This window comes from Solirubrobacter phytolaccae, assembly GCF_027587195.1.
Taxonomy (GTDB): domain Bacteria; phylum Actinomycetota; class Thermoleophilia; order Solirubrobacterales; family Solirubrobacteraceae; genus Solirubrobacter; species Solirubrobacter phytolaccae.
Genome location: NZ_JAPDDP010000006.1, coordinates 57,672 through 114,210 on the forward strand (window position 1 = coordinate 57,672; position 56,539 = coordinate 114,210).

The 56,539-nt window shown below is 71.1% G+C and carries 52 protein-coding genes, 1 tRNA gene and 1 pseudogene (2 of these 54 only partly in view); 29 read left to right on the forward strand and 25 right to left on the reverse strand.

The window, feature by feature from the left end:
• The 4 genes in view from OJ997_RS04900 to OJ997_RS04915 are tightly spaced (at most 52 nt apart) and all read left to right on the forward strand, a layout consistent with a single transcriptional unit that may run on beyond the window.
• On the forward strand, positions 1–426 hold the 3' portion of the coding sequence (locus OJ997_RS04900) for a hypothetical protein (RefSeq protein ID WP_270023924.1). Its footprint begins 60 nt before the window's first position; 426 of the gene's 486 nt are visible here — the last part of the coding sequence; its start codon lies beyond the left edge, outside the window; it ends in the stop codon at positions 424–426.
• Between the two features lie 52 nt (positions 427–478).
• Complete coding sequence (locus OJ997_RS04905; RefSeq protein ID WP_270023925.1) at positions 479–1,234, forward strand: SDR family oxidoreductase; 756 nt, start codon at positions 479–481, stop codon at positions 1,232–1,234.
• A gap of 14 nt (positions 1,235–1,248) precedes the next feature.
• Entirely contained in the window at positions 1,249–1,551 is a 303-nt protein-coding gene (locus OJ997_RS04910; RefSeq protein WP_270023926.1) for a muconolactone Delta-isomerase, read from the forward strand.
• A gap of 4 nt (positions 1,552–1,555) precedes the next feature.
• A complete protein-coding gene (locus tag OJ997_RS04915) occupies positions 1,556–2,281 on the forward strand; it encodes an enoyl-CoA hydratase/isomerase family protein (RefSeq protein WP_270023927.1) in 726 nt (241 codons plus the stop codon).
• 6 nt (positions 2,282–2,287) lie between these two features.
• On the opposite strand, the gene OJ997_RS04920 is transcribed toward OJ997_RS04915, so the two are convergent.
• Positions 2,288–2,626, reverse strand: a complete 339-nt coding sequence (locus OJ997_RS04920) for a nuclear transport factor 2 family protein (protein ID WP_270023928.1) — start codon at positions 2,624–2,626, stop codon at positions 2,288–2,290.
• 52 nt (positions 2,627–2,678) lie between these two features.
• Between OJ997_RS04920 and OJ997_RS04925 the strand changes: the two genes are divergently transcribed.
• Positions 2,679–2,990 carry a hypothetical protein gene (locus OJ997_RS04925; RefSeq protein WP_270023929.1) on the forward strand — a complete coding sequence of 104 codons (312 nt, stop codon included), beginning with the start codon at positions 2,679–2,681 and terminating at the stop codon, positions 2,988–2,990.
• On the opposite strand, the gene OJ997_RS04930 is transcribed toward OJ997_RS04925, so the two are convergent.
• Positions 2,987–3,154 (reverse strand): hypothetical protein, encoded by a 168-nt coding sequence (locus OJ997_RS04930; RefSeq protein ID WP_270023930.1) that lies wholly within the window; start codon positions 3,152–3,154, stop codon positions 2,987–2,989. The two genes, OJ997_RS04925 and OJ997_RS04930, sit on opposite strands and share 4 nt — an antisense overlap.
• Positions 3,155–3,440: 286 nt before the next feature.
• Positions 3,441–3,514: transfer RNA gene (locus tag OJ997_RS04935), tRNA-Asp, on the reverse strand.
• Positions 3,515–3,652: 138 nt separating this feature from the next.
• Here OJ997_RS04935 and OJ997_RS04940 point away from each other — a divergent pair.
• From OJ997_RS04940 to OJ997_RS04955, 4 genes are all read left to right on the forward strand, one after another.
• Complete coding sequence (locus OJ997_RS04940) at positions 3,653–4,240, forward strand: calcium-binding protein (protein WP_270023931.1); 588 nt, start codon at positions 3,653–3,655, stop codon at positions 4,238–4,240.
• 202 nt (positions 4,241–4,442) lie between these two features.
• The gene (locus OJ997_RS04945; protein WP_270023932.1) at positions 4,443–6,626 is read left to right on the forward strand and encodes an MMPL family transporter; all 2,184 of its coding nucleotides are present in this window, start codon (positions 4,443–4,445) and stop codon (positions 6,624–6,626) included.
• Positions 6,627–6,636: 10 nt separating this feature from the next.
• Positions 6,637–7,665, forward strand: coding sequence for a 6-phosphofructokinase (locus tag OJ997_RS04950; RefSeq protein ID WP_270023933.1), 1,029 nt, complete (start codon positions 6,637–6,639; stop codon positions 7,663–7,665).
• Positions 7,666–7,687: 22 nt separating this feature from the next.
• The gene (locus tag OJ997_RS04955; protein WP_270023934.1) at positions 7,688–8,797 is read left to right on the forward strand and encodes a CynX/NimT family MFS transporter; all 1,110 of its coding nucleotides are present in this window, start codon (positions 7,688–7,690) and stop codon (positions 8,795–8,797) included.
• On the opposite strand, the gene OJ997_RS04960 is transcribed toward OJ997_RS04955, so the two are convergent.
• Positions 8,767–9,897, reverse strand: a complete 1,131-nt coding sequence (locus OJ997_RS04960; protein WP_270023935.1) for a 4-hydroxybenzoate 3-monooxygenase — start codon at positions 9,895–9,897, stop codon at positions 8,767–8,769. The two genes, OJ997_RS04955 and OJ997_RS04960, sit on opposite strands and share 31 nt — an antisense overlap.
• Positions 9,898–10,042: 145 nt before the next feature.
• Here OJ997_RS04960 and OJ997_RS04965 point away from each other — a divergent pair, with 145 nt between their 5' ends.
• The 3 genes from OJ997_RS04965 (at position 10,043) to OJ997_RS04975 (ending at position 14,560) form a co-directional block, all read left to right on the forward strand.
• On the forward strand, positions 10,043–11,926 hold the full coding sequence (locus OJ997_RS04965; RefSeq protein ID WP_270023936.1) for a hypothetical protein: 1,884 nt from the start codon (positions 10,043–10,045) through the stop codon (positions 11,924–11,926).
• A gap of 133 nt (positions 11,927–12,059) precedes the next feature.
• Positions 12,060–13,067, forward strand: a complete 1,008-nt coding sequence (locus tag OJ997_RS04970; RefSeq protein ID WP_270023937.1) for a S8 family peptidase — start codon at positions 12,060–12,062, stop codon at positions 13,065–13,067.
• On the forward strand, positions 13,064–14,560 hold the full coding sequence (locus OJ997_RS04975) for a hypothetical protein (RefSeq protein ID WP_270023938.1): 1,497 nt from the start codon (positions 13,064–13,066) through the stop codon (positions 14,558–14,560). The genes OJ997_RS04970 and OJ997_RS04975 overlap by 4 nt, the downstream gene beginning before the upstream one ends.
• On the opposite strand, the gene OJ997_RS04980 is transcribed toward OJ997_RS04975, so the two are convergent.
• A complete protein-coding gene (locus OJ997_RS04980; RefSeq protein ID WP_270023939.1) occupies positions 14,544–15,062 on the reverse strand; it encodes a hypothetical protein in 519 nt (172 codons plus the stop codon). The two genes, OJ997_RS04975 and OJ997_RS04980, sit on opposite strands and share 17 nt — an antisense overlap.
• 70 nt (positions 15,063–15,132) lie before the next feature.
• On the opposite strand from OJ997_RS04980, the gene OJ997_RS04985 reads away from it, so the two are divergent.
• A complete protein-coding gene (locus tag OJ997_RS04985; protein ID WP_270023940.1) occupies positions 15,133–15,648 on the forward strand; it encodes a TetR/AcrR family transcriptional regulator in 516 nt (171 codons plus the stop codon).
• On the opposite strand, the gene OJ997_RS04990 is transcribed toward OJ997_RS04985, so the two are convergent.
• From OJ997_RS04990 to OJ997_RS05030, 10 genes and pseudogenes are all read right to left on the reverse strand, one after another.
• Complete coding sequence (locus OJ997_RS04990) at positions 15,645–17,072, reverse strand: class I adenylate-forming enzyme family protein (RefSeq protein WP_270023941.1); 1,428 nt, start codon at positions 17,070–17,072, stop codon at positions 15,645–15,647. The genes OJ997_RS04985 and OJ997_RS04990 overlap by 4 nt on opposite strands.
• Positions 17,069–17,929 carry an amidohydrolase family protein gene (locus tag OJ997_RS04995; RefSeq protein ID WP_270023942.1) on the reverse strand — a complete coding sequence of 287 codons (861 nt, stop codon included), beginning with the start codon at positions 17,927–17,929 and terminating at the stop codon, positions 17,069–17,071. Before OJ997_RS04995 ends, OJ997_RS04990 begins: the two co-directional genes overlap by 4 nt.
• Complete coding sequence (locus tag OJ997_RS05000) at positions 17,926–18,792, reverse strand: SDR family oxidoreductase (protein ID WP_270023943.1); 867 nt, start codon at positions 18,790–18,792, stop codon at positions 17,926–17,928. The genes OJ997_RS04995 and OJ997_RS05000 overlap by 4 nt, the downstream gene beginning before the upstream one ends.
• Positions 18,789–19,229, reverse strand: coding sequence for a MaoC family dehydratase (locus OJ997_RS05005; protein ID WP_270023944.1), 441 nt, complete (start codon positions 19,227–19,229; stop codon positions 18,789–18,791). The genes OJ997_RS05000 and OJ997_RS05005 overlap by 4 nt, the downstream gene beginning before the upstream one ends.
• A complete protein-coding gene (locus OJ997_RS05010; protein WP_270023945.1) occupies positions 19,229–20,485 on the reverse strand; it encodes an ABC transporter substrate-binding protein in 1,257 nt (418 codons plus the stop codon). Before OJ997_RS05010 ends, OJ997_RS05005 begins: the two co-directional genes overlap by 1 nt.
• Positions 20,482–21,489, reverse strand: a complete 1,008-nt coding sequence (locus tag OJ997_RS05015) for a branched-chain amino acid ABC transporter permease (RefSeq protein ID WP_270023946.1) — start codon at positions 21,487–21,489, stop codon at positions 20,482–20,484. The genes OJ997_RS05010 and OJ997_RS05015 overlap by 4 nt, the downstream gene beginning before the upstream one ends.
• Complete coding sequence (locus OJ997_RS05020; protein ID WP_270023947.1) at positions 21,482–22,372, reverse strand: branched-chain amino acid ABC transporter permease; 891 nt, start codon at positions 22,370–22,372, stop codon at positions 21,482–21,484. Before OJ997_RS05020 ends, OJ997_RS05015 begins: the two co-directional genes overlap by 8 nt.
• Complete coding sequence (locus OJ997_RS38050; RefSeq protein WP_372517866.1) at positions 22,369–23,142, reverse strand: ABC transporter ATP-binding protein; 774 nt, start codon at positions 23,140–23,142, stop codon at positions 22,369–22,371. Before OJ997_RS38050 ends, OJ997_RS05020 begins: the two co-directional genes overlap by 4 nt.
• A 255-nt stretch (positions 23,143–23,397) precedes the next feature.
• A pseudogene (locus OJ997_RS38055) lies at positions 23,398–23,916 on the reverse strand (ABC transporter ATP-binding protein); the annotation flags it as partial.
• A gap of 55 nt (positions 23,917–23,971) precedes the next feature.
• Positions 23,972–24,424 carry a MarR family winged helix-turn-helix transcriptional regulator gene (locus OJ997_RS05030; protein WP_270023949.1) on the reverse strand — a complete coding sequence of 151 codons (453 nt, stop codon included), beginning with the start codon at positions 24,422–24,424 and terminating at the stop codon, positions 23,972–23,974.
• A gap of 79 nt (positions 24,425–24,503) precedes the next feature.
• On the opposite strand from OJ997_RS05030, the gene OJ997_RS05035 reads away from it, so the two are divergent.
• Positions 24,504–26,954 carry a DUF6351 family protein gene (locus tag OJ997_RS05035; RefSeq protein WP_270023950.1) on the forward strand — a complete coding sequence of 817 codons (2,451 nt, stop codon included), beginning with the start codon at positions 24,504–24,506 and terminating at the stop codon, positions 26,952–26,954.
• A 132-nt stretch (positions 26,955–27,086) separates the two neighbouring features.
• A complete protein-coding gene (locus tag OJ997_RS05040) occupies positions 27,087–30,569 on the forward strand; it encodes an OmpA family protein (protein WP_270023951.1) in 3,483 nt (1,160 codons plus the stop codon).
• Positions 30,570–30,628: 59 nt separating this feature from the next.
• On the opposite strand, the gene OJ997_RS05045 is transcribed toward OJ997_RS05040, so the two are convergent.
• From OJ997_RS05045 to OJ997_RS05055, 3 genes are read right to left on the reverse strand one after another with little or no spacing between them, the layout of a single operon-like run.
• Positions 30,629–31,906 carry a sugar ABC transporter permease gene (locus OJ997_RS05045; RefSeq protein WP_270023952.1) on the reverse strand — a complete coding sequence of 426 codons (1,278 nt, stop codon included), beginning with the start codon at positions 31,904–31,906 and terminating at the stop codon, positions 30,629–30,631.
• Positions 31,903–32,658, reverse strand: coding sequence for an ATP-binding cassette domain-containing protein (locus OJ997_RS05050; RefSeq protein WP_270023953.1), 756 nt, complete (start codon positions 32,656–32,658; stop codon positions 31,903–31,905). Before OJ997_RS05050 ends, OJ997_RS05045 begins: the two co-directional genes overlap by 4 nt.
• On the reverse strand, positions 32,655–33,773 hold the full coding sequence (locus tag OJ997_RS05055) for a sugar ABC transporter substrate-binding protein (RefSeq protein ID WP_270023954.1): 1,119 nt from the start codon (positions 33,771–33,773) through the stop codon (positions 32,655–32,657). The genes OJ997_RS05050 and OJ997_RS05055 overlap by 4 nt, the downstream gene beginning before the upstream one ends.
• A gap of 166 nt (positions 33,774–33,939) precedes the next feature.
• Between OJ997_RS05055 and OJ997_RS05060 the strand changes: the two genes are divergently transcribed.
• Together OJ997_RS05060 and OJ997_RS05065 are read left to right on the forward strand one after the other, a co-directional pair.
• On the forward strand, positions 33,940–35,136 hold the full coding sequence (locus OJ997_RS05060) for an ROK family transcriptional regulator (protein ID WP_270023955.1): 1,197 nt from the start codon (positions 33,940–33,942) through the stop codon (positions 35,134–35,136).
• Between the two features lie 119 nt (positions 35,137–35,255).
• A complete protein-coding gene (locus tag OJ997_RS05065; RefSeq protein WP_270023956.1) occupies positions 35,256–37,319 on the forward strand; it encodes an endo-1,4-beta-xylanase in 2,064 nt (687 codons plus the stop codon).
• Positions 37,320–37,391: 72 nt separating this feature from the next.
• Here the strand turns inward: OJ997_RS05065 and OJ997_RS05070 are convergent, their stop codons facing one another.
• From OJ997_RS05070 to OJ997_RS05085, 4 genes are all read right to left on the reverse strand, one after another.
• Positions 37,392–38,411, reverse strand: a complete 1,020-nt coding sequence (locus OJ997_RS05070) for a hypothetical protein (protein WP_270023957.1) — start codon at positions 38,409–38,411, stop codon at positions 37,392–37,394.
• Between the two features lie 31 nt (positions 38,412–38,442).
• Complete coding sequence (locus OJ997_RS05075; RefSeq protein WP_270023958.1) at positions 38,443–39,033, reverse strand: WxL domain-containing protein; 591 nt, start codon at positions 39,031–39,033, stop codon at positions 38,443–38,445.
• A gap of 273 nt (positions 39,034–39,306) precedes the next feature.
• Positions 39,307–40,374, reverse strand: a complete 1,068-nt coding sequence (locus tag OJ997_RS05080) for a hypothetical protein (protein WP_270023959.1) — start codon at positions 40,372–40,374, stop codon at positions 39,307–39,309.
• Positions 40,375–40,377: 3 nt separating this feature from the next.
• Positions 40,378–40,926, reverse strand: coding sequence for an RNA polymerase sigma factor (locus tag OJ997_RS05085; protein ID WP_270023960.1), 549 nt, complete (start codon positions 40,924–40,926; stop codon positions 40,378–40,380).
• 74 nt (positions 40,927–41,000) lie between these two features.
• On the opposite strand from OJ997_RS05085, the gene OJ997_RS05090 reads away from it, so the two are divergent.
• The 11 genes from OJ997_RS05090 to OJ997_RS05140 all read left to right on the forward strand — a co-directional run bounded on the left by OJ997_RS05090 (position 41,001) and on the right by OJ997_RS05140 (position 52,441).
• Positions 41,001–41,795, forward strand: coding sequence for a CoA transferase subunit A (locus OJ997_RS05090; protein WP_270023961.1), 795 nt, complete (start codon positions 41,001–41,003; stop codon positions 41,793–41,795).
• A gap of 20 nt (positions 41,796–41,815) precedes the next feature.
• Positions 41,816–42,538, forward strand: coding sequence for a CoA-transferase subunit beta (locus tag OJ997_RS05095; RefSeq protein ID WP_372517867.1), 723 nt, complete (start codon positions 41,816–41,818; stop codon positions 42,536–42,538).
• Complete coding sequence (locus OJ997_RS05100) at positions 42,535–43,695, forward strand: thiolase family protein (RefSeq protein WP_270023963.1); 1,161 nt, start codon at positions 42,535–42,537, stop codon at positions 43,693–43,695. The genes OJ997_RS05095 and OJ997_RS05100 overlap by 4 nt, the downstream gene beginning before the upstream one ends.
• Before the next feature lie 76 nt (positions 43,696–43,771).
• Positions 43,772–44,473 carry a protocatechuate 3,4-dioxygenase subunit beta gene (gene pcaH, locus OJ997_RS05105; protein WP_270023964.1) on the forward strand — a complete coding sequence of 234 codons (702 nt, stop codon included), beginning with the start codon at positions 43,772–43,774 and terminating at the stop codon, positions 44,471–44,473.
• Positions 44,470–44,979: a protocatechuate 3,4-dioxygenase subunit alpha gene (pcaG, locus tag OJ997_RS05110; protein ID WP_270023965.1), complete on the forward strand. Its 510-nt coding sequence runs from the start codon at positions 44,470–44,472 to the stop codon at positions 44,977–44,979. The genes pcaH and pcaG overlap by 4 nt, the downstream gene beginning before the upstream one ends.
• Positions 44,954–46,135 (forward strand): lyase family protein, encoded by a 1,182-nt coding sequence (locus OJ997_RS05115; protein WP_270023966.1) that lies wholly within the window; start codon positions 44,954–44,956, stop codon positions 46,133–46,135. The genes pcaG and OJ997_RS05115 overlap by 26 nt, the downstream gene beginning before the upstream one ends.
• Positions 46,132–46,884 (forward strand): 3-oxoadipate enol-lactonase, encoded by a 753-nt coding sequence (pcaD, locus tag OJ997_RS05120; RefSeq protein ID WP_270023967.1) that lies wholly within the window; start codon positions 46,132–46,134, stop codon positions 46,882–46,884. Before OJ997_RS05115 ends, pcaD begins: the two co-directional genes overlap by 4 nt.
• Positions 46,881–47,258 (forward strand): 4-carboxymuconolactone decarboxylase, encoded by a 378-nt coding sequence (gene pcaC / locus OJ997_RS05125; protein ID WP_270023968.1) that lies wholly within the window; start codon positions 46,881–46,883, stop codon positions 47,256–47,258. The genes pcaD and pcaC overlap by 4 nt, the downstream gene beginning before the upstream one ends.
• Positions 47,245–48,045 carry an IclR family transcriptional regulator gene (locus tag OJ997_RS05130; RefSeq protein ID WP_272599390.1) on the forward strand — a complete coding sequence of 267 codons (801 nt, stop codon included), beginning with the start codon at positions 47,245–47,247 and terminating at the stop codon, positions 48,043–48,045. The genes pcaC and OJ997_RS05130 overlap by 14 nt, the downstream gene beginning before the upstream one ends.
• Before the next feature lie 6 nt (positions 48,046–48,051).
• Positions 48,052–48,495, forward strand: coding sequence for a Fur family transcriptional regulator (locus OJ997_RS05135; RefSeq protein ID WP_270023970.1), 444 nt, complete (start codon positions 48,052–48,054; stop codon positions 48,493–48,495).
• A 151-nt stretch (positions 48,496–48,646) separates the two neighbouring features.
• On the forward strand, positions 48,647–52,441 hold the full coding sequence (locus OJ997_RS05140) for a M14 family zinc carboxypeptidase (protein ID WP_270023971.1): 3,795 nt from the start codon (positions 48,647–48,649) through the stop codon (positions 52,439–52,441).
• 69 nt (positions 52,442–52,510) lie between these two features.
• On the opposite strand, the gene OJ997_RS05145 is transcribed toward OJ997_RS05140, so the two are convergent.
• Together OJ997_RS05145 and OJ997_RS05150 are read right to left on the reverse strand one after the other, a co-directional pair.
• Complete coding sequence (locus OJ997_RS05145) at positions 52,511–53,122, reverse strand: ArsR/SmtB family transcription factor (RefSeq protein WP_270024026.1); 612 nt, start codon at positions 53,120–53,122, stop codon at positions 52,511–52,513.
• A 327-nt stretch (positions 53,123–53,449) separates the two neighbouring features.
• The gene (locus OJ997_RS05150) at positions 53,450–54,799 is read right to left on the reverse strand and encodes a pyridoxal phosphate-dependent decarboxylase family protein (RefSeq protein WP_270023972.1); all 1,350 of its coding nucleotides are present in this window, start codon (positions 54,797–54,799) and stop codon (positions 53,450–53,452) included.
• 40 nt (positions 54,800–54,839) lie between these two features.
• Here OJ997_RS05150 and OJ997_RS05155 point away from each other — a divergent pair, with 40 nt between their 5' ends.
• A complete protein-coding gene (locus OJ997_RS05155; protein ID WP_270023973.1) occupies positions 54,840–55,865 on the forward strand; it encodes an alcohol dehydrogenase catalytic domain-containing protein in 1,026 nt (341 codons plus the stop codon).
• Between the two features lie 251 nt (positions 55,866–56,116).
• On the opposite strand, the gene OJ997_RS05160 is transcribed toward OJ997_RS05155, so the two are convergent.
• Positions 56,117–56,539, reverse strand: partial view of an ArgE/DapE family deacylase gene (locus tag OJ997_RS05160; protein ID WP_270023975.1) — the end only. The gene runs 762 nt beyond the window's last position; the window shows 423 of its 1,185 coding nt (coding positions 763–1,185); the start codon falls outside the window, past its right edge; it ends in the stop codon at positions 56,117–56,119.

Below are 56,539 nucleotides of genomic sequence, written 5' to 3' on the forward strand. Positions count from 1 at the left end.
CTGCCGCCCGGGGCGGGCGCGGCGTTCGGGCTCGCGCACGGGGTCGTCGGGATCGGCGACGCGCTGGCCGCGGTGCCGGCGTCGCTCGACGAGGCCGTCGCTCAGCAGGGCGGGAAGGCCGGGCGGATGCTCGAGCGGTTCGCGTCACTGGACGACGGCGTGTTCGTGTGGACGCGCGACGCGGACGGCTGGTTCCACCTCGGGCGGGTGTGCGGACCGTGGCGCTACGACGACGGGGCCGCCGCGCGGGCGGTGGGCATCCACCACGTGCGACCGGCTGAGTGGTTGGACGAACCGGTCGCGCCCGACGCCGTGCCGGCCGCCGTCGCCGACACGTTCGCGCGCGGTGGGCGGAACCTGCAGCGCATCCGGGGGGTCGAGGAACGCACACTCGAGCTCTGGGACGCCGCCGCCCGGGACGCGTAGACCAGGGAGTTCCCCGGGCGCGACGGGGCGCCCGCCGCGGGACAGTGAGGGCATGACCTCGACCGCTTCTCTCCCCACCGTCTCGCCCGCGCCCACCCTGGCCGGCCAGACCGTGCTCGTCATCGGCGGCAGCGCCGGGATCGGGTACTCCACCGCCCAGGCCGCTCGTTCGGCGGGCGCTGACGCGATCATCACCGCCCGGAACGCCGAGCGCCTTTCGCATGCGGCCTCGGAGCTCGGCGCCGTGCGCTCCGCGGCGTTCGACGCGACCGATCCGGCCGCGCTGGAGGCGTTCTTCACCTCCTTGACCGCGCCGGTCGATCACGTGCTGGTGAGCGCGGGCCGGCCCTACTACGCGCCCTTGGCGGAGATGGACCTCGAGCAGGCCGCACGGTCCTTCGACGACCACGTCTGGCTGGCGTTCCGCGTCGCGCAGCTCGCCCGGGCGGCGGTCCGGCCCGGCGGCTCGCTGACCTTCATCGGCGGCACCGGCGGCCGCCGCACCGGCATCGGCCTCGGCGCGATCTCGGTCGGGACGGTCGGCATGCCCGCCGCCGTCCGCAACCTCGCGCTGGAGCTCGCGCCGACGCGCGTGAACCTGATCGCGCCGGGGTTCGTCGACACCGGCCTCTCCGCCGAGCTGCTCGGCGACGGCCTGGACGCGCGCCGCCAGCAACTGCGCGACTCGCTGCCGATCGGCCGCGTGGTCGGCCCGGACGACATCGCCGCGCTCGCCGTGCACCTCATGACCAACACCGCGCTGACCGGCGCCACGTTCGACATCGGCGGCGGCCAGCAGCTCCTCTGAAAGGAACCTTCGTCATGGAATACCTCGTCGACTTCGAAGTCACCGTCCCGGCCGGGACGCCCGCCGCTGAGACCGAGGAGCGTTTCGCGGGCGAGTCGGTCGCCGCCGCGTCGTTGGCGGACGCCGGCCATCTCCTCCGCGTCTGGAAGCGGCCCGACGACGGCGCGATCGTCGGGCTGTACCGCGCCAACGACAGCCGGCACCTCGACGCGTTGCTGAAGACGCTGCCGCTCTACCCGTGGATGCGGATCGACGTCACGCCGCTCGAAGCCCACCCCAACGATCCCGCGCGCGTCGCGGCGAAGATCGGAAGCTGACGACATGCCCACGCTCACCGTCACCCGCTCTCAGACCCGGTGGGACGTGACGTTCACGAACCCGCCGGTCAACCTGGCCGACCCGGAGATGATCCTCGAGCTGCAGTCCCTGGTGGACGAGCTCGAGCGCGACCCCGACGTCACCGTCGTGGTCTTCGCCTCCGACGACGAGGAGCACTACCTCGGCCCGTACGACCTGAGCCGCGCCGCCGACACGCCCAGCACACCCGGGCCGACCGGCCTGGTGCCGTGGCTCGACCTCACGGTCCGGCTCAGCCGGCTGCCGGTCGTGTCGATCGCGCGCATCCGTGGCGCGGTGCGCGGTGTCGGGGCGGAGTTCGCGTACGCCACCGACCTGCGGTTCGCCAGCCTCGAGCGCACCGCGATCGATCAGCCCGAGGTCAGCAAGGGCCTGGTGCCCGGCGGCGGCGCCATCGGGCGACTGCCGGCGCTGGCCGGACGGGCCCGCGCGCTCGAGGTGATCCTCGGCTCCGGCGTGCTCGACGGTGCGACCGCGGAACGCTACGGCGTCGTCAATCGCGCGCTGCCCGACGCCGAGCTGGACGCGTTCGTGGACGACCTCGCGGACCGCCTCGCGCGCATCGACAGGACCGTGCTCGCCACCACGAAGGCGCTCGTGGACCACACGACGCTCCCGGACAACGACGAGCTCGCCGCGGCCTACAAGGCGTTCTTCTCCTCGGCGGCCCGCCGGTTGGCGGCGGCGTAGCGTGGCTCAGCCTGAGATGTCCCAGCGCGTGATGTGCTCCCCGTCCGTGGCGATCTTGAACGCGCCGCCGCCGTTGTAGCCGTTGCCGCTGACCTGGATCTGCACGGTCGTCGTGTCGCCCTCCTTCGCTGCCGAGAGCGCCTCGAACCGGCTCTGCACGCCGATGTTCTCGTTCTCGTCCCAGCGCGCGATCTCGGCATGACCGGTGAACGTCCGTCCCCAGTCGTTCAGCACGGCGTCGGGCGCGAACGCGGCCACGAACGCCGCGCTGTCGCCACGGTTGGTCGCCTCGAACGCCGCCCGGATCGGCGCGTCCACCGTGCCCAGCACATCCTCATGGCTCATCCGCACATGGTGCCCATGTCCACGATTGCGCTGGTTGGGTAGACGAAGGACAATGGATCGTGTCTCTCCGACACGCCTCGCGTCGTACTTCGGCCTCGTCTCCACCGACACCTCGTCCGACCCGCGCAGGCAACCCGCCAAGGCCTCCACGCCGCTGCGCGTGTCGGCCGGCCTCGTCGCCGCGCTGGTCCTCGCCGTCCTACTCGACCTGGCGGACCTCTTCGGCGACACCCTGTCCGGCTGGCTCCTGCGCCTCGCGTCGGTCTGGGCCCTCGTCGCCGCGTTCTCGCTCGTGGCCGACCACATCGCGGCCCGCGCAGTCCGCGAACGTCGCCGCTGGCGAGACCCGCCGAGCTCGCTCTAGGCGAACGGATCGTCAAGCGCGGCGGGGAACTCCTCGAGGTCTGCGGCAAGCGCCTCCGGAGCGGGCGTGTCCCAGACCTTGTCGAGGTCCGAACCGTTTACCCACGGCCGTAGCGGTCGCTCGTGAAATGTTGGCTCGTCATCGCCGACCGCACGCTGCTGCATGTGCCTCAAGGTACCCAAACCGCGACCGCCGCGCCGGGTCTCGGCATATCTGACGAAGGTGTCACATGACAGTGTTGTCACCTATCGTGGCCACGCAGAGCGTTGCGCTTCGAATGCTGGGCGCGCTCGCTGACTCCTGCGACAAGGCGTCGACGGAGGAAGTTGCTGGCGCTCGGGCAGGGCACTCGGGGCACAGGCCCTGACCACCGCCGAAGCCCACGCCCCGCGACGGCTCAACGCCTTAACGACGAAAGCCTCGCATCGGCGAGGCTTTCAGTACGTCCTACGGGAGCGACGGGACTCGAACCCGCGACCTCCGGCGTGACAGGCCGGCGCTCTAACCAACTGAGCTACGCCCCCGGGCGCGGAGGAGATAGTAGCGCCCCACCGCCGAGCTCGGGCCGCGGAGTTCCGCCCGGGCGCAACTTGACGGACCGGACGGGTTTCCACGAGGTGTCAACCGATGCGAGCCCGGAGGTAGGGCTGATGTTCAGGGTAATGGCGGGAGGCGCCGTTTCGGCGGTGCTGGCGACGCTTGCCGTCGGCGGGACGGCGATGGCCGCGCAGATCGGCGGGACGGCCGGAAACGACCAGATCCGCGGGACGGTGAAAGCCGACGTGATCGACGGCGCGGCCGGCGACGATCAGATCAACGCGCGGCGTGGTGCGGACACGGTCACCGGCGGTGAGGGCAACGACCTGCTGCGTGGCGGGTGGGGTGCGGACCGGCAGTTCGGTGGCGCCGGCAACGACACGATCTACGCCGGCGTCGGACGGGACGAGACGTGGGGCGAGGACGGCGACGACACGCTGTGGGCACTCGCGCGCGCGGACGTGCACGGGAAGAACGACACCGCCGGCGACGTCCTGCACGGTGGGAACGGCAACGACACGTTCCGCACGCGCGATGGCGAGGCGGACACGATCGACTGCGGACCGGGCGTGGACACCGTGTACGCGGACTTCAAGGACGTGCTCGCCAACCCGGCCGAGTGCGAGGTCGTCAACCGTGCGCGACGCCTCAAAAAGGGCGACGATCAACGGGAGAACGCGGATCCCGCGCAAGCCTCGACCGCCCGCGACTAACGCGGTCAAGCGAGGGGTAGGGCTCCAGCCATGTACATCGGCATTGGCACCCTCCTCGTAATCATCATCATCCTGCTGCTCATCTTCCTTCTCTGAGCAGGGGATTTATGGCCTTCCCCACCCCTTAGACGGTGGGGTGCTGTAGGCCCAGAGGCCGGTATGCGCGAGTGAAGTCCGGCCCCATCCACGGGACGCTCCGCGCATGCCTAAGAGGAACCTCGCCGCGCGCGCCGGACACTGGAGCGCGCGGCACCGGAAGACCGCCATCTTCGGATGGCTCGCGTTCGTCGTCATCGCCTTCGTGCTCGGCGGCGCCATCGGCACCAACTCGCTCAAGGACGAGGACTCCGGCAACGGGAGCTCGCAGGTCGCCGACAAGGCGATCGCCAAGGCCGACTTCCCCGACAAGGCCGACGAGCAGGTCCTGATCACCGCGCGCGATGGAGCGCTGAAGGCCACCGACCCCGAGTTCAGAGCGGGCGTCGAGGACGTCGTCACCCGCATCGAGCAGACCCCGCACACCGACGAGGTCCTGTCCCCGTACGCGGACGGCAACCAGGGCCAGATCTCCAAGGACGAGAAGTCCGCCCTGGTCACGTTCTCGATCCAGGGCGACAGCGACGCGACCAGCACGCGCGTCGACACCACGCTCGCGGCGACGAAGGCCGCGCAGCAGGCGCACCCTGACCTGCGCATCGAGCAGTTCGGCGACGCGTCCGCCGACAAGGCGCTCTCCGCCTCCCTCGACGACGACTTCAAGCGTGCCGAATTCCTGAGCCTCCCGATCACACTGCTGATCCTGATCGTCGCGTTCGGCGCGCTCGTCGCCGCGGGCGTGCCGCTGCTGCTCGGCGTCACGGCCGTGATCGGCACGCTCGGCCTCGTCGGGCCGATCAGCCAGATCGTGCCGATGGAGGACTCCGCGGCGTCCGTGATCCTGCTCATCGGCCTCGCGGTCGGCGTCGACTACTCGATGTTCTACCTCCGGCGCAAGATGGAGGAGCGGGACGCGGGGCGGTCCTCCGAGGACGCGCTCGAGTTCGCCGCCGCCACGTCCGGCAAGGCCGTGCTGATCTCCGGCCTGACCGTCCTCATCGCCATGGCGGGCATGTTCATCGCCGGCAACGCCGTCTTCACGAGCTTCGCCATCGGCACGATGCTCGTCGTCGGCGTCGCGATGCTCGGCAGCGTCACCGTCCTCCCGGCCGTGATCTCGAAGCTGGGCGACAAAGTCGAACGCGGTCGTGTCCCGTTCATCAGCCGCCTGCGCCACCGCAACCACGGGGAGTCGCGCGTCTGGGGCTACGTGATCGACAAGTCGCTCAAGCGCCCGGTCATCTCGGTCGTCGGCGCCACCGCGATCCTGCTCGTGCTCGCCGCCCCCGCGCTGAACATGCGCCTGATCAACCCGGGCATCGCGGGCCTCCCGCACGACCTGCCGATCATGCAGACCTACGACCGCATCCAGTCCGCGTTCCCGGGCGGCCCGCTCCCGGCCGTCGTCGTGGTCCAGGCGGACGACGTCACGGCCGCGCCGGTCCAGGACGGCATCAAGGCGCTCGTCGCCAACGCGTCCGGGCCGACCAACACGATCGTCTCCCCGAGCAAGGAAGTCGCGATCGTCTCGATCCCGCTCCCGGGCAACGGCACCGACGACGCGTCCGAGGCCGCGCTGAAGACCTTGCGGGACACGACGATCCCGCAGACGATCGGCGCGGTCGCCGGCACCGACGTCAACGTGACCGGCCTCACCGCCGGCTCGAAGGACTTCAACGACCGCATGAGCTCGCGCCTGCCGTTCGTGTTCGCGTTCGTCCTCGGCCTGGCGTTCCTGCTGCTGCTCGTGACGTTCCGCAGCGTGATCATCCCGCTCAAGGCGATCGTGCTGAACCTGCTGTCGGTGGGCGCCGCCTACGGCGTGATCACGTTCATCTTCCAGGACGGCCACTTCGAGTCGCTGCTGAACTTCGAGTCCACGGGCGGGATCACGTCCTGGCTGCCGCTGTTCCTGTTCGTGATCCTGTTCGGGCTCTCGATGGACTACCACGTGTTCATCCTCAGCCGCATCCGTGAGGCGTTCGACCGCGGCGAGTCGACCGACGACGCCGTCGCGCACGGCATCAAGGCCACGGCCGGGGTCGTGACGAGCGCCGCGATGGTGATGGTCGCGGTGTTCGCGATCTTCGCCACGCTCTCCATGATCGAGTTCAAGCAGATGGGCGTCGGCCTCGCCGTGGCCATCCTGCTCGACGCAACCCTGGTGCGCGCGGTGCTGCTCCCGGCCGCCATGAAGCTGCTCGGGGATCGCAACTGGTACCTCCCGCACGGGCTGCGCTGGTTGCCCAAGTGGGAACACGAATCCGCACCCGAGCCGGTTCACGCATAACCTGGGGGGCATGAGAATTGGAGTGCTCACCGGGGGCGGCGACTGCCCCGGACTGAATGCGGTCATCCGGGCCATCGTCCGTAAGGGCATCAACACCCACGGGCACGAGTTCTTCGGCTTCCGTCACGGGTGGGCCGGCGTCATCAACAACGAAGGCGTCGACCTCACCCTCGACAGCACGCGCGGCATCCTGCACCGCGGCGGGACGATCCTCGGGTCGTCCCGCACCAACGTGTACAAGGTCGAGGACGGCCTGAACAAGGTCAAGGCGTCGATGAAGGCCCAGGGCCTGGACGCGCTGATCCCGATCGGCGGCGAGGACACCCTCGGCGTCGCGGGCAAGCTGCACGAGGACGGCATCCCGGTCGTCGGCGTGCCGAAGACGATCGACAACGACCTGGCGGCCACCGACTTCACGTTCGGCTTCCAGACCGCCGTGCAGATCGCCACGGACGCGATCGACCGCCTGCACACGACCGCCGAGTCGCACAACCGCGTCCTGGTGTGCGAGGTCATGGGCCGCCACGCCGGCTGGCTCGCCGTCTACTCCGGCATGGCCGGCGGCGCGGACGTCATCCTCATCCCGGAGCGCCCGTTCGACATCGACGAGGTCGTCGACCACCTCAAGCGCCGTCACGAGCGCGGCGCGACGTTCTCGATCGTCGTCGTCGCCGAGGGCGCCACGCCCAAGGACGGCGGCCTCCTCACGGCCTACGAGACCAAGGACGCGTTCGGCCACGTGCGCCTCGGCGGCATCGGCATGATGCTCGAGCGCCAGATCGAGGAGAAGACGGGCTTCGAGTCCCGCACGACGATCCTCGGCCACATCCAGCGCGGCGGCACCCCGCTCGCGTTCGACCGCGTGCTCGGCTCCCGCTTCGGCGTGGCCGCCGTCGACGCGATCACCGAGGGCAACTACGGCAAGATGACCGCGCTGCGCGGGACCGGCATCGAGCTCGTGCCGCTCGCCGAGGCGCTCGCCGAGCCCAAGCTCGTCGACTCGGAGCTCTACGAGACCGCTGAAGTCTTCTTCGGTTAGACCGTACGTTCTCCCGGTCCTCTTGACCGGGCTGAATCTGCGGCCGCTCTTCGGGAGCTTGCCGCCGCTGCTGGCCGACGTCCGGGACGATCTCGGGCTGTCGGCCGCGGCGGCGGGGCTGCTGACGACGGGGCCGCTGCTGTGCCTGGGCATCCTCGCCCCGCTCGGCCCGCGGATCGCGCGACGCTTCCCGGTCGAGCGGATCATCGCCCTGGCGCTGCTATGCACGGCGATCGGCACCGCGTTGCGCGGGCTCGGCGGGGTCGCCCCGCTGTACCTCGGCACGCTGCTCGCGGGAGCGGCGATCGCGCTGACGCAGGTCGTGACGCCCGCGTGGGTGCGCGCGAAGACCTCGCACGGCACGGGGCTGCTCACCGGCCTGTTCAGCACCGCGTTGGTGGCGGGAGCGACGATCGCCACGTTCACCGCGATCCCGCTCGAGGACGCGTTCGGCGGGTGGGAACCGTCCTTGGCGATCTGGGCCTTGCCGGCGCTGATCGGCTTCGCCGTGTGGGTCCCGTACGCGCTGCGGGCGAAGGAGCCCGTGGCCGCGACCGTCGGCCATCCGCTGTGGCGCAACCGCGTCGCCTGGTCGATCGCGCTGCTGATGGGCCTGCAGTCGATGGCGTTCTTCTCGACCATCTCGTGGCTGCCGGAGATCCTCGTCGACGACGGGATGAGCGAGGGCTACGCCGGCTTCCTGTCCGGCGTGACGCAGCTCGTGCAGATGGTCCCCGCGTTCGCGATGCCGGTGCTCGCAGCGCGCCGCAACACCCAGCTCGATCTGCTGCTGGTCATCGTGGGCACGGCGCTGGTCGGCCTGCTCGGCGTGCTGCTCCTGCCCGACCTGTCGCTGCTGTGGATGGTGCCGCTGGGGATCGGCCAGGGCGGAGCGCTGGGGCTGGCGTTGATGCTGCCCGTGCTGCGCGGCCACGACCCCGGCCAGGTGGCCGGCATGACCGCGATGGCGATGGGCGTCGGCTACCTGATCGCCGCCGGCGGACCGGCGCTGGTCGGCGCCGTGCACGACGTCTCAGGCGAGTGGAACTGGCCGCTGGCCGTGCTGCTGGTCATGACGGTCGTGCAGTTCCCCGCCGCGCTTCACGCGGTGATGAAGGGCAAGCCGACGTAGTTCTCGGCCAGCGCGGTCGCCTGGGCCTGCGAGCTGACCGTGTAGCGGAGCTGCGAGCGCTGGATCTGCGTCTCGAACGGGTCGTCGCTCATGCGGTGGAGCATCGAGGTCATCCAGTAGGAGAAGTGCTGCACGCGCCAGACGCGTTCGAGCGCGCGCTGCGTGTAGGCCTGCAATGCGGCCTCGTTCCCGAACGAGGACGCGAGCAGCGCCACGTCCGCCATCGCCGTGTTCAGGCCCTTCGCGCCCGTGGGCGGGACGATGTGCGCCGCGTCGCCCGCCAGGTAGAGCTTGCCGTGCTGCATCGGCTCGACCACGAACGAGCGCATCGGCGTGACGCCCTTCTCGAAGATCGGGCCACGGTTGACCTCCATGCCGAACCGGAGGTCCAGCTCGTCCCAGATCTCCTCGTCGGGCAGCGGCTCCGCGTCCGGCGCGCACTGCAGGTACATGCGCGTGATCGCGTGCGAGCGCATCGAGGCGAGCGCGAAGCCGCGCTCATGGTGCGCGTAGATGAGCTCGTGGGAGCTCGGCGCGCACTCGGCCAGGATCCCCATCCAGCCGAACGGGTACTCGCGCTCGTACACGGTCAGCACGTCCTGGATCGTCGGCCGGCAGACGCCGTGGAAGCCGTCGCAGCCGGCGATCAGGTCCGCTTCGAGGCGGTGCTGGTCGCCTTGGTGCGTGTACGTGACGGTGCCCTGCTCGGGGTCGACCTTGACGTCGGAGACCTCGAAGTGCAGCGGCAGCTTGGAACCGATCCGCGCCTCGATCAGGTCCTTGACGACCTCCTGCTGGCCGTAGATCGTGATCGCGCGACCGCCGGTGAGGTCGCTGAGCGCGATCCGGTGCCCCTCGCCGTCGAACCGCAGCTCGACGCCCTCGTGCACGAGCCCTTCCGCGTGCATCCGCTCGCCGAGGCCGACCTCGTCCATCAGGTCCATCGTCGCCTGCTCGAGCACCCCCGCCCGCACCCGCTGCTGCACGTACTCGCGGTCGCGCGCCTCGAGGATCACGGACTCGATCCCGCGCAGGTCCAGCAGCCGCCCGAGCATCAGCCCGGCCGGCCCGCCGCCGACGATCGCCACCTGTGTGCGCATCCCCCAACGATACGTCCGCGCAGAACCTGACCATTCGGCGGGGTTCATCGCTGAGCAGTGAGCATACGTTGATGGAGTCACGGTAGATGACGCAGGAAGGAGGGTTCTCGTGTCTCGCTCGTTCGGCCGCAAGGATGTGGCTCGATTGGCCTGTATCGCCCTGGTCGGCGCGCTCGGAGGCGCTTCGTCCGCCCACGCGGGCACCTACACGGTGCGCGCCGTCTCCCCCGGCGTTCCGACGTCGCACGGCTGGATCGGTGACGTGCAGTCGCTCGGGTCGAACTTCGTCTCGGCGTGGAGCACCGGCGGGCTCGTCGGACAGTTCTCGCTCCCACGGACGAACTTCGCGCCCGGCGAGCAGATGGTCTGGGGATTCCAGAGCGACCGCGACAACATCGTCGGCTGGTCGTTCACCGAGACCGTCAGCGGGATCGCCGGCGGGGACTGGAACACGCTGGCCTCGTCCGGCCACGGTCCGTGGCTGGTCGCCGACGTGCCGAGCTTCAACCACGGCGCGCACAACTACGGCTTCAATCTCCCCGGCGCCCGGATGGTGACCATGGCCCTGATGTGCGGCGGGCCGCGCTCCTGCCTGGGGAGCAACGCCGAGATCCGGCTCGCCAACGTCGACGTCGCGCTCAGCGACCCCGAGAGCCCTAAGGCAAGCGCCGTCGGCCCGCTCGTCAACGGCATCGCTCCGCTCAAGGGCACGACCGACCTGACGGTCAACGCCACCGACGAGAACGCCGGCGTCTACCGCGCACAGGTCTGGGTGGACAACGTCGCCCGGTCCAGCACGATCCTGGATGCCAACGGCGGCTACTGCTCACCCGTGTCCGGCACGACGCACGTGTTCATCGTGCAGCGTCCGTGCAAGGTCGCTGCCGGCGGTTCGGTCACGCTCGACACGACCAAGCTCAGCGACGGCGAGCACCAGATCTCCGTGGTCGTCGAGGATGCCGCCGGCAACGCCAGCACCGTGTTCGGGCCGGCGCCGCGGGTGATCGACAACGTCCCGCCGCCGGTCAACACGGAGCGCCCGTCGATCATTGGCACGCGCTCCGTCGGCGGCTCGCTGAGCGCGACCAGCGGCGTGTGGACGGGCTCCGGGCTCAAGTTCGAGTACCAGTGGCAGCGCTTCGAGGCGAACACCTGGCGCAGCATCGCCGGCGCCGTGCGCCCGGACTACACCGTCACGGCCGAGGACGGCGGCAAGTCCCTCCGCGTGCTCGTGCGCGCGAGCAACGGCGACGGAACGACCGAGGCCGAGGCGCCGTCGGTGGCGATCCCGGAGCCCAAGGGCACGGTGCTCCCCGAGGGCACCGGGACCGGCGTGCCCGTCCAGGAGCCCGCCGAGACACCGGTCACGCGGACCCAGAACGGCGCCGGCCCGGTGGCCACCGCGACGCTCGACGCGAAGTTCACGGACACCCGCCGACCGACGACGACCATGGGCTGGGGCGCCAAGCGCCGCGTCATCGGCACGCTGCTCGGCCGTGACGGCGCGCCGATCGTCGGCGCCAAGGTCGACGTCGCGGTCACGTCGCAGCTGATGGACGCGACGGCGGCCGCTCTCGGCGAGGTCGTCACCGACGTCCACGGCCGTTTCGCCTACGAGCTCGTCGGCGGGATCTCGCGCACGGTCCGCTTCGCCTACCGGCCGATCCTCGAAGAGCGCACGCACACCCAGCGCACCGAGGTGACCGCGCGCGTGATCCCGAAGGTGACCCTCACGGCCGACCGGCGCAAGCTGCGCAACCGCCAGGCCGTCACGCTGCGCGGCCGCGTCGAAGGCGCCCCCGCGGGTTCCGGCAAGGTCGTCGAGCTCCGCGCCTACGACGGAGGCCGCTGGCGCACCTTCGCCACCACCCGCCTCCGCGGCGAGCGTGGCACGTTCTTCTACCGCTACCGGTTCACCCGCACCACCTGGCCGACGAACTACCGCTTCCGCGCCGTCGTCCGCGCCGAAGCCGGCTGGCCGTTCGTCACGGGACAGACCAACGCCGTCAAGGTGCATGTCCGCCCGTAGCGCCCTGATCCTCGCGGCGCTCGCCGCTTGCGTCCTCGCGGGCCCGGCGTCGGCGAGCCCACAGGCCAAGCTCGCCAACGCGGAGTTCCTGGCCCAGCTGCCCGCGCCCCCCTCGGGCGCGGGCACGGTGTGCGTGATCGACACCGGCGTCACGCCGATGCCGGGCCTCGACACCCAACTCGTCGAGCGGATCAGCGTGGTCGGCGACGACGTCGACGACGTCATGCACACCCCGGCCAACCCGTTCTCGGGCCACGGCACCTTCGTGGCGAAGATGATCACCGAGCTCTGGCCGGCCGCAAAGATCATCAGCGTCCGCGCGTTCAAGACGGCGACCAACGGCGCCTTGGCGGCGGACTACCAGTCCGCCGTCTCCGAATGCATCCAGCCGCCTCGTCGAACGAACGTGATCACGCTGGCGCTCGGCACGTCGCAGGGAGACCTGGCACGTCTCGAGAACAAGATCGTCAACGCCCACGAGTACTTCGGGGTCAACGTCATCGCGGCAGCCGGCAACGACGGCAACGCGAACTCGGTCGACTATCCGGCGCGCTTCAGCGCTTCACTCGCGGTCGGTGCGACCGAGGCATCTGGCTCGTTCTGCGCGTTCTCGAATCGCGGCGAGGGCCTTGACCTCGGCGCGCCAGGCTGTCCAGCACACGTCACCGCGTTCGACGGCCGACTTGGTGCCTTCCGCGGCACATCATTCGCGGTCCCGAGCGTCGCCGCGGTGCTCGTTGCACTCCGCTCGTACAGGCCAGAGCTGACCTCGGATCAGGCCGAGCGGCTGCTGTTGTCGCCGGGCCGTGTCCTCGACGCTGCGGCGGTGTTCAAGGCTGCGGGTCTCAAAGTGCCCAGCCCGCCGGGGGCAGCTGCACCGGACGCGACTCCCAGCCCGATGGTCGTCGATCGCCGCCCGGACAGGCCCCAGGTACGCAGACTGACGCTCAGGCGCGGCACGCTGCGGATCGAAGTGGGTCGACCGCCGCACGGTGGGCGGACGGTATTCCGCGTTGGAACGCGCTCGTACCCGCGTCGGAACGGCAAGCTGCGGCTCAAGGTCCGCTCCTGGAGACCCGTGACCGTGTTCACTGAAGACGAGTGGGGTGTTCGATCTCCCGCACTCAGGATTCGACGATGAAGCGGCTCGCCATCACAGCACTGACGCTCTTGCTCGCGCCCGCAGCGGCGCAGGCGGGCACCTACGACGTCGTTGCCTGCAATGCGGCGGCTGGAGGAACGAACAACGCGTGGGCGCTCGAGACGAATGACGCATCGCACATCGAGGGCTTCGCCCTATGTCCATCGGCGGGGACGCGCTCAGGCCTTTTAGTCACCGACCGGCTGACCACGGCCGGCGCCGGCGGCGGCAGCTATGGCCAGTGGGTGATCCACTCCCCTGCTGGCACGACGATCACGCGGATTCGCCTTGATCGGTACTTGAACATGGATGGCGGTACCGGTTGGCGACTGTACGGGCGCCAGGCGGACGGGACGACACTCGCCGGCGAGACCTGCACCGTGCAGCCGGGATTCGACGACTGCACAGTCTCCGGGGCGATCGATCGAGCGGTGAACACGAGCTCGATCGCCTACGGCTTCGACTGCCCTACAGGGTGCATCACCGGGGCGACCATCCACTCGGCCAGCGCCGCGATCTACTCGGCCACGGTCACGATCAGTGATCCCACGGCGCCGACGGTCGGGGCGCCGAGCGGGGCGCTGGTCGGGGGTGGGTTCCACAAAGGGACGGAGTCGGTCACGTTCAACGGGGTGGACGCGCTCGGGTTGAAGGCTCGGCGGCTCGTGATCGACGAGCAGACCGTCGCGGAGGAGGCGCTGGCGTGCGACTACACGCGGATGGTGCCGTGCGCGAATCCTGGGGCCGCGGTGACGCTCGGGGTTGATCTGAACGCGCTCGCGGACGGGACGCACGCGGTGCAGGTCGCCGTGGTTGACGCGGCAGGGAACGAGACGCGGTCGAATCCGGCGACGATCGTCGTCGATCACACCGGGCCGGGGGCGCCTGCGTTGACAGTCAGCGCGCGACCGGCCGACGATCCTCGGTTCACGGTGTCGTGGTCCTCGCCCGGCGGGCAGGTCGCGCCGATCGCCATGGCGCACTGGCGGTTGTGCTCGCCGAGCGGGTGCACGGGTGGGACGACCAGCGGCACTTCGGTCAGCGGGACCCTGGCGGGCTACGGGACGCACACGTTGCACGTGGCGCTCGAGGACGCCGCCGGGAACCGCGGGGAGGAGGCGGTGGTGGCGCTTCCGCATCTCGCTCCGGCGCCGCCCAGCCCCACGCCGACCGCCACGCCGACGCCCACCCCGGTCGACCCGCGGCTGCGCGTGACCACGGCGACGCTCGACCGCTCGGCGCGCACGCTCACGACGAGCGGGACGGCGGCCGGCAGCGGCACGGTCACCGTCCGCGTGCGGTACCGGGTCAACGACCGGCAGCGCTCACGCACCGTCAAGGCCACGCTCCGCGGTGGGCGGTTCAGCGCGCGGGTGCGGTTGTCGCGGACCGATGCGCGGCGGGCCCGGAGCGCTCGCGTGAGCGTGAGCTACGGCGGCGACGCGGGTCACCGCGCCGCCAGCGTGCAGCGGACCGTCAAGCTCCGGCGCTGACCGGCGCGGCCCGCCACGTGCGGGCGGTCCAGATCAGGTAGAGCACGGCGCCGACCGCCATGTAGCCGGCCAGCTGCGCGAGGTTCGCCTCGTCCTGGCCCGACGCGGCGACGAAGCTCAGGCCGGCGAGCGTGGAGACTCCGCCGCTGATGATCATCGGCCACTGGCGCGGAGAGAGTGCGCCGGCGAGCTGGATCGCACCCGACACGAAGGCCCAGGCGCCGAAGACGATGAGCGCCGCGCCGGCGTCACCCGCGAAGGTCGCGACCGCGAGGGCGACCGCCGCGGTCGTGCTGATCGCGCCGTTGACCCAACGGGCCTGGAAGAAGGACGCGACGGCGTCGATGAGCGGATAGGTGCTGAGCACCAGCGCCGCTGCGACCGTCACGTCGGAAGCGGTCGTCGGGATGCGATCGCCGACGGCGATCACCAGAGCGGCCGCCCAGAGCAGCGCGGCTGCGGCTCGGATGGCCGTGAGAAGAGAGAACGTTCGTTCTTGCATGTTCGTCAGTGAAGCACGCCGAGCCGCCAACGTCAAGAACGATCGTTCTTTCTTGAGCTAGAGTTGAGGCATGCGGATCGCGACGCTGCCGAAGGCGAAGGACTCAGAAGCCCGCGACCGGCTGCTCAGGACCGCCTCGATGATCTTCTACTCCGAGGGCATCAACAGCGTCGGCGTCGACCACATCGTGTCCGCCGCCAAGGTGACGCGAGCGACGTTCTACCGCCACTTCCCGAGCAAGACCGACCTCGTCCTCGCCTATCTGCAGGCGGCCCACGACGCGATCGAGGCCCATCGGCCCGAGCCCACGCTGGAGGCCCTGACCGCCGACGTCTGCGGGCAGATCGGGCGGCCCGAGTTCCGCGGCTGCGCGTTCATCTGCGCCGCCGCGGAGTTCGAGGACCCGGAGCACCCCGTCCGCCGGGCCGTCGCGGCGCACCGCGAGTGGTACCTCGGCGTCGTCCGTGACGCGCTCGGCTCCGACGAGGCGGCACGGCGCTTCGTGATGCTGCGTGACGGCGCGTTCGTCGCCGGCCACCTCGGCGACGCGGAGCTGGCCATCGAGACGTTCCGCCAGAGCGTCTAGCCGACCCGGCGCTCGCGGCCCTCCCAGAACGGCTCGCGCAGCCGCGCCTTCAGCAGCTTCCCCGCCCCGGACTTGGGCAAGGGCTCGTCCGAGAACGTGATCGAGCGCGGGACCTTGAAGCCACCCAGCGACTCGCGGCACCAGGCAATCAGCTCCTCCTCCGACACCCCGGCGCGCGCCACGACGACCGCGTGGACGGCCTCACCCCAGCGCTCCGACGGGACGCCGAAGACCGCGACCTCGTCAACACGAGGATGCTGGGAGAGCACCGCCTCGACCTCCACCGAGTACACGTTCTCGCCGCCCGTGATGATCATGTCCTTGGCGCGGTCGACCATGAAGAAGTAGCCCTCCTCGTCTTCACGGGCGAGGTCGCCGGTGCGGTACCAGCCGTCGACCAGAGCCGCCTCCGTCGCCTCGGGCCGGTTCCAGTAGCCGAGCATCACGTTCGGACCGCGCACCCATAGCTCGCCGACTTCGCCGCGCGCCGCCCGGACCTCGGCCTGGACACCCGGGACGACCCGGCCCATCGAGGACGGCCGCGAGGTGTGGTCCGCGTGCGAGAGCCGCGTCACGGTCGGCGCCGCCTCGGTCATGCCGTAGAACTGGACGACGTCGCAGTCCGGCAGCCACTCGAGCACGCGGCGCTGCAGCTCCGGCGAGATCGGCGACGCGGCGTACTGGAGGTGCCGCAGCGACGACACGTCGAAGCCCGAAGCCTCCTCGAGCAGCATCGCGAGCATCGTGGGGACGAAGACGCTGTGCGTGATCCCGCGCGAAGCGATCGTCTCCAGCACCGAAACCGGCTCGAAGCGCGGCAGGATCACGGACGTCGCGCCGACCCACACGCACGCGAAGACGTTGGACGTGCCCGCCACATGGAACATCGGGCACACGTGGAGCCACCGATCCTCGCGCGCATGACCCGTCACCGCCAGGTTGTGCAGCGCGTTCGAGAGCAGGTTCCGATGCGAGAGCATCACGCCCTTGGGCGTCCCGGTCGTCCCGCCGGTGTAGGAGATCGCCGCGAGCGAATCCTCCGCCACGCCCGGGAACGCGCACTCCGGGCCTGTGACGAGCGCCTCGTAGTCGACGAGCGGCACGCCGAGCTCCGCCGCCCGCGGATCGTCGCTGATCAGCGCCTCGAGCCCCGCGTCCCGAACCATGAACGCGAGCTCGTCCAGCGAGAGCCGGTAGTTGAGGTCGACCAGGACCTTGCCGAAGGCCGGCAGCCCGAGCCAGCACTCCAGGTGCGCACGTGAGTTCGGGCCGAGGTAGCCGACGCGCGCGGCGTCGAGCCCGCCCAACGCGCGCACGCGACGCTCCAGCTCGCCATAGGTGACGGACCGATCGCCGTCGACCACGGCCACCTCGCCCGCGAACAACCGCGCCGCCCTCGCCAACGGCCAGGACAGATCGCTCATAGCCCCAGGAGCCGTGCCGCGTTCTCCTTCAGCACCAGCGGGCGCACCTCCTCGCGGATGTCCAGCTTCTCGAAGTCCGAGAGCCAGCGGTCAGGCGTGATCAGCGGGAAGTCGGAGCCGAACAGCATCTTGTGCCGCAGCTGCGTATTCGTGTACCGCACCAGGTTCTCCGGGAAGTACTTCGGCGACCAGCCCGAGAGGTCGATATAGACGTTCGGCTTGTGCACGGCGATCGCGAGCGCCTCGTCCTGCCACGGGAACGACGGGTGGGCGAGGATGATGTTCAGGCCCGGGAAGTCGGCCGCGACGTCGTCGACCGCCATCGGGTTGGAGTACTTCAGGCGCACGCCCCCGCCGCCCGGCATCCCCGCCCCGATCCCGGTCGTGCCGGAGTGGAACAGCGCGATCAGCCCTGCCTCCTCGATCACCGCGTAGAGCGCGTAGAACTCGCGATCGTTGGGCCAGAACGCCTGCGTGTTCGGGTGGAACTTGAACCCGCGCGCGCCGCGCTCGATCCACTCGCGCGCCTCCCGCACCCCGAGCTTCCCCTTGCGCGGGTCGACCGACGCGAACGGGATCAGCACGTCGGGATTGCGCGAGGCCGCCTCCAGCACCTCCGCGTTGCCGAGCCGCCGCCGCCCCATCCCCGCCTCGTCGTCGACGGTGAAGATCACCGCCGCCATGCGCCGCTCGCGGTAGTAGTCGGCCACCTCCTGCGCCGTCGGCTGCGGCGGCGAGCCCCCGAAGTACTTGCCCGCCGCCTCCAGCACTTCCGCGGTCACCGGGTCCTGCGGCTCGCCGTCGTTGCGCTCCGCGTGGGTGTGCACATCGATCGCGACCAGCTCGTCGACGTTCACGACAGATCCAGCTCCGGCAGGCGCACCCCGAACGGCTGCGGCTCGAACGACCGCACCGCATCGGCGATCGCGTCCGCGGTCCACCCGCCTTCGCGCAGCGAGAACGCCACCTCGGCGGGGTGCGAGTACAAAGAGAGCCGGTCGCCGCCGATCCCGAGCGCCTGCCCGGTCACCCCCGAGGAAGCCTCCGAAGCCAGGTAGACGACCAGCGGCGCGCAGTCCGACGCCGGCCCCAGCGCATGCTCCTGCCGCACCTCGCGCGGGAACTCGTCCCGCCCGACCAGCGGCGCGTACAGCGGGATCGTCTCGGTCATCGCCGTCCACGCCGTCGGCACCACCGCGTTGACCGTCACGCCCGCACGACCCAGCTCCATCGCCCACGTCCGCGCGAACGCGACGACCCCCGCCTTGGCCGCCGCGTAGTTCGTCTGCCCGAAGTTGCCGTACTGCCCGGCGGGCGACCCCACCACGATGATCCGCCCACCCGAGCCCTGCTCGCGCAGCCGCACCGCCGCCGCCCGCGCGCACGTGAAGGTCCCGCGCAGGTGCGTCTCCACGACGAGGTCGAAGTCCTCGTCGGTCATCTTCCACAGCACCTTGTCGCGCAGCACGCCGGCGTTGGTGACCATCACGTCGAGCCGGCCGAACGCCGACACCGCCGTCTCGACGAGCGACTCCGCGGTCTCCGCCGACCCGACCGCGCCCGAATGCGCCACGCCCCCTACGGCCGCGGCCACCTCCTCGGCGCCGGCCACGTCGTTGACCACGACCGAAGCCCCCGCCGCCGCCAGCGCCTCCGCGTACGCGCGCCCCAGCCCGCGCCCCGCGCCGGTGACGACCGCAACCTTCCCGTCCAGCCTCATGCGTAGTACCGGAACAGGCAGTCGGCGACGAGCGCCGGGCGCTCCTGGTCGCGGACCTCCAGCGTGAGCGTCACCTTCACCTGCATGCCTCCCCGCACCTCCTCCACCTCGGTCACCTCACCGACGCCGCGAAACGCGGCGCCCACGGGCAGCGGCGCCGGGAACCGCAGGCGGTCCATCCCGTAGTTCACGCCCGTCGCCCCCGAGACGTCAAGCAGCTCCTGCGAGATCGGCGCGAGCAGTGCGACGCTCAGGTAGCCGTGCGCGATCGTCCCGCCGAACGGGGACGCCGCGGCCCGCTCGGGATCGACGTGGATGTAGTTGTGGTCCTCGGTGACGTCGGCGAACTCGTTGACGCGCTCCTGCGTCATCGGCTGCCAGTCCGTCGGCCCGAGGCGCTGCCCGGCCAGGCCGGGCAGCTCTTCCAACGTCGGCATCAGAACGAGTAGCCCTCGGCGTCGGCGGCCTGCGACGGCTCGCCCAGCGCCTCCAGCCCGCCCGGCGCTTCCTTGCTCACCTTCGCGATGTACACGAGGTTGCCGGGAGGCGAGGCCGGGTCGCTGAAGTCCAGCGTTCCCGCGACCACGCCGCCGGTGTCCAGCGCCGTGAGCGAGTGCAGCGCGTCCAGCACGCCCTTGCGCGTGAGGTCCTTGTTCTCGCACGCCTTGGTCAGCGCGGCGTCCGCGATCTGCGCCCCCGCGTACGCGTACAGCGAGCCGTTCGAGGACGGTGTGCCCTCGGGGAACTTGGCCTCGTACTCGCTCAGGAACTTCGTGACGCCCTCGCTCTGCACCGACAGCGGCGCCATCGAGGAGACCACGTGGTAGTTCGCGGCCAGCGCGTCGGCGGCCGGTGTGGTGAGCAGCTGCGGCGTCCAGCCCGGGCCGTTGGCGACGATCGGCACGTCCAGCTTCTGCGACGCGGCCAGGCCGGCCAGCGAAGCGGCCTGCGGCGGCGCGGCGCTGAACAGGATCGCCTTCACGCCCGCCTTCTTGAACGCCGAGACCTGGCCCGTCATGTCCTGGTCGGCCGGCGTGATCTTCTGCTCGACGAGCTTGAGCCCGTGCTTGTCCGCGGCGAACTTGGAGCCCTTGAGCGCGTTCTCCCCGTAGTCGCCCTCGAAGTACAGGTGGCCGACGGTGTCGCCCTCCTTCAGGCCCTTCTGGGTGAGGAGGAAGTCGACGGCGTTGATGGCCTCGATGTCGTAGGTCGTGCCCGCGATCGCGACGTTCTCGTTCGGGAGGATGTCCGACGTCCAGCCGGCGAAGTTCAGGAACATGCCCTCCTGCTGGACGTTGGGCAGCAGTGCGCTGACGATCGAGGAGCCGAGCACCAGGCCGAGCCCGACCACGTCGCCGCTCAGCTGCTGATAGGCGGCGACGGCCTTCTGCGGGTCGTAGCCCGTGTCCTGGACGGAGACCTTGATCTGGCGCCCGCAGATCCCGCCCGCCTCGTTCTTGGCGTCCCAATAGAGGTTCGCGCCCTCCATCATCGCCTTCCCGTTGGGCGCGAACACGCCGCTGAGGTCGGGGAGATAGCCGAGCGTGATCGTGTCCGCCGTCGTCCCCGGACCCGTCTTGACTGCAGCCTCCCCACCGGCCGCCTCGCCGCCCGCACTCTCGTCCGCCCCGCCCTTGCCGCACGCCGCCACCGCGAACGCGAGCACCACCGCGACCAGTCCGAGACGCCTCATACAACCCTCTCCTTTCGGTGGACGAGCCCGGCGAGCCCGTCACGGGCGAACAGCAGGACGGCGACGATCGCCGCGCCGTACAGCAACCGGCTGAGCTCGGCGGCGCCCACGCCGCCCGAGCCGGGTTCAGCGAGCAGCGGCAGCGAGCCGCTGTAGTGATTGAGGATCAACGGGAGCGCGGTGACGAACACCGCGCCCGCCGCGGCGCCGCCGACCGAGCCCGCGCCGCCGATCACGACCATCACGAGGAAGTCGACGGACAGCAGGAAGCCGAACGACTCCGGCACGATGCGCCCGAACGCGAGCGCCATCAGCACGCCGCCGAGCCCGGCGTACATCGAGGACACCGTGAACGCCGCCGCCTTGTAGCGGACGACGTCGATGCCGTTGGTGGCGGCCGCGACCTCGCTGTCGCGGACCGTGGCGAGCGCCCGTCCCGGACGCGAGCGCACGAGGTTGCGTCCGTACCAGAGCGACACGGCCACCAGCACGAGCCCGAGGTACCAGAGCTTCTCGAGCGGCCCGTACGGCACGCCGAGCACGACCATCCCGTCCGCGCCCGTGAACTCGAAGCCGAGGACGGAGAACGGCGGCACGGCGATCCCGCGGTAGCCGCCGGTGATGCCGGTCGCGTTCTGGAGGATGTGCTGGCCGAGGAACACGAGCCCGAGCGAGGCCAGCCCGAGGTAGATCCCGCGCACGCGGCCGGCGATCGGTGAGAACAGCGCGCCCGCCAGGCCCGCGAGCAGCACCGCCGCGACGACCGCGAGCAGCGGCGGGATCTTGTCCGCCAGGTACGCGTAGCCGTAAGCGCCGACCGCGACGAAGAACGCGTGCGCGAGCGACAGCTGGCCCGCGATGCCGACCAGGATCGTCAGCCCGATCGCGGCGATGATCGCCGCCATCGCGAAGAGGCCCGTCTGCAGCCAGAAGCTCTCGAACCAGATCGGCACCGCCGCCAGCGCGACGATGACGACGGCGTAGATCGCCAGGCGCCTAGACACGGGTCAGCTCCCGCGTCCCGAACAACCCGGACGGGCGGATCAGCAGCACGAGCAGCATCACCGCGAACGGCGCCACGCCGCCGAGCCCACGGCCGAGGAACGACAGCTCCTCCTGGTAGCCCGCGGTGAGCACGGAGACGACGCCGATGATCAGCCCGCCGATCACCGCGCCGCCCGGCGAGTCGAATCCGCCGAGCACGACCGCCGGGATGCACGCCAGCGCGAGCACGCCGACGCCGCCGGTCACGCCCGCGGCGGGGAAGCTCGTCAGGAACAGTCCGCCGACCGCCGCCAGCGCGCCCGCCAGCGCCCACGCCGCGGCGGCCACGCGGTTCAGCCTGATGCCCATCAGCGACGCCGTCTCGCCGTCCTCGGCCGCGGAGCGCATGGCGATCCCCCAGTCCGTGAACTTGAACGCCGCCCAGAACCCGGCGACGAGCACCGCCGCCACGCATCCTGCGACCACGCGCGAGGTGGCCACGCGGATGCCGAAGAGCTCGGTCACGTGGTTGCCCCACGGCGCGCCGATGTTCAGCACGTCGGTCCCGATCCGGCGCGAGAGCTCGGTCGCGAGCAGGATGTCCACGCCGAGCGTGAGGATCGCCAGCGTGCCGAGGTCGGCGCGGCGGATGCGGCGGATCAGGACGACGTCGATGAGCACCGAGCACGCCGCGGCGGCCAGCAGCCCGACCGCCACCGCCGGCCAGAACCCGAGCGACTCGTGCAGCCGGGCGATCACGTACGCGCCCAGCAGCAGCACGGACCCCTGCGCGAAGTTGATCACGTGCGTGGCCTTGAAGACGGTCACGAAGCCGAGCGCCACGAGCGAGTAGATCGCGCCGAGGAACAGCCCGCCGACCAGCAGCGTCACGAACTGGTTCACGCCGCGCCTCCCAGGTACGCGCGCAGCACCTCCGCGTCGCGCTGGACCTCCGCGGGCGTGCCGTCGGCGATCCGCTTGCCGAAGTCCAGCACCGTGACCCGGTCGGCCATCCCCATCACGAACGTCATGTCGTGCTCGACGAGCAGGACGGAGATGCCGAGCTCCGCGCGCGAGCGGGTGATTGCTTCGGCCATCGCCGCCGACTCGTCGCGGACCATCCCGGCGACGGGCTCGTCGAGCAGCAGCAGCTCCGGCTCGGCGCACAGCGCGCGGGCGAGCTCGACCCGCTTGCGCGTGCCGTAGGAGAGCGTCCCGACCGGCCGCTCCAGCTCGGTGAGGCCGAGCAGCTCCGCGATCTCCCGCACGCGCGCCTCGTGCTCAGCCCGCTCGCGCCGCGCGGCCGGCAGCCGCAGCCCGTCGGCCAGAAAGCCGCTGCGCATCAACCGGTGACGCGCGACCAGCAGGTTGTCCAGCACGGACACGCGCGGCGAGAGCGCGATGTTCTGGAACGTACGCGCGACGCCCAGCGCGGCGATCCGGTGCGGGCGGAGCTTGGTCAGCTCACGCCCGCCGTACCGGACGGACCCCGCCGTGGCCTCGTAGACGCCGGAGAGCACGTTCAGGCAGGTCGACTTGCCCGCGCCGTTGGGCCCGATCAGCGCGTGCAGGGAGCCGGGCTCGACGGTGAAGGAGACGTCGCTCAGCGCGGCGAGCCCGCCGAAGCGCACCGACAGCGCCTCGACCTCCAGCGGCTGCGCGTGGCTCTCCACCCGTTCCGCCGTGCTCGTCGCCCTCGGCACGCCGAGGTAGCGCTCCTTGACCGCCTCGCTCTCGGCCAGCTCGTCCGCCGTGCCCTGCAGCGCGACCTCGCCGACCTCGAGCACGACCGCGTGGTCGGCGACGGACAGCGCCATCGCCGCGTTCTGCTCGACCAGCACGACCGTCACGCCGCGGTCGTTGATCTCGCGGATGACCTCGCCGACGCGCTCGACGATCTTCGGCGCCAGCCCGAGCGACGGCTCGTCCAGCAGCAGCACCTTGGGCGAGGCCATCAGCGCGCGGCCGATCGCGAGCATCTGCTGCTCGCCGCCGCTCAGGAGACCGGCGCGCTGCGTCGCCCGCTCGCGCAGGATCGGGAACAGCTCGTCCACCCACGCGCGCGCCTCCGCCCGCGCCGCCTTGTCGGGCGCGGCCAGCCCGCCGGCGCGCAGGTTCTCCTCGACCGTGAGGTTGGAGAACACGCGCCGTCCCTCGGGCACCTGGACGAGCCCGCCGCGCGCGATCGCCGCGGCGTCGCGTGGCTGCTCACGGCCGGCGAAGGCGATCGTGCCGCCGGTGACCGCGCCGTTCTGCGCGGGCAGCGTCCCGGAGAGCGCGCGCAGCAGCGTGGACTTGCCGGCGCCGTTGTTGCCGAGCACGGCGACCACCGAGCCCTCGGGCACGGACAGCGAGACGCCTCGCAGCGCCTGCACCGCGCCCGCGTAGCTCACGCGCAGGTCGTGCACGTCCAGGACGGCCGGGGCCGTCACGGCCACTTCCACCACATCTCTCTCCTCGCCGGTGGACCTGCGAGGAGAGTATTCGGCTACCTGATGACTGTCAACGCGGACCGAACCCGGCGCCGAGCCGGTAGACCGCGTTCACGAGCGCTTCCAGGAGCTGCTCGCGGCCGGCCTCGTCGAGGTCGGCGAGCATCGCGTTCTCCATGTGGTTGACGGCCCGGTCGCAGGCCGCCAGCACCTCGCTCCCGCGCGCCGACAGCGACACCTCGAGCACCCGCCCGTGGTTCGCGGCGGGGGAGCGGACGATGTAGCCGTCGGCCTCCAGGGCGTTAAGCACTTCGGCCATGGACTGCGGTGTGACGTACACGCGGCGGGCGAGCTGGGCGTTCGAGAGCCCGGGCCGGTCGCGCAGGATCGAGAGCGCCGTGTACTTGGGCACGGTCAGCCCGAACGGCGCGACAAGCGCGCCGATCTCACGCCGGATCGCCCGGTCCAGACGACCGATGACGTACCCCACGTGGGGGCTGACGACGCGCGGTTCCGAAGCCACGCGGCGACAGTACTGGACACGAGGAGTATTGTCGAAACCGAGTCTCAGGCCACCTGTCATCTGGGGAGAGGAGAGGGCCATGGTCGTCCGTGTGTCCGCGGTCGCCGTGATGCTGGTTCTGGGCGGCGCGAGCGCCGCGCACGCGAGCGGGGTCCATTCGCTCGAAGTGCTGTCCAACCGGGCGGATCTCATCTCGGGCGGTGATGCGCTCGTCGCGGCGAGCGTCACCGGCCCGGTGACCGCCGACCTCGACGGCGCCGACGTGACGAGCGCGTTCGCGGTCCGGCCGAGCGGGCGGCTCGAAGGCCTCGTCACCGGGCTGAAGGTGGGCGAGAACGTGCTGACCGTGCGCGACGCCTCTGGCGCGGGCAAGCGGATCACGATCACCAACCACCCGATCGGCGGCCCGATCTTCGCCGGCCCGCAGGTCACGCCCTACGCCTGCAACCCGAACGCGTCCACGCCCCCGCTCGGCGCGGCGACCGACGCGCAGTGCAACGCGCCCACGCGGGTCGAGCTGCTGTACCGCAACGCGGCCAACCAGTTCGTCGCCTACGACCCGGCCGACCCGCCGGCCGACGTGCAGCCGACGACCACCGACCGCGGCCGGACCGTGCCGTTCGTCGTCCAGCGCGTGACCGGCACCGTGGACCGCGGGATCTTCCAGCTGGCCGTGCTCGTGGACCCGGCCAAGCCGATCTCCCCGTGGTCGGCCGACCAGCCCTGGAGCCGCAAGCTCCTCTACACGTTCGGCGGCGCGTGCGGCACCGAGCACCGCCAGCTCGCGCCCGCGGGCGTGCTCGGCCAGGTCCAGGCGCTGGGCACCGGCTTCGCGGTCGCGACCTCGAGCCTGAACATCTACGCCAACAACTGCAACGACGTGGTCAGCGCCGAGGCGGCGATGATGACCAAGGAGCTCGTGGTCGAGCGCTACGGCCCGCTGCGATACACGATCGGCACCGGCGGCTCGGCGGCGACGATGCAGCAGCACCTGCTCGCCGAGAACTACCCGGGCCTGCTCGACGGGCTCATGACGAGCCAGGCGTTCGAGGACCACTTCACGCAGGTGCAGGGCTCGCTCGACTGCCGCGTGCTGATGCACTACTTCTGGCCGACGAGCCCGCTCTCGAACCCCGGCCACGCCGCCGCGCCGCCGAACGCGCTGTTCCCGACCGCCGCGTCCAGGCAGCCCGTGTGGGGCTCGAACCCGACCAACCCCGACAACCTGTGCGGCCAGAAGGTGCTGGCCTTCGGCGCCGACCGCACGGAGCTCGTCCCGACCGGCAACGTCGCCTGCGGCCTGCAGCCCGCGCAGGTCTGGCACCCGGTGAGCAACCCGACCGGCGAGCGCTGCGGCATCGCCGACTTCATGCGCGCGATCTTCGGCGTCACCGTCACGCCGGACGCGCCCAACGGCAAGGGCAAGCTCGCGGTCGACAACGTCGGCGTCCAGTACGGCCTGGTCGCGCTGCAACGCGGGCAGATCACGCCCGCGCAGTTCGTCGACCTCAACGCGAAGGTCGGCGGCATGGACATCGACGGGAACTTCATCGCGCAGCGCACCGTGGCCGACCCCGACGCCGTCCGGATCGCCTACGAGACCGGCCGCATCAACAGCGCGACCGGCGCGGCGCGCCTCCCCGAGATCGACAACCGCACCGGCGCGCAGATGGACGACACGGGCTTCCACCCAGCGTTCCACTCGTTCACGTACCGCGCCCGGCTGGACCGCTCCAACGGCGACCACGCCAACCAGGTCATCTGGCTCTCGCGCACGGGCGGGACCGTGCCCAACCAGTTCGACGCGATGCGCCAGTGGCTGGACACCGGCGTCAAGCCCACGCGCGACGCCTGCTTCATGGCCGGCGGCGTCCAGGGCGACCTGAGCTGCAACGGCACGTGGACCGCCTACGGCAACCCGCGGCTCGCGGCCGGCGTCCCGTACACGCTCGACATCGTCAAGTGCCGGCTCAAGCCGCTCGCGCGCGCCGACTACGGCGTGAGCTTCACGGACGAGCAGTGGGCGGCGCTGCAGGCCGCGTTCCCGGATGGCGTGTGCGACCACGCGAAGCCGGGCGTGTCGCAGCAGCCGCCGAAGGCGCGCTGGCTCACCTTCGAGGACGGACCGGGCGGCCGCGCGCTCGGCGCTGCGCCGAGCGCGTCGGAGTTCGTTTCCGGGACGGTCGGCGGCACCGTGCCCGCCACGCTCGCGCTGAGCCTCGCCCCGGCGAGCTTCGGCACCTTCGTCCCCGGCGTCGAGCGCGACTACACGGCGACCACGAAGGCGACCGTCACGAGCACGGCCGGTGACGCTGCGCTCTCCGTCTCCGATCCCGGCTACCTGACCAACGGCGCGTTCACGTTGCCGGAGCCGCTGCGCGTGGAGCTCGCGAAGACGACGTGGACCGCGCCGACCGCCAACGAGGACGTCGCGGTGACGTTCAGGCAGCGGATCAAGCCCACCGACCCGCTCCGCACGGGTTCCTACTCGAGGACGGTCACCGTCACCCTGACGACAGTGACGCCGTAGTTCGGCCCGCGGTGCCGATCACCGGGGAACATGTCGTACCCGAAGACGCGCCGCGCAGCGCGTATCACCGCGGCTGCGATCGGTGGCGTCCTCACCGCAGCCCTTGCCGTTCCCAGCGGCGCCTCTGCGCAGATGTACAAGCAGTCGGACAACGGCGTCCTGGCGTACTCCACCCAGGACGGCGTCGTCCACACGATCTTCCAGAACGGGACGAACGACGCGATCGTCAGCACGGCGCTGCAGGCGCCGCTCGGCGTCCGGGGCACCGTCGGCGAGTGGAGCGCGGACGGCACCCGCCTCCTGCTGTCGGACTCGAGCCAGGACCTGCTCGACGTCAACCCGTGGACACGGACCCAGATCGCCAAGGTCGACGAGCCGTTCGCGATCGTCGGGCCGTCGATGTCCCCGGACGGGACCGCCTACGCGTTCGGCAGCACGGCGAACGGCGCGAACATCTACACCACCGCCGACGGGACCACCACGCAGGTCTTCCCCGGCGCGTCCGACGGCACGGCCTGGTCCAACGACGACCAGCTCCTGATCACGAAGGACGGCGAGGGCGCCCTGCGCTTCCCGGACCCGGTGGCCACGAACCACGCCACCGCGAACTGGTCCGTCATCTTCGACGGGGTCTATCCCCTGCACTCCACGATCTCGCGTGACGGCACGAAGGTCGCCTACACGGGCTTCGGCCTCGAGGAGTCGGGTCCCAGCTACGACGCGGTCCTCGTCCGCGCGGACGGCCAGGACAGCCCGGGGACCAAGGTCGAGGGCAACACGAACAGCTCCCACGAGAACCTCACGACGATCTCGCCCGACGGCAAGAAGGTCGCGTTCGCCTCCAACCGCGCCGGCGACGGCACCTGGTCGATCTACATCCGCGACCTGATCGCCAACACGACGACCGTCGTGCCGAACACCAAGCTCGCGTCCGGCATGAACTTCAAGGGCCTGTCGTGGCAGCCGGCGATGATCCCGAACCTCGCGCAGGGCGACATCAGCAGCGCGACCGAGGTCGGGAGCACGCTCTACCTGAACGAGATGTACGACACGCCGACCGCGCCCGTCATCACGACGTGGCAGTGGCAGACGTGCGTCGACGTCGACCAGTGGGACCTCAACGGCACCTGCACGAACGTGAGCGGGCAGACCAGCGCCGGCTACGCCGTGACCGCGGGCGACGTCGGCAAGCGCTTCCGCGTCATCCGCACCGTGACCAACGGCGCGGGCACCGACACCGACGCCTCGCTCATCACGGAGGCGATCGTCGCGCCCGACACCACCGCGCCGGGCGTGCCCACGATCGGGACCAAGCCGAGCAGCCGCTCCAACGTCGCCTCCCCCACGTTCACGTGGACCGGCGCCGAGGCCGGCGGCACGTACCGGTGCTCGCTCGACAACGCCGCGTTCGCCCTCTGCACCTCGGGCTCGACCTTCGCGGTGACGGGCGACGGCTCGCACTCCTTCCGCGTCCGCCAGATCGACGCGTCCAGCAACGCCGGCGATCCCGCCGAGTACACGTGGACGCTCGACACGTCCGCGCCGGGCACGCCGACCGTCACGACCCGGCCGGCCACGCGCACCAAGCAGACGAGCGCGACCGTCGCCTACACCGGCGCCGAAGCGGGCGGCAGCTTCGAATGCCGGCTCGGCGCGGGCTCCTGGATCGCCTGCGCGTCGCCGGTGACCATGTCCAACCTGTCCGAGGGCGACAAGAGCCTCTCGATCCGCCAGGTCGACACGGCCGGTAACCGCTCCGACGCGGAGACCGTGAGCTGGACCGTCGACCTCACCGCACCCGCGGCGCCGACCATCACCACCAAGCCGGGCACGCTCTCCAGCGCCACCGCGCCGACGTTCGCCTGGACCGGCGCCGAAGCCGGCGGCACGTACGAGTGCGCGATCGACAGCGGCGCGTACAGCGCGTGCATCTCGGGCTCGACGTTCCCGCTCACCGGGCAGGGAGCGCACAGCTTCAAGGTCCGCCAGGTCGACGCCGCGGGCAACGCGGGCACGGCGGCCGACCACGAGTGGTCGCTGGACTCGACCGGTCCCGCGGCGCCCACCATCACGACCGACCCCGGTACGAGCTCGCGCACGACCGCGCCGACGTTCGCCTGGACCGGCGCCGAGGGCGGCGGCACGTACGAGTGCGCGGTCGACAGCGGCACCTTCACCACCTGCACCTCGGGCTCTACGTTCCCGATCACCGGGGAGGGCGCCCACAGCTTCAAGGTCCGCCAGGTCGACGGCCTGGGCAACGCCGGGACCCCGGCCGAGCACACCTGGACGCACGACACGACCGTTCCGACGGCTCCGGCGATCACCACCAAGCCGCCCGTGACCTCGAACGAGGCCGCCCCGACGTTCGCGTGGACGGGCGCCGAGGGCGGCGGCACGTACGAGTGCTCGCTCGACAACGGCACGTTCACCGCGTGCGTGTCGGGCTCGACGTTCCCCGTCAGCGGCGAGGGCGTGCACTCGTTCCGCGTGCGCCAGGTCGACGCGGCCGGCAACACCGGGCTCTTCAGCGCGTACACGTGGGCGCTGGACACGACGGCGCCGGCCGCGCCGCTGATCATCGGCTCCCACGACGCCGTGTACAAGCGCACGGCCGAGTACCAGTTCACGGGCGAGGAGGGGGCGAGCTTCGAGTGCCGGCTCGACGCCGGCGACTGGACCGCCTGCACGTCACCATCGAACGTGAGCGGCTACACGAGCGGCGCCCACACGTTCCGCGTGCGCCAGGTCGACGCGGCCGGCAACACGAGCCCGGCCGCCGAGGACGCCTTCACCGCGTTCCTCGACGAGCCCACGACCCCGGTCGTCGAGCCGCCGGTGGCGACGCCCACGCCGACCGCCACGGCCACCCCGACCCCGACCGCGACGCCGACCAAGCCGAAGCTCACCGCCGTGATCGGCGACACCGCCTCCGGCACGAGCTCGGGCGCGACGATCGCGGTCAAGGACCAGGGCGTCGCCGTCGGCTGCTCGATCACGGGCACCGTGTTGACCTCCTGCCGCGTCGACCTGTTCACGGTCGCCGGCGGGACGGCCTCGATCGCGCACGCCGCCGCGGCCAAGCCGGTGCTGATCGGCACCGGCACGTACCGCAACGCGGACGGCGCGAAGAAGCTCGAGGTCGACGTGGCCCTCAACGCCACCGGCCGCGCGCTGATGCGCAAGTCGCCGCGGGGCCTGAAGGTCTCGGTCAAGATCACGGGCACGCCGGTCAAGGGCGAGCAGCTCGAGGCGACCGGCGTCGCGACGCTGGTCCGCCAGCGCGTCACCGCCACGATCGGCGGCTTCGCCGTCAACCGCGCGACGCTGACGACGGGCGCCAAGCGGCAGCTGAACCGGCTCGCCAAGCAGGTCAAGGGCACCGCCGTCGCGATCCGTGTCGTCGGCAACACCGACGCCTCGTCCGACGACGCCGACTACCTCGAGCGGCTCGGACAGCGCCGCGCCCGCGTGGTGGCCGCGTACCTGCGCGCGCACGGCGTGAAGGCCAAGGCGACGCTGGTCTCGGCCGGCGCCACGCAGCCGAAGGCCAGCAACGCCACGGCCGCGGGCCGCGCGCAGAATCGCCGCGTGGAGCTCCGAATCGACCGCTAGCCCCGACCTCCTGCCGTCGTCGCGGACCCGTGGCCCGCGACGACTTCAGGGGCGGCGTGTCAGCGGCCGGTCGCCGCGGCTCGTCGGCGCGAGACCGCGTCGACGCTGGCCGCGAGCAGGAGCACGAGGCCGTTGATGATGAACTGCACGCCGGACTTCTGCGTCACCAGCGGGAGACCGTTGGCGATGATCGCCACGACCAGACCGCCGGTGACCGCGTCCACGATCCGGCCGCGCCCACCGAACAGCGAGGTGCCGCCGATGACCGCCGCGCCGACCGCGTACAGCAGGGTCTGCGCGCCACCCGTGGTCGGGGAGACGCTGTTGTCGCGCGACGCGAGCAGGATGCCCGCGACGATCGCCAGCGTCGATCCGAGGATGAAGCAGACCGTCTTGATGTTCGGGACGTTGATGCCCGCCCGGCGCGCCGCCTCGGCGTTGCCGCCGACCGCGTACACGTGCCGGCCGAAGCTGGTCCGCATGAGCAGGAACGTCAGCGCGACCACCAGGGCCACGACCAGCGGCACCACCCACGGCACGCCCTGGATGATGATCGGCGCGTTCGCGCGCTGGCGCTCCTGGTTGAGCAGGAACACGGCGATCAGCACGACCACCGCGAGGGCGCCGACCTTGGCCGCCCAGACGGACATGGCCGGCGTCTGCAGACCCGCGCGCTTGCGCGTCTGGATCGCCCGCAGCGACGTGGCGGCGAACCCGGCGACGACGATCACCGCGAACAGCCAGCCGAGGCCGGTCGGCATGTTCTTGTTCATCACCGACAGGACGGCGTCGTCCCGGATCGGGATCGTGCCGCCCTCGCCGATGATCAACAACATCGCGCCCTGCAACCCGAGGAAGAAGGCCAGCGAGACCACGAACGACGGAATGCCGAGCCGCGCGACCAGCAACGCGATCGCGAACCCGATCGCCACGCCCGTGAGGAGCGCCGCGGCGACCGCCAGCGGCCACGCCCAGCCGTGGTTGGTGAGCGTCACGCCCAGGATGGCCGCGCCGGTACCGGCGGTGAAGCCGGCCGAGAGGTCGATCTCGCCCAGCAACAGGACGAACACCAACCCCATCGCGAGCACCATGATCGCCGCGCCCTGGTTGAGCAGGTTCGCGAAGTTCTGCTGGGTCAGGAACGAGTCGGGCTCCATGATCCCGAACACGATCACCAGCACCAGCGCGCCGATGACCGCCGGCAGGGCGCCCAGATCGCCGCCCTTGATGCGCTCCCAGTAGCCGCCCGCGGCCTCGCCGATGCCGCCCTGCCCCGGCGTCGTCTCGCGCTCGAACTCCGAGACCGGCGGGGCCGGGACGGTCGCCTGCGCGCTCATGCGACCGCCGCCAGCGCGTCGGACCGGCCCGCGGTGATGAGCTCGATCACCTGCGTGTACGTGACGTCCTTCGCCCGCACCTGTGCCGCCATCTGGCCCAGGTAGAGCGCGGCGATGCTGTCCGCCACCTGCATGACGTCGTTCATGTTGTGCGTGATCAGCACGACGCCCAGCCCGTTGTCCGCGAGGCGGCGCACGAGCTTGAGCACCTGCTCGGTCTGGGCGACGCCCAGCGCGGCGGTCGGCTCGTCGAGGATCACGACCTTCGAGTTCCAGAGCACCGCCCGGGCGATCGCGACCGTCTGCCGCTGGCCGCCCGAGAGCGAGGACACGTTCTGCCGCAGCGAGCGGAGGGTGCGCACGGACAGCGACTTCAGCGTCTCGCCCGCGCGCTTCTCCATCTCGGTCTCGTTGAGCGTGAGCCCCGAGTGGATCTCACGCCCGAGGAACAGGTTGTGGACGACGTCCAGGTTGTCGCAGAGCGCCAGGTCCTGGTAGACGATCTCGATCCCCAACGCGTTCGCGTCCTTGGGCCCGTGGATCGTCACCGGCCGCCCCTCGAAGCGCAGCTCGCCGTCGTCGATCGGATGGATGCCGGCGATGCACTTGATGAGCGTGCTCTTGCCGGCGCCGTTGTCCCCGACGAGCGCGGTCACCTCACCGGCGCGGACGTCGAGGTCCACGTCCCGGAGGACGTGCACCGCCCCGAAGGACTTGTTGACGCCCCGCAGCGAGAGCAGGGGCTCGCTCATCCGCTGATCCCGTTCTCCTGGCACGCCTTCTTCAGGTCCGCGGTCGTGCACAGCTTGTCGGCGGTGGTGAACCCGTCGGCGACGACGTCCTTGACGCTGTCCTTGAAGATCGCCTGCGGCTGCAGCAGCACGGACTTGACCTGCTGCTTGGTCTCGGTGTCCTCGACCGAGCCGGTGGCCTGCGCGTCGGCGCCCGCGGTGTCGCCCTTGGCCAGCGCGATGGCGAGCTTGGAGGCCGCGTCGGCCTCCTTCTTGATCGCCTTGTAGACCGTCATGCACTGCGTGCCGAGCAGCACCCGCTGCAGGCCCTCGTCGGTCGCGTCCTGGCCGGTCGTCGGGATCTTGCCGTCCTCGCCGTTGCGGCTGAGCACGGACACCACGGCGCCCGCCAGGCCGTCGTTGGCGGAGTCGACGCCCACGAAGTCGCCCTTGGCCTTGGTGAACATCTGCTCGAAGATCGTGCCGGCCTTCGTGTTGTCCCAGTCCGGGACGCTCTGGTCGGCCGCGATCGTGTAGCCCGCGTCCTTGATCGCCTTCTCGTAGCCCTGCTTGAAGAGCGTGGCGTTGTTGTCGGTCGGCGAGCCGTTCAGCAGCGCCACCGGGCCGCTCTTGTCGCCGTTGGCCTGCATGCACTTCACGAGACCCTCGCCTTGCGCCGTGCCGACGGCGACGTTGTCGAAGGACACGTAGTAGGAAGCGCCGCCGCCGAGCGTGAGGCGGTCGTAGTCGATGACCGGCACGCCCTGCTGCTTGGCCTTGTTGATCACGGCCGCGGCCGACGGCGAGTCGAGGTTGACGATCAGCAGGGCGTTGACGCCCTCGTTGAGCATCTGGTCGGCGATCGTGCCGAACTTGGCCTTGTCGCCGTTGGCGTTCTGGATGTCGGACTCGACGCCGGCGGCCTTGAACGCGTCGGCGAGGAAGGGGCGGTCCGCCTGCTCCCAACGGGCCGACGACGCGGTGTCGGGAAGGATGACCCCGACCTTGGCGGTCGGCGCGGGCGTCGAGGAGCCGTTCGAACCGCTACCGGACGGGGCGGCATCGTCGCTGCCACACGCGGCGACGGTGATGGCGAGGGCCGCGGCGACCGCGCCCGCGATGATCTTGTTACGCATCAGCGCACTCCCAAGAGGACGTCGGTCGCCGTCGTCGCGCTGCTCGTGGCCGGCTGTGTAGCTGCCATCTCGTCTCCTCGCCGTCTCCGACACCGCTCGTGCAAGTGCCGACTGGTACTTATGAAGGATTCTACGTATAGCGGGTGGAATAGAGTCTTGGACCAGAGTGAGCGTCAACGATCGTCCAGGTTCGTCTCCCCGGCGCTTCAGCGGGCGCGAGGAGAACCGCTTCAGAGTGCTGCGGGCGCTCTACACCCATCCGGGCAGCACGCGGACGGAGCTGGCCGAGCACACCGGGCTTTCGCGGCCCACCGTCTCGGTGGTGGCCGACGAGCTCGTCCAGGCCGGGCTGGTCAGCCAGCACGAGGACTCCCAGCCGCGCACCGGGCGGCCGCCCGTGCTGCTCTCTCTCGCCCCTGGCGCGGCGTTCGCCGTCGGCGTGGACATGGGGCACGCCCACGTGCAGGTCGCGGTCAGCGACCTCTCGGGCCAGATCCTCGGCCAGCGGCGGGAGGACGCCGACGTCGACCACGACCCGATCGACAGCCTGGACCTGGCCCGCGACCTGGTGAGCGAGGTGCTCGAGCAGGCCGGGGTGACGAGCGACCGGGTGATCGGCGCCGGCATGGCGCTCTCTGCGCCGCTGGATCGCACCTCCGGCGCCATCCTCGCCGAGGGCATCCTGCCGAACTGGTCCGGGGTCCAGCCCGCGCTCGAGATGCAGCGCCGCCTCGGCGTGCCGGTCGAGGTGCGCAACGACGCCAACCTCGGCGCGCTCGGCGAGCACACGTTCGGCGCGGGCCGCGGCGTCGCCGACATGCTCTACGTGCGCCTGTCGGCGGGGATCGGCCTGGGCCTGGTGCTCGACGGACACCCGTACGGCGGGACGAGCGGGATCGCCGGCGAGCTCGGCCACCTGCGCGTCCGTCCCGACGGCCTGATCTGCCGCTGCGGCAACCGCGGGTGCCTGGAGACCGTCGCCAGCTCGGCGGCGGTCGCCCGGCTGCTCGCGAGCAGCCGCGACGAGCGCATCACCGTCGAGCGGCTCCTGGAGCTGGTGGCCGGCGGGGACCGCGGCGCGACCCGCGCGGTCTCCGAGGCCGCAAGCACGATCGGCGAGGCGCTCGCGTCCGTCGTGAACCTCTTCAACCCCCAGCTGCTGCTGGTCGGCGGCGATCTCGCCGCCGCCGGCGAGACGCTGCTCGAGCCGCTGCGCACGGCCATCGACCGCTACGCCATCGGGCCGGCGGCCGGTGCCGTGACCGTCAGCGCGGGCGCGCTCGGCAGCCAGGCCGAGGTGCTGGGTGCGGTGGCGCTGATCCTCGGGGAGTCTCCGGCGATCCTTGCCGCCGACGCCGCGTGAGAGCTCTTCGCGAGCTCTCATGAGTTCTGAAGTCTTTTTCGTATAGCGGTCTCATCACGGCGGTCTCAAGGCTGTTTTAAGCACTATGTTGCGGAAACAGTTTCGAGTCGAGGAGAGAGATGAGGATCAACCAGATCAGGCGGATCGCCGCCGCCGGTGTCGTGAGCGCGATCGCGCTGTCGGGCGCCTTCGGCGTCGGCACGGCCGCCGCGGTCGACTACACGCTGCCGTCGCTGTGGCAGTCGTACAAGGACGACTTCACGATGGGCACGTTCGGCAACTGGAACAGCCAGCAGGCGCTCTACCACTACCGCGCCAACAGCATCCCGAACAACCTCAAGCTCGACAGCCAGATCGGCACGAGCGCCACCAACAGCCTCTCGCGGCAGGCGTACGTCGCCAAGGTCGCGCAGATCAACGCCGACGCCACGCTCACCGCCGACCAGAAGGCGGCGGCGATCGAGGACGCCAACCAGCAGATCGTCCTGCAGCCGACGACCGGCAACGGGCAGGCCGAGCAGATCCTGCAGTCCATCCAGGCCTACAACGCGACGCTCCCGGCGGACCAGAAGAAGGTCGTCCGCGGGCACGTGTTCGCGTGGCACGGCGGCCAGCAGCCGAACTGGTTCTTCACCAACGGCTTCTACTACGACGCCGCCCACCCGGATTGGGCGAGCCCGCAGACGATGCTCAAGCGGCTCGACAACTACATCCACGCGATGACGAACAAGTACGCCAAGTACTCGGACGTCATCGTCGCCTGGGACGTCGTGAACGAGTCGGTCGACGACTACACCGGGCAGATCCGCAACGCCGACGACGCCCAGGTCGGCCAGTGGGGCCGGATCTTCCGGCGCCCGGACCTCGACGGCGACCCGGACGCCCGCCTCACCGCCGAGTCGGCGTGGGTGCGCCAGGCGTTCGAGTCGGCCCGCAAGTGGGAGAACGCGGCGGGCGTGCACTGGAAGCTCTACTACAACGACTACCAGGACTCCAACAAGCTCTACGAGCCGAAGGAGAGCCAGACGATCAAGCTGCTCAAGCCGATCCACGCCGCGGGCAACATCGACGGCTACGGCATGCAGGGCCGCCTCGCGTGGGCGTACCCGACGATCGACATGCTGCGCAAGCAGATCGACGCGGGCCTGACCGTCGCCGACGAGATCTCGATCACCGAGTCCGACATCCGCAGCGACTTCGAGCCCAACCCGGACTACGACCCGTCGCAGCCCACCCGGCGCGTGACCGAGGCCGACGGGGCCGATCCGTCCCACCAGTGGCCGACGTACGGCTCGTGCTCGTGGACGAACCGCGCGGCCGCGAACGGCAACACGTTCGACGTCTGCAACTCACCCGTGCGCCGCATCCCGGCCTGGGGCACCGCGTCCAACGACACGCTGGCCAACAGCCCGGACATCATGCGCAAGCAGGCCGACTTCGCGGCCGACTGGATGGACCTGCTGCTCTCGTACAAGGGCAAGGTCGCGCTGTACGACTGGGACGGCACGTCGGACTCGAGCACGTTCAACCGCACGACCGGCGGCCACCTGTGGTCCGGGCTGTCCGGCAACCCGGAGAAGTACTCGTTCTTCGCGGTCATCGGCGCGCCGGCCCGCGAGAAGCTGCGTGACGCGATCGCCCGCGTCGACACGCTGGTGCCCGCGACCTACGCCACCGACGCGTGGCAGAAGGTCACCGCCGCGCGCGACGCTGCGAAGGCCCTCGTCTCCACCCGCATCTACTCGATCGACGGCGTGAACGCGGTCAAGAGCGCGACCGCGGCGCTCACCGACGCGATCGGCGCCTACGAGGCGACGACGGCCGACGGCACCGTCGGCGGCGCCGTGCCGGCGACCCTGTCCCTCACGCTCGGTGCCGCGGCGGCGTTCCCGCCCTTCGTCCCAGGCGTCGAGAACGACTACACGGCGACTACGACCGCCACCGTCCTGTCGACCGCGGGGGACGCCACGCTCAGCGTGAGCGACCCCGGTTTCCTCACCAACGGCGCGTTCGCGCTGTCGGACCCGCTCCGGGTCGCGTTCTCCAGGAGCGCGTGGACAGCACCGGTCACGAATGACCCCGTGGCGGTCACGTTCCGTCAGCACATCGGCGCGACGCAGCCGCTGCGCACCGGCAGCTACAGCAAGACGCTGACCTTCACGCTGTCGACCACGACACCGTAGAACCGCGTCCGGTGCGGCGGCTCACGAGCCGCCGCGCCGCGTCGCGGTGCGGACACCTTGCGGGTGCACCCGTCACGCGACCCCGACCGGCCGCTGGTGCCTGAGCTTGAGGACGAGCACCAGCATGGTGACGAGCAGCGCGAGCACCAACGCGGCGCCCAGGGCGAGCGCGACCCAGACCCACCCGGGCGTGCCGCCCGTGGAGGCGATCGGTGTCGTCTCCGCCTCCGCCTCGGCGGCCTTCTTGGGTGTGAACGTGACCGTCTGGTCGATGAAGATCGGTTTGGCGAGCTTCGGCCGGATCACGCCCTTGACGCGATAGTCGCCCTCGGTCGGACGGCCCGTCCACGGGATGCGGAAGTTCAGGCCTTCGCCCGGGAACAGCTGTCCGAGCGTCGAGGCGTGGGTGATGACGGTCTTCGCGCCGCGCGACACCGTCAGGTTGACCGACGCGCTCGTGATGAGCTGCGTCCCGCCTGGACGCAGCGCGAGCACCAGGCCGGCGCCCGCGGGCTCGACCTTGATCGTGACCGAGCGCAGGGTGAGACGCCGATACAGCCGGCCAGGGAGCCGGACGGTGATCGGCAGCGCTTGGCGGTTGACGTTGCTGAAGTTGAACGCCTTCTTCTGGCTGGGCTTGCGGCGGGCGGCGGCGAGCTCCGCGGCGTTGACGCCGACGATGCCGGCGTAGTAGGAGGCGCGCCGAGCGGTCGACGGGATGCTCAGGGTGTAGGTCACCGTCTGGACGGCGTTCGGCTGCAGACGCACCGTGTGCGTGGCGAGGCGCAGCCAGCGCCCGGCGCCTTTGAGCCGCGAGGTCTTGTACGCGGCGTTGCCGTTGCTGGCGGCGCCGATGTCCGCCGCCTGGAGCTTGACGGTCACCGCTCTGCTGGACAGGCTGCGGACGACCACCGCGCCGCGGACGACGCGGCCGGGGGTGCCGCGAACGAGCTTGCCCGACCCCGTGTCCGAGACGGTCAGCGCGAACGCGGGCTTGGCCGGAGCGGCCGCGGCCGGCGCCGCCGCGATTGCGACGAGCGCCAGCACGGCCGTGGCGGCCGCGGTCCCGACGTGGGGACTGGGGAGGTGCATCTGGGGTTGGGACCGACGGCCGCCGGAGGACCTAGGCGACCGGGGGCGCGGCCGTGTAGGTCAGCGTGCTGCTGTAGCTGCCGGCGCTCGCGTCACCGGGGATGACCACGGCGAGGTTCTCGACGGCGCCGGCGTCGGCGGCGAAGTCCCAAGAGCCCTGGCCGGTGTCGGCGTCGGCGTTCTGGATCGTGGCGGCGGTCGTGCTGAGGGCCTGGGCGCCGCCGGCGGTGGGGCCGGCCGCGGCGGGGTTGCCCGCGGTCGCGGTCGCGGTGGTCGGGGTCAGCGTCATCCACGCCTCACCGCCGGCGAAGGTGCCGACGGCACCGCCGGCGACGACCGGGGCGGTCGCCGCGACGGTGATGCTGTAGCCCTCGTTGCTGCCGGTCGCGTCCGTGACGTTCCAGGCGCCGACCGCGGTCGTGATCGTCTGGGTGACGCCGGTCAGGTTCGCGGCGAACGGGGCGAGGGCGGGCGCGGAGTTCGTCAGCTGGCCGGCCGCCAGGGTGCCGGTCGCGTCGGTGGGGACCTGCGCGAGTGCTGCCATCGGAAGCGCCGCGAACGAGGAAACGGCGATGAGACCGACGGCGATGTGGGTGCCGCGGGATGAGAAGTACTTCGGCATGTTGGATGCCTCCGTGGGTGAGCAGGCCTCGTTCGATGTGTCTTTCGACACCGACCGTTCGAGGAACGGCGGGCCATCGGCAAACCTGGGGACTCCGGAGGAGTCGCTCAGCGTTGCGACCCTGCCTTTCGGCAGGCGTGTGGACGGTTGAGGTTGCCTGCTCGGCTTGTACTCCCCCTTCGGCAGGGCAAATACTGAGCTTGAGCGATCCGGTCCAAATGTGAGGCTCGAGTTGTGTTTGTGAGGTTTGCGACGATCTCGCGACCCGGCGCGTCAGCCGTCGTAGCGGTAGGTGGTCTCCTGTGACCCCTCGGCGTGCGGCGGGTCGTTCTTGCCGCGGTTCTCGTTGGTTCCCGGGTCCACGGTGAAGACGTGGCGCTCCGCGAGGATGCGCGAGGTCTTCGGGTCGATCAGCAGCTCGGACCGGGTGTGCGACGGGCCGTCGGAGTCCTCGGCGATCAGCGCGGCGCCCGGCCGGCCGAACGCGTCCTTCGCCGTCGGGTCGACCTTCACGGCCGGGACGCGGCTGAGCGCGCGGTAGACCGCCGCGCGCACGTCCGGGGCCACGCGCGGCGCGGTGAGCACGTTGCCGGCGTAGATCAGCGCCCGGGCGATCGGTGAGCGGCCCGCCTCCTGGATCAGGTCGGCCTGCTCCGGGTGCAGGCCTGCGGGCACGCGGCCGGCGGCCCACGCGGCCACGGCGGCGGCGACGGCGTCCGGGTCGGTCGGGACGGTCACCGGCCCCTCGGTGCTGCCCGGGCGGAAGAAGGCCGGGATGCCCTGGAACACGGTGCCGTAGGGCTGGCGCCATGTCGTGATGTCGCGGATCTGGTCGCCCTCGCGCCGCTCGGTGCGCTTCACGCCCGGGAGCTCGGGGATCGCCGACCCGGGCGGCGGCTCGATCGGCTGCTCCGGGACGGGCCGCAGCGACTCCATCCGCGCCTCGTACTCGGTCTCGGAGACGGGACGCACGATCGTCCAACTCAGGTCGACGTGGCCTTCGATCTCCGGGGCCGCGAGGATCTCGAGGCGCGTCTCGGCCGTGTAGCCGGAGAAGCGCGGGTTCGACGCGGCCGTCGCCGCGGCCGCCTCGAGGACGCCGAGGCGCGGGCGGCCGTCCGGCGGCGCGGGCCCGGAGTCGTAGACGAACGACGCCGTGACGGCCAGCGCGGCCACGGCGCCGCCCAGGGCGAACGCGCGGCGGGGGCGCCAACCAGCGGTCCGGCGCGGCGTGGTGACGATCCGGCGACGCGTGTCCTCCCACGCGGGCGCGCGGTCATCACCGGCGGCGGGGTCGACGGCCTGGAGGCGGTCGAGCAGATCAGGGGTCTCAGTGGGCATGCGTCAGGCTCCGTAGCTGGAAGGTCGGGTCAACGGCGCCGTGGCCGGCGCCGGAGGAAGCGGGGTGTCGGACTCGATGGCGCGCTCGAGCCGGGCGCGGGCGCGGTGCACGCGCATCGTCAGCGTCGCGGCGCGCACCCCGAGCACCTCCGCCGCCTCGGCGTGGCTCAGCCCGTCCCACGTCACGAGCAGGAGGACCTCGCGGTCACCGGGCCGCAGAGCGGCGAGCCCGCGCAGCAGCACGCCCGCCTCCATGCCGGACGCGGCGTCGCCGACGTGCGCGGGGCCCCGCTCGGCCTCGTGCGCGAGCCGCTCGTACAGCGCCCGCTGGCGTCTGGACGCCCGGAAGCGGTTGGCCAGCAGCTTGCGGGCCACGCCCAGCAGCCAGGTCCGCGGGGCGGCGGGGACGGCGTCGAGGCGGCGCCAGGCCACGACGAACACCTCGGCGACGACCTCGTCGGCCTCGTCGTCGCCGATGCGTCGGCGGACGAAGGACCGGACGGCTCCGGCGTGCTCGCGATGCAGCCGTTCCAGCTGCGCTTCATCGTGCATGCCGGGTGAGTGTCCCGCAGCGCACGAGACATCACACCCTGCAATACTGTTCGATCACCGAACCAGCGTTCACTATGCGAACACACGCCGAGATCACTCCACTGGCCGACGCCGTCGCGGATCTGGTGCGCGACGGCGACACGGTCGCCCTCGAGGGCTTCACCCACCTGATCCCCGTCGCCGCGGGACAGGAGCTCATCCGCCAGCGCAAACGCGACCTCACGCTCGTGCGGATGACCCCGGACATCGTCTACGACCAGCTGATCGGCGCGGGCTGCGCCAGGAAGCTGATCTTCTCCTGGGGTGGCAACCCGGGCGTCGGCTCGCTCCATCGCTTCCGCGCGGCGGTCCAGGCCGGCGAGCTGGAGATCGAGGAGCACAGCCACGCGGGCATGGCCAACCGCTACGTGGCCAGCGCCTCCGGGCTGCCGTTCGCGGTCATGCGTGGCTACAACGGCACCTCGCTCCCCGAGCACACGAGCACGATCAAGTCGATCACCTGCCCGTTCACGGGCGAGCAGCTGACCGCCGTGCCGGCGCTGGACCTCGACGTCGGGATCATCCACGCGCAGCGGGCGGACCGCGACGGCAACGTCCAGCTCTGGGGCCAGACCGGCGTCCAGAAGGAGACCGTGCTGGGCGCCAAGCGCAGCATCGTCACCGTCGAGGAGATCGTCGACGAGCTCGACGACAAGCCGTACTCGGTCGTCCTCCCGCGCTGGGTCGTCACCCGCGTGTGCGAGGTGCCGGGCGGCGCGAAGCCCTCCTACGCGCAGGGCTACTACGACCGCGACAACGTCGCGTACAAGGCCTGGGACGAGATCTCCCGCGACAAGGCACAGTTCGACGCGTGGCTGGAGGCGCTGTGACCGCGTACGAGGCCGACGAGATGATGACCGTCGAGGCCGCGCGCCGGCTGCGGGACACGACCGCCTGCTTCGTCGGGATCGGGCTGCCCAGCACAGGTGCGAACCTCGCCCGCCGCACGCACAACCCGGACCTCGTGCTCGTGTACGAGGCGGGTGCGATCGGGGCCAAGCCGCCCAGCCTGCCGCTCTCCATCGGGGACGGGATGCTCGGCGAGACCGCCGACACGATCGCCTCCGTCCCGGAGATCTTCAACTACTGGGTCCAGCCCGGCCGGATCGAGATCGGCTTCCTCGGCGCCGCGCAGCTGGACCGCTACGCGAACATCAACACCACCGTGGTCGGCGACTACGCGAACCCGAAGGTCCGCCTGCCGGGCGCGGGCGGCGCGCCCGAGATCGCGGCGTCCTGCGGCGAAGTCGTGATCATCGTGCGCCAGTCTCCGCGGGCGTTCGTCGAGCAGGTCGACTTCATCACGAGCGTCGGCCACGGGGACGGCGCGGGCGCGCGTGAGCGGCTCGGCCTGCGCGGGAAGGGTCCGACCAAGGTGATCACCGACCTCGGCATCCTCGAGCCCGATCCCGAGACGCGCGAGCTCACCCTCACCCATCTCCACCCCGGGGTCACCGCTGAGCAGGCGCGCGAGGCGACGGGCTGGGACCTCAAGCTCGCCGATGATCTGCAGACCACCGAGCCGCCGACGGAAGAGGAGCTGAAGGCCTTGAGGGAGTTGCTCGCCGCATGACCGCGTACATCTACGACGCGGTCCGCACGCCGTTCGGCCGTTACGGCGGCGCGCTGGCCAAGACGCGCCCGGACGACCTCGGCGCGACGGTCGTGAAGGCGATCGTCGAGCGCACGGGCGTCGATCCCGCGCGCATCGACGACGTCATGTTCGGCAACGCGAACGGCGCCGGCGAGGACAACCGCAACGTCGGCCGGATGGCGGCGCTGCTGGCGGGCCTGCCGACGTCCGTGCCCGGCAACACCGTCAACCGCCTGTGCGGCTCCAGCCTCGACGCGGCGATCCAGGCCAGCCGCGCGATCGAGACCGGCGACGCCGACGTCGTGCTCGTGGGCGGCGTGGAGTCGATGAGCCGCGCGCCGTGGGTCGTGCTCAAGCCCGAGAAGGGCTTTCCCGCCACGCCGCAGACGATGCACTCGACGACGCTCGGCTGGCGCATGGTCAACCCCGAGATGCCGGAGCAGTGGACGATCTCGCTGGGCGAGTCGACCGAGAAGCTGGCCGGGATCCACGGGGTGGGGCGCGAGGCGCAGGACGCGTTCGCGCTGCGCAGCCACCAGCTCGCCGACAAGGCGTGGAACGACGGCTTCTACGACGACTGGGTGATCGCGGTCCCCGGCGCCGAGCTCGCGCGCGACGAGGGCATCCGCGCCGACAGCAGCCTCGAGAAGCTCGCCAAGCTCAAGCCCGCGTTCGTCAAAGACGGAACCGTCACGGCCGGCAACGCGTCGCCGCTCAACGACGGGGCCTCGGCCGTGCTCCTCGGCAGCGAGAGCGCCGGGCTGGGTGAGCCGCTCGCCCGGATCGCCGGCCGCGGCACCCACGCCGTCGACCCCGACATCTTCGGCATCGGGCCGGTGGAGGCCGCGAACAAGGCCCTCGCCCGTGCCGGCATCACGTGGGACGACGTGGACCTCGTGGAGCTCAACGAGGCGTTCGCCGCGCAGTCGCTGGCGTGCGTGGGCGAGTGGCCGATCGATCCCGAGAAGGTCAACGCGTTCGGCGGCGCGATCGCCATCGGGCACCCGCTCGGGGCCTCCGGCGGCCGGATCCTGGGCACGCTGGCGCGTGGGCTGAAGGCCACCGGCGGCAAGTGGGGCGTCGCGGCGATCTGCATCGGCGTCGGCCAGGGACTCGCGGTGGTGATCGAGGCATGACTCGCGCTGCGCGCTCGCATGCCTTGTCGGGAACTCGCCTTGCGGCTCGTTCCCGCGGTGCTGGAAAGGACGAAGTGTGACGCGCTTTCGCGACGACTCGGATTCACATCCCCCGATGGACTACGCGGGCTACAAGTCGACCGCGCTGCGCCATCCCAAGCAGCAGCTGATCGCGCTCCCGCACCGGCTCACCGAGGTCAGCGGACCCGTGTTCGGCGACGACCGCATCGGCGAGTTCGACAACGACCTCACGCAGGGTCCCAGCGGCGAGGCGATCGGCCAGCGGATCATCGTCCACGGCCACGTCAAGGAGGACGACGGGCGCCCGGTGCCGGACACGCTGATCGAGATCTGGCAGGCCAACGCGGGCGGCCGCTACCGCCACGCCGTGGACCAGTGGCCTTCCCCGCTGGACCCGAACTTCACGGGCGCCGGCCGGACGATCACCGACAAAGACGGCTACTTCCGCTTCCTCACGATCAAGCCGGGCGCGTACCCGTGGCGCAACCACCCGAACGCCTGGCGGCCTGCGCACATCCACTTCAGCCTGTTCGGGCGTGCCTTCACGCAGCGCCTCGTGACCCAGATGTACTTCCCGGAGGACCCGCTGTTCTTCCAGGACCCGATGTACAACGCGATCCGCGACGAGCGGGCGGCGAAGCGGATGGTGTCGGCGTTCGACTACGACGCCACCGAGGATCACTGGGCGCTCGCCTTCCGCTGGGACATCGTCCTGCGCGGCGAGGAAGCCACGCCGACCGAGGAGCCGCACGCATGACGCTGGGCACGACGCCGTCGCAGACCGTCGGGCCCTACCTGGCGATCGGCCTGCCGTGGCCGGACGGCCCGGACGTCGTCCCCGAGGGCACGCCGGGCCGCCTGCGCCTGTACGGCCGCGTGCTCGACGGCGCGGGCGACCCGATCGGCGACGCGCTGATCGAGACCTGGCAGGCCGACCCGGACGGCAAGTTCGGCACGGCCTTCCGCGGCTTCGGCCGCTGCGCGACCGACGAGGAGGGCGCCTGGGAGGTGTTCACGCTCAAGCCTGGTCGGCTTGGAGACGGACAGGCACCACATGTCGACGTGAACGTGTTCGCCCGTGGCATGCTGAACCGCTGCGTGACCCGGATCTACTTCGCCGACGAGGACAACACCGGGGACCCGGTGCTCGAGTCGGTTCCCGAGGCGCGCCGGACGACGCTCGTCGCCCGCCCGGATGCCGACGGCTACCGGTTCGACGTGTACCTCCAAGGCGAACGTGAGACCGTCTTCTTCAAGGTCTGACGACGTCTTCTCCGGCGTGCTCGCGCGGGGGCGCGTGCCCGAGCACGTCTCGGGGCGCGCCTGGCTGCAGGCGCTGCTGGACTTCGAGGCCGGCTTGGCGCGGGCGCAGGCGCGGGCAGGCCTGATCACCGTGGACGAGGCCGCGGCGATCGAGGCCGCGTGCCAGGCGGACCTCTACGACGTGGCGGAGATCGGCGCGGGGGCGGCGGAGATCGGCAACCCGGCCGGCGCGGTGGTCAAGGCGCTCAAGGCCGCCGTCGCCGACGCGCCGGTGCACAAGGGCGCGACGAGCCAGGACGCGATGGACTCCGCCGCGATGCTCGTCACCAAGCGCGCGCTGGGCCCGCTGCTCGGCGACCTGCGCGGCGCCGCCGACGCCGCCGAGCAGCTCGCCCGCACGCACCGCGAGACGCCGATGATCGGCCGCACGCTGCTCCAGCAGGCGCAGCCGACCACCTTCGGGCTCAAGGCCGCGGGCTGGATGGTCGGCCTCGACGAGGCCGCCGACGCGCTGCACAACGTGCGGCTGTCCGTGCAGTTCGGCGGGCCGGTCGGCACGCTCGCCGGCGCCTGCCCGGCCAGCGCGCCACCCGACGTCGGCGTGGCCGGGATCGAGGGCGTGCGCAACGAGCCGCCGCCCGTCGCGCTCGTGCGCGCGATCGCGCGGGAGCTGGACCTCGACGTGCCGCTGCTGCCCTGGCACACGCTGCGCGGCCGGATCGGTGAGCTGGCGGGCGCGCTCGGCGTCGCCGCCGGCGCGATCGGCAAGGCCGCGCTCGATGTCGTCCTGCTCGCCCAGACCGAGGTCGGCGAGGTGCGCGAGGGCACAGGCGGCGGCTCGACCTCGATGCCGCACAAGCACAACCCGGTCGCCGCGATCGCCGCGATCGGCAACGCCAAGCAGGCGCCCGGGCTCGTCGCGACGCTGCTCGCCGCGATGGTCCAGGAGCACGAGCGCGCCGCCGGCGCCTGGCACGCGGAGTGGCGGCCGCTGAACGAGCTGCTCGTCGCAACCGGCTCGGCCGCGAGCTGGCTGCGCACGTCGCTCGAGGAGCTCGAGGTGGACGCCGAGCGCATGCGGACCAACCTGAACCAACCCGACCCCGATCTCGGCGCGGCCGCCACGTTGGTCGACCGCGCGCTGGAGCACCGATGATCCCCCACCACCGCGTCACGGGACCGGAGGACGCGCCCGTCCTCGTGCTCTCGAACTCGCTCGGCACGACGCTCGACATGTGGAAGCCGCAGGCGGCGAAGCTGGCCCGGACGTTCCGGCTCGTCCGCTACGACACGCGCGGCCACGGCGGCAGCGACACGCCGCCCGGCCCGTACGCGATCGAGGACGTCGGCCGTGACGTGCTGGACCTGCTCGACGACCTCGGGGTCGAGAAAGCGCACTTCGCCGGCCTCTCGCTGGGCGGGATGACCGGGCAGTGGCTCGCGATCAACGCGCCCGAGCGCATCGACAGGCTCGTGCTGCTGTGCACGTCGCCGAAGATGGGTCCGGCCGAGATGTGGGTCGACCGCGCCAAGACCGTGCGCGAGCAGGGCACGGAGGCGATCGTCGACGGCACCTTCGAGCGCTGGTTCACCGAGGACTATCGCTCCAACAACGACCTCAGCGACCTGCGCGCGATGTTCGTCGGCGTCCCCGACGAGGGCTACGCGAGCTGCTGCGCGATCATCGAGCGGATGGACCTGACCGACGGGCTGCCGAACGTGAAGGCGCCCACGCTGGTCATCGGCGGCGCGCAGGACCCCGCGACCCCACCGGACGACCACGCGGCGGTGATCGCGGGCGCGATCCCGCGCGCGCGGCTGGAGATCGTCGATCCCGGCGCGCACCTGCTCAACGTCGAGCGGCCGCAGGAGGTCACCGACCTGATCCGGGAGCACCTGCGATGAGTGAAGACCCGCGGTACGACGCCGGCATGAAGGTCCGGCGCGAGGTGCTCGGCGACGAGCACGTGGACCGCGCGACCGACAACGCGACCGACTTCACGCGACCGTTCCAGGAGTACATCACCCGCTCCGCGTGGGGCGAGGCGTGGACGCGCGAAGGCCTGGACCGCAAGACCCGCTCGTGCATCACGCTCGCCATCCTCACCGCCCTGCGCGCCGAGAACGAGATCCCGATGCACGTCCGCGCCGCCAAGCGCAACGGGCTCACCGACGAGGAGATCCTCGAAGTGCTCATCCACACGGCGGTCTACGCGGGTGTGCCGGCCGCGAACTCGGCCGTGGCGATCGCGAACAAGGTGCTGGCTGAAGGTGAATGAACGGGGCGAGCACTTCGTCCAGTCGCTCGAGCGCGGGCTGCTGGTCATCCGCGCGTTCAGCGAGGAGGAGCCGGAGCTCACGCTCTCCGACGTCGCCCGCCGCACCGGCCTCACCCGCGCGGCCGCGCGCCGCTTCCTGCTCACGCTCTGCGACCTCGGCTACGTGCGCTCGGACGGCAAGCGCTTCGCGCTCACCCCGCGCGTGCTCGAGCTCGGCTACGCGTTCCTGAGCAGCCTGAGCCTGCCGGAGATCGCCGAGCCGCACCTCGAGCGGCTCGCGGCCGAGGTGCGCGAGTCCAGCAGCGTCTCGGTGCTCGACGGCGACGAGATCGTCTACGTCGGCCGCGTCCCGACGAGCCGGATCATGCGCGTCTCGATCAACGTCGGCACGCGCTTCCCCGCGTACGCCACCTCGATGGGCCGCGTCCTGCTCGCCTCGCTCCCGCCTGCCGACCTCGACGCCTACCTCGAGCGCGCCGACCTGCGCGCGCTCACCGCCCGCACGATCACCGACGCCGCCGCGCTGCGCGCCGAGCTGGACCGCATCCGCACCCAGGGCTGGGCGCTCGTGGACCAGGAGCTCGAGGAAGGGCTGCGCTCGGTCGCCGTTCCGGTCCGCGGGCGCGAGGGCGGGGTCGTCGCGGCCGTGAACGTCTCCGCCCACGCCAGCCGCGCCACGCCGGAGGCGGTCCGCAAGACGCTGCTGCCGCCGCTGCTGGCCACCGCGGCGCGCATCGAGAGCGACCTCAAGGACGTCGGAACGCCGCAGGCCCGCGCCTATCATTGAGAGGCGATGGCGCACTGGTCCCAGCAGGCTTTGGAGCGGCTTTCCGGCGCTGGTTACCGGCGCGGCGGGGCGCGTGAGGCGGTCATCGAGCTGCTCGACGAGCAGCCCTGCGCCCTGTCGGCGCAGGACATCGAGGACCGCCTGCGGACCGGCGAGGGCCGGCGGGTCGGCCGCGCCTCGATCTACCGCGTCGTCGACGAGCTGGTGACGCTGAACCTCCTGACCCGCGTGGACGTCGGCGACGGGGTCGCGCGCTACGAGCCCCAACGCGGCCACGCCGAGCACGAGCACCATCACCACCTCGTGTGCGACGGCTGCGGGCGGCTCGAGCCGTTCCAGGACGACGCGCTCGAGCAGGCCATCCGGCAGCTTGCAAGCCGCGTGTCATTCGACGTCTCCGACCACGACGTCACCCTGCACGGTTGCTGCCAAGCCTGCCGCATTTCCTAGACCTACGGGGATACGTGGAGTGATCTCCACGCGCGGCGCGTTGCCACAGGCGCCCGCGTCAGGTGCAATCGACACAAGCGCCCCTTGAGGGAGGGGCGGTTCGTTCGTTTCCCTAGAGGGGGGTACACACCACATGCGCTCACGCGCACCCGTGGCTCTGCTTGCCGTTCTGGCAGGTTTCGCAGCCACTCCCGCGGCGGCTTCGGCCGCCGAGCCTCAGACCCTGGCTCCGTATTCGGTCGAAGCAACTCCGAGCCAGGCGGCCGAGCTCATCAAGAAGGGCTACGACATCGAGGAGGGTGGCGCCGACGGCTCGTCCGGCACGCTCCCGCTCGAGATCGTCGCCACGCCGAAGCAGGTCGACGACCTCGAGGCCAGCGGCCTCGACGTCGCGCCGCTCGCCATCGACAAGCCCGTCAAGAAGTCGGCGGCGCTCGGCGACAGCCCGAACCCGTACTTCAACGTCTACCGCTCCTACATGGAGACGGGCGGCATCGCGGACGAGATGAAGGCCATCGCCGCGGCCAACCCCGACGTCATGAAGCTCGAGCAGATCGGCACGTCCACGCTGGGCAAGCCGATCTACGTCATCAAGATGACGGAGAACGCGCGCACGACGCCGGACGGCTCGAAGCCCGCGATGCTCTTCTCCGCCGTCAACCACGCGCGTGAGTGGATCGCCGCCGAGATGGGTCGTCGTCTGCCGGGCTGGTTCGCCGCCCACAAGAACGACACCAACATCCGCGAGCTGATCAAGACCCGCGAGCTGTGGTTCCTGCCGATCCAGAACCCGGACGGCTACGACTTCACCTTCACCTGCGGCACGGGCACCGCCCAGGTCAACTGCGACTACCGCACCACGTCGCCGAACAACCGCTTCTGGCGCAAGACGCTGCGTGACAACGACAACAACGGCGTCTACGGCAACAACCAGGACGGCGTTGACCCGAACCGCAACTACCCGGCCAAGCGCGGCATCGACGAGGAGGGCGCGTCCAACAGCATCTCGGGCGAGACCTACCGCGGCCCGTACCCGCTGTCGGAGCCGGAGAACCTGGCCGTCGACCGCCTCCAGCGTCGCGTCAAGTTCACCGCAAACATCAACTACCACTCCGCGGGCCAGCTGCTGCTGACGCCGGTTTCTTACACGACCGACTACTACCCGCCCGACTCGACGATCTTCGATGCCATCACCGGCACCGACGGCGACGAGGCCGTGTTCCCGTACCGCTCGCAGCACTCCTCGGACCTCTACGAGTCCAACGGCGACACGATCGACAACGCGTACATGAACTACGGCATCATCGGCTGGACGCCGGAGATGGACACGTGCGCGACGCTCGGCGAGCCCAGCGGCTGCAACCAGTTCGCCTCGCCGGATGACGAGGAGATCGTCCAGGCCGTCTTCAACAAGAACCTGGCCTTCGCGCTCAACGTCGCGGAGTCGATCCCGAACATGGGCCGTCCGAAGAACTTCGAGAACGACCCGAGCCACTACCAGGTCAAGGCGACCCAGGACATCCAGCTCAACCGCTTCGACGTGTCCTACGGCACGCCGCAGCTGGTCGAGGCCACCGTCCGCAAGGAGCTCGGCCCGGCGTTCGTCACGGCCACGGTCGTGGGCCAGAACGGCAACTTCACCGGCCGCATGGAGGCCGCGCCCCCGGGCGAGCGGTACAACGAGGTCAAGGGCTACTACTTCGAGCGCCGCCGCGCGACCATCCCGGCGCGCATCGGCACCCGTGACCTGCAGGTCGGCGACATCGTCAACGTCGTGGTCAAGGCGGCCGGCCTCCAGCAGGAGTTCCGCTACCGCATCGAGGCCAAGAAGGACGACGCGGCCAAGAAGCGCGTGCTCGTCGTCGCCGCCGAGGACTACACCGGCGTCTCGCCGAACGTGACCCCCGGCTACGACACGCAGGCCCGCTACCTCGCGCAGCACGTCTCCGCCCTGGAGGCCGCCGGCTACGAGGTCGAGGTCTACAACATCGACGCGCCCCCGGTGAAGGGTGGCTCGCCGAGCACGTACATCCAGCCGGCGATCAAGTACCCGACGAACATCGGCGTGCTCTCGCACTTCGACGCCGTCAACTACTACTCCGGCGACGACTTCGCGCCGCAGGACATCACCGAGACCAGCCCGCGTCGCATGTCGTCCGCGACGGCGCAGACCGGCTCGTTCGAGATGGCGCCGTGGGCGCACAAGATCATGCTCGAGCTGCGTGACTACGCGAACGAGGGCGGCAAGCTCGTCGTCGACGGCCGCAACGTGCACCAGCCGTTCACGTCGACCAGCGCTTCGCTGTCGGCCACCGGCCCGTACACGTGGACGCCGGACAAGCTGTTCGGCTTCTTCTACCCGCCGAACAACTCGGGCGACGACGATCTCCCGGGCACCGCGTACCAGCGTTCGCGCACGATCTCGAACGACACGTGGCAGAACTACCTCGGCGTCATCGGCCGTCAGTCGGGCATCGGCGTCGCGCTGAGCACGTCGACCGCGACCAACAACAACAACCCCGCGATCGCCGGTTACCCGGTGGCCGGGCGCGCCGGTGGCATCTTCGCCGGCATGGACCCGCTGGTCATCGAGCAGGGCTCGACCGGCGATCCGAACCAGGCCACGGACGGCACCGCGCTGCCGCTGGCCCGCATCCCCTCGCGTCTGCGCAACTGGGGCGCGTCGAACGAGCCGCTGCGCGCCGAGCGCGTCGAGGCCGACTACGCCACGCCGGTCACGTACGGCACGTCGGGCGGCGCCATCCTGTCGACGCGTGACGCCGTCACGTTCGGCTTCGGTCTCGAGCAGCTGAGCGAGACGCAGCGCAACGAGGTCGTCAAGCGCACGATGGACTACCTGCTGCCGGCCGCCGCGGACACCACCGCGCCGACCATCGTGGGTTGGAAGTACCCGACGCAGAACTGGCAGGGCACCCCGGCCGACCCGGTCGACCTGGAGCTGACGACGTACGACGAGCGCGGCGACATGAAGGAAGTCCGCCTGTTCGCCAACGGCGTCTACTACGCGACGACCACGGTCTACCCGTTCCAGTTCCGCTACACCCCGCCGGCCTCGGCCGTCGGCACCACGGTCCAGCTGACCGCCGAGTCCGTCGACGTCGCCGGCAACGTGGCCACCACGGGCACGCCGCTCAGCGTCGTTGTCAACGCCGCTCCGTCGGGTGGCACGTTCACCCAGGCTCCGGAGCCGGTCGCCAACCCGACCATCACGGGCACCCCGACCGTCGGCTCGACGCTCACCTGCGTCAACGGCGGCTTCCGCAACACGCCGACGGGCACCACGGTCGCGTGGCTGCGTGACGGCGTCGTCATCACGGGCGCGGCGACGAACGCGTACGTCGTGACCACGGGCGACATCGGCCGTGACCTCACGTGCCGCTACACGGCGACCAACTCGGCCGGTTCGGTCGAGGCGACGTCCACGCGCGTCACGGCTTCGGCCGCCGGCACGCAGGGCCCCGCCGGTCCGGCCGGCCCCACGGGTCCGACGGGCCCCGCCGGCTCGACGGGCGCGACGGGTGCCACCGGCGCCACGGGTGCCACGGGCGCGACCGGCGCCACGGGTGCCGCGGGTCCGATCGGTCCGATCGGTGCCACCGGCCCCGCCGGCCCGAAGGGTGACAAGGGCGACAAGGGCGACACGCCCAACGTCCGCGTGACCTGCGACCTGTCGGCTGACGGCAAGTCGATCGTCTGCACGATCACGGCCATCCCGCCGACCGGTTCGGGCGCCAAGAGCGCCAAGGCCAAGCTGACGGGCTCGATCCGCCTGCAGGGCTCCAAGAAGACCACCACCAAGTCCGGCAACGGCAAGGTGACGATGACCCTCAAGTCGGCCAAGAAGCTGAAGAAGGCTCCGAAGGTCGTCATCAAGGTCAAGGGCACGACCGGCAAGGCCGTCACCACGACGGTCACCGCGAAGTAGCCACTCTCAGCTCCTAGCTGAAGCGCAACGAGGGCCCCGCCGTGGCGGGGCCCTCCGCGTTTAACGGGGCTAGGACGCTGCGCGCTTGAAGTGCAGGATCGCGATCTCGGTCGGGAACACCTCGGTGTCTCCGTCGTTGTGCCGAGCAGCGCTCTCCTCGGCGATCGCGAGCGCCTGTTCCTGCGTCTTGTTCAGAAGCTTGTTGAGCTTCTTGAACGCCTTCTCGTCAAGCTCGAGCGGCGTGCGGTTCAGGATGACGTCCGGGTCTTGCAGGTGTCCGGCGTCGGCTGAGGCGCCGAGGTCGGTGACGAGCTCGGTGAGCGTCTCGCCCGTGAGCTCGCCGCGAAGGCCGGCGGGCAACGTGCGCCACTGGTCCTCGTCGAGGGTCGGCCGGGCGGTCGCCCGGTAGAAGTGCTGCAGGGCACCGCGGCGCGGCTCGGTGCGCACGAGCTCGACGCAGTCGTAGTCGCGCAGCATGCGCACGTGGTAGCTGACGACCCCTAGCGGAGCGCCGAGCTCCACTGCGAGATCACCTGGGCTCGCTACACGCTCGCCCAGCCGCTGCAGGATCCGCGCGCGCAACGGGTGCGCGAGCGCCTTCGCGATCCGGGCTTCCGAGGTTTCCCCCGGTGGTCGATTCCGTCCGGTGTTACCGGATGGGGTTGATGAACTGGTGGGCATGGTCGCCCGCAAGCCTACCCGTCAGAGGACTTACCACCCCCAGCGGTCAACGTCGGCGCGCCAACTCGGTCTCAAACGATCGTAAACGGTGACCGAGTGAAACCGGTTTCAACCTCGCAAAGCATTGAGCGCGGTCGGGACACCTTGCGCTTTAGTCGCCGGTCTGTTTACGATCTCCCTGCCTAGCCGGTCGGCACCCCTCACGGACCCCCCGAAAGAGCGACCCTGCCGACCTCCCGCTCGGACCTGACCAGTCCAGCCCCCCGGCTGTAGGAGCGGCACCTGAGGCGGAGGGAGGGTCGGCGGTGCGCCGGCCCTCCCTTTCATTCACGTGGTCGCGAGCCGCTCGATCGTCGCCTCGATGTCGCGCTCCGTGGTGCGTGGGTTGATGGTGCACAGCCGCGCGACGACGCGGCCGTTGAGCCGCGTGGTGCTGGGCGCGGCGAAGCCGTCGGCGACGGCGCGAGCGACCATCGCGTCGGTCTCCTCGTCCGTCGCGTGCGCGGGTCGGAAGGTGACGATGCCGAGCGTCGCCGGCGACGTGACCTCCCAGAAGGGGTCGCGGGCGAGCGTCGTCTCGGCGTGCTCGGCGAGCGCGATGCCGTGGGCGATCGCATCCCGGAATGCGTTGACACCGAACGTTGTCACCGACAACCACAACTTCAGTGCACGTGAAGATCGTGTGAGCTGCGGACCGCGTTCACGCAGCTGAACGTGGTCATTCTCGGTATCCCGCAGGTACGCGCCTTCGAGGCCGAACGTCGCCTCGAGCAGGCCGCGGTGGCTGACGAGGACGCACCCGATCTCGTACGGCTGGAAGAGCCACTTGTGGGGGTCCAGCACGAGCGAGTCGGCGCGTTCGATGCCGGCGAGGAGCGCAGCGCCTTGGGCGGTCAGCCGGGCGGGCCCGCCGTAGGCGCCGTCGACGTGGAACCACAGGTCCTCGCGGGCGGCCTGGTCGGCGAGGTCGTTGAGCGGGTCGACGCTGCCGGTCGACGTGGCCCCGGCCGTGCCGACGACGAGGAACGGCTGCAGCCCGGCCTCGCGGTCGAGGTGGACCGCGGCGTCGATCGCGGCGGGCTGGAGCCGGTGCGCGGGATCGGCCTTCAGGACCCGCAGGTTCGCGGGGTTGAAACCGAGGATGCGCCACGCCTTCGCGATCGCCGCGTGCGTGTGCTCCTGCACGTAGCCCGTCGCCTGGTCGCGGTCCTCGGCCTTCGCGCGCGCGGCGGCCGCCAGCGCGGTGAGCGTGCCGACGCTCCCGCCGCTGACGAGGATGCCCTCGGTGTGCGCCGGCATCCCCATCCAGCCCCGGAGCCAGTCGACGACGGCGAGCTCCATCGCCGATGCGCCCGCCCCGCCCGTCCAGCTGCCCGCGAACACGTTGTGGCCGGTGCCGATCAGGTCCGCGAGCACCGAGATCGGGTTGCTCGGGCTGCCGATCCGCGCGAAGAACCGCGGATGATCGCCGCGCTGCCCGCGCGGCAGGACCTCGTCGAACAGGAAGTCGATCGCTTGCCGAGGGTCGCTCGGTCCGTCCGGCGCCGGCGGGATCGCCATCGGGCCCTGCACAGGCGCGATCGGCGGCTGCGCGTCAAGCCCTTCCCACCGATCGACGAGCCGGTCCCACACGTAGTGGCCGAGCGCGCGTAGCTCGTCGGGCGGCAGATCAAGCATCCCAGGAAGTTAAACGTCCAGGACGTTTAAGTTGTCGGCCATGCGCGCCGCCGTCATGCACTCGTTCGGATCCCCGCTGTCGCTCGAGACCGTCCCGGACCCCGTGGCCGCGCCGGACGGCGCGGTCGTCAAGGTGCTCGCAACGGGCGTCTGCCGCTCGGACTGGCACGGCTGGATCGGCCACGACCCGTCGATCGAGCTGCCCCACGTGCCGGGCCACGAGCTGTGCGGCGAAGTCGTCGAGGTGGGCGCGGAGGTGCACGGCATCGCGGTCGGCGACCGGGTCACGGTGCCGTTCTGCTGCGGCTGCGGCGTCTGCGAGCCCTGTCGCACGGGCGAGACGCAGGTGTGCGAGCGCGACATCCAGCCCGGCTTCACGATCTGGGGCTCGTTCGCGGAGCACGTCGCGCTGCCGCGTGCGGATCTGAACCTGGTGCGCGTGCCGGACGCGCTCTCCTCGGTGGACGCCGCGTCGCTGGGCTGCCGCTTCATGACCGCCTGGGCCGCGCTCCACGTCCACGCGCGAGTGCAGGCCGGCGAGTGGGTCGCGGTGCACGGCTGCGGCGGCGTCGGCCTCGCCGCGGTGATGATCGCCGCCGCCGCGGGCGCGCAGGTCATCGCGGTGGACATCGACGACCGCAAGCTCGCCCGAGCGCGCGAGCTCGGCGCGGTCGCGGGCGTGTCCTCGGACGTGGTGCCCTCGATCGTCGACCTCACGGGCGGAGGCGCGCACGTCTCCCTGGACGCGCTGGGCTCCTCGACCACGTGCGTGAACTCAGTGTCCTGCCTGCGCCGCCGCGGCCGCCACGCCCAGGTCGGCCTCCTGCTCGCCGAAGAGCGCTCGGTCGCGGTCCCGATGGCGCGCGTGATCGGCTGGGAGCTCCAGGTCCTCGGCGTCCACGGCATGGCGGTGCGCCACTACGACGCCATGCTCCGCGCGGTGGCGGCCGGGTCGGTGCGCCCGGGCGAGCTGGTCGCGAAGACGATCGCGCTCGACGCGGTCGGCGACGAAGTGGCCTCGATGGGCCAGTTCGCGCAGGAGGGCGTGACGGTCGTCGTGCCCTAGCGGCTACGGCTGCCACATCCGCGCGCACGCCCGTTTTGGAGACATGCCACGCGAGCGTCGAGTTTCTCGGCTCCAGCACGAGAAAGTCGACGCTCGCGTGACAAGGGCCGTGATCGTTTTGCAGAGCGGAACGAGCCCGAGCGAATCGCCGAGGGGAACGCAACGCGTTCCACAGTCCGGGGAACCCGGCTCATTTGCACAAGAGCGCACCGGCCGCGGCGCCCGACGGTGTGCTCGCCGTTACCGCGGCTTCAAGCGCACCACTCCGCCGCAGCGAGCGCCAGCACCAAGGTCGTTGCGCGCACCGACTCGAGGTCCACCCACTCGTCCGGCGCGTGCAGGTTCCCGCCGATCGGTCCGTAACACGTCGCGGGCACGCCCTCGTGGACCACGAACGCCCGCGCGTCCGTCGTGCCCGTGAACGCGAGCCATTCCAGCTCGTCGTCGTGGACCAGCGCGTGCGCCCGCCCGAGCACGTCGAACAGCGGCAGCGACCGCTCGAGCCCGAAGCCGTGCGCGCGGAAGCCGCGCCACTCGACCGGGACGCGCACCGCGGCCTCGAAGCGGGACATGACCTCGTCGAGGTCGGCGTCCACGTCGACGCCGAGACGCACCTCGACGATGCACTCCTCGGGCACGGACGAGGCCCAGTCGCCCGCCTGGAGCACGCCGAC

Coding starts and splice junctions, on each gene's coding strand:
- OJ997_RS04930 (WP_270023930.1), bottom strand. CDS start 3,154: ATGCAGCAGCGTGCGGTCGGCGATGACGAGCCAACATTTCACGAGCGA.
- OJ997_RS05000 (WP_270023943.1), bottom strand. CDS start 18,792: ATGAGGCTGGACGGGAAGGTTGCGGTCGTCACCGGCGCGGGGCGCGGG.
- OJ997_RS04960 (WP_270023935.1), bottom strand. CDS start 9,897: ATGCGCACACAGGTGGCGATCGTCGGCGGCGGGCCGGCCGGGCTGATG.
- OJ997_RS04980 (WP_270023939.1), bottom strand. CDS start 15,062: ATGCAAGAACGAACGTTCTCTCTTCTCACGGCCATCCGAGCCGCAGCC.
- OJ997_RS05065 (WP_270023956.1), top strand. CDS start 35,256: ATGAGGATCAACCAGATCAGGCGGATCGCCGCCGCCGGTGTCGTGAGC.
- OJ997_RS04910 (WP_270023926.1), top strand. CDS start 1,249: ATGGAATACCTCGTCGACTTCGAAGTCACCGTCCCGGCCGGGACGCCC.
- OJ997_RS05150 (WP_270023972.1), bottom strand. CDS start 54,799: ATGCTTGATCTGCCGCCCGACGAGCTACGCGCGCTCGGCCACTACGTG.
- OJ997_RS04915 (WP_270023927.1), top strand. CDS start 1,556: ATGCCCACGCTCACCGTCACCCGCTCTCAGACCCGGTGGGACGTGACG.
- OJ997_RS04905 (WP_270023925.1), top strand. CDS start 479: ATGACCTCGACCGCTTCTCTCCCCACCGTCTCGCCCGCGCCCACCCTG.
- OJ997_RS05100 (WP_270023963.1), top strand. CDS start 42,535: ATGACCGCGTACATCTACGACGCGGTCCGCACGCCGTTCGGCCGTTAC.
- OJ997_RS05085 (WP_270023960.1), bottom strand. CDS start 40,926: ATGCACGATGAAGCGCAGCTGGAACGGCTGCATCGCGAGCACGCCGGA.
- OJ997_RS05070 (WP_270023957.1), bottom strand. CDS start 38,411: ATGCACCTCCCCAGTCCCCACGTCGGGACCGCGGCCGCCACGGCCGTG.
- pcaG (WP_270023965.1), top strand. CDS start 44,470: ATGACGCTGGGCACGACGCCGTCGCAGACCGTCGGGCCCTACCTGGCG.
- pcaC (WP_270023968.1), top strand. CDS start 46,881: ATGAGTGAAGACCCGCGGTACGACGCCGGCATGAAGGTCCGGCGCGAG.
- OJ997_RS05005 (WP_270023944.1), bottom strand. CDS start 19,229: ATGCCGACGTTGGAAGAGCTGCCCGGCCTGGCCGGGCAGCGCCTCGGG.
- OJ997_RS04945 (WP_270023932.1), top strand. CDS start 4,443: ATGCCTAAGAGGAACCTCGCCGCGCGCGCCGGACACTGGAGCGCGCGG.
- OJ997_RS04920 (WP_270023928.1), bottom strand. CDS start 2,626: ATGAGCCATGAGGATGTGCTGGGCACGGTGGACGCGCCGATCCGGGCG.
- pcaD (WP_270023967.1), top strand. CDS start 46,132: ATGATCCCCCACCACCGCGTCACGGGACCGGAGGACGCGCCCGTCCTC.
- OJ997_RS04940 (WP_270023931.1), top strand. CDS start 3,653: ATGGCGGGAGGCGCCGTTTCGGCGGTGCTGGCGACGCTTGCCGTCGGC.
- OJ997_RS05145 (WP_270024026.1), bottom strand. CDS start 53,122: ATGCCCACCAGTTCATCAACCCCATCCGGTAACACCGGACGGAATCGA.
- OJ997_RS05090 (WP_270023961.1), top strand. CDS start 41,001: ATGCGAACACACGCCGAGATCACTCCACTGGCCGACGCCGTCGCGGAT.
- OJ997_RS05155 (WP_270023973.1), top strand. CDS start 54,840: ATGCGCGCCGCCGTCATGCACTCGTTCGGATCCCCGCTGTCGCTCGAG.
- OJ997_RS04975 (WP_270023938.1), top strand. CDS start 13,064: ATGAAGCGGCTCGCCATCACAGCACTGACGCTCTTGCTCGCGCCCGCA.
- OJ997_RS05055 (WP_270023954.1), bottom strand. CDS start 33,773: ATGCGTAACAAGATCATCGCGGGCGCGGTCGCCGCGGCCCTCGCCATC.
- OJ997_RS05075 (WP_270023958.1), bottom strand. CDS start 39,033: ATGCCGAAGTACTTCTCATCCCGCGGCACCCACATCGCCGTCGGTCTC.
- OJ997_RS05050 (WP_270023953.1), bottom strand. CDS start 32,658: ATGAGCGAGCCCCTGCTCTCGCTGCGGGGCGTCAACAAGTCCTTCGGG.
- OJ997_RS04925 (WP_270023929.1), top strand. CDS start 2,679: ATGGATCGTGTCTCTCCGACACGCCTCGCGTCGTACTTCGGCCTCGTC.
- OJ997_RS05135 (WP_270023970.1), top strand. CDS start 48,052: ATGGCGCACTGGTCCCAGCAGGCTTTGGAGCGGCTTTCCGGCGCTGGT.
- OJ997_RS05040 (WP_270023951.1), top strand. CDS start 27,087: ATGTACAAGCAGTCGGACAACGGCGTCCTGGCGTACTCCACCCAGGAC.
- OJ997_RS05095 (WP_372517867.1), top strand. CDS start 41,816: ATGATGACCGTCGAGGCCGCGCGCCGGCTGCGGGACACGACCGCCTGC.
- OJ997_RS05035 (WP_270023950.1), top strand. CDS start 24,504: ATGGTCGTCCGTGTGTCCGCGGTCGCCGTGATGCTGGTTCTGGGCGGC.
- OJ997_RS05080 (WP_270023959.1), bottom strand. CDS start 40,374: ATGCCCACTGAGACCCCTGATCTGCTCGACCGCCTCCAGGCCGTCGAC.
- OJ997_RS04950 (WP_270023933.1), top strand. CDS start 6,637: ATGAGAATTGGAGTGCTCACCGGGGGCGGCGACTGCCCCGGACTGAAT.
- OJ997_RS04985 (WP_270023940.1), top strand. CDS start 15,133: ATGCGGATCGCGACGCTGCCGAAGGCGAAGGACTCAGAAGCCCGCGAC.
- OJ997_RS05010 (WP_270023945.1), bottom strand. CDS start 20,485: ATGAGGCGTCTCGGACTGGTCGCGGTGGTGCTCGCGTTCGCGGTGGCG.
- OJ997_RS04990 (WP_270023941.1), bottom strand. CDS start 17,072: ATGAGCGATCTGTCCTGGCCGTTGGCGAGGGCGGCGCGGTTGTTCGCG.
- OJ997_RS05045 (WP_270023952.1), bottom strand. CDS start 31,906: ATGAGCGCGCAGGCGACCGTCCCGGCCCCGCCGGTCTCGGAGTTCGAG.